This window comes from Sulfitobacter sp. 1A15258 (assembly GCF_043557045.1).
Lineage (GTDB): Bacteria > Pseudomonadota > Alphaproteobacteria > Rhodobacterales > Rhodobacteraceae > Sulfitobacter > Sulfitobacter faviae.
This window is the reverse complement of the sequence record NZ_JBIFFK010000008.1, coordinates 1-56211: the sequence shown is the minus strand read 5'-3', so window position 1 is coordinate 56211 and position 56211 is coordinate 1. Positions and strand designations below refer to the sequence as shown.

Here is a 56211-nt window from a genome sequence, read left to right as displayed (position 1 = left end):
CAGGTTTGCACCGATGAACATCGCCCAAAAGTGCAGTTTGCCGGCCCATTCGGGGTACATGCGGCCCGTCATCTTGGGCAGGTAGAAGTAGATGCCCGCGAAGATGGCGAAGACGGCGCCGAGCGACATCACGTAGTGGAAGTGCGCCACGACGTAGTAGGTGTCGTGATAGGCACGGTCCACGGCGGCCTGGCTCAGCACGATGCCGGTGACGCCACCGACGGTGAAGAGGAACAGGAAGCCGAAGGCCCAGAGCATCGGTGTTTTAAACTCGATCGAGCCGCCCCACATGGTGGCGATCCAGCTGAAGACCTTCACCCCCGTTGGCACCGCGATGACCATGGTGGCCAGCATGAAGTAGGCCTGCTGGTTCAGGGTCATGCCCACGGTGTACATGTGGTGCGCCCAGACGACGAAGCCCAGTGCGCCGATCGCGATAATCGCCCAGACCATCGGCAGGTAGCCGAAGACTGGTTTGCGCGAGAAGGTCGCGATGACGTGGGAGATGATGCCGAAGCCCGGCAGGATGATGATGTAGACTTCCGGGTGGCCGAAGAACCACAGGATGTGCTGGTAGAGGATCGGGTCACCACCGCCTGCGGGATCGAAGAAGGCGAAGCCGAAGTTGCGGTCCATCAAGAGCATGGTGATCGCGCCCGCCAGAACCGGCAGGGACAGGAGGATCAGCCAGCTTGTAACGAAGATCGACCAGGCGAAGAGCGGCACTTTGAACAGGGTCATGCCGGGGGCACGCATGTTCAGGAAGGTGGTGATCATGTTGATCGCGCCGAGGATCGAGGAGGCACCGGAGACGTGCACCGCGAAGATCGCGAAGTCCATCGACATGCCCGCTTCGCGGACCGAAAGCGGCGGGTAGAGCACCCAGCCCACGCCGGAGCCGAGCTGGCCGTTGCCGCCGGGTGTCAGCAGCGAGCAAACCGCGAGGGTGGTGCCCGCGACATAGAGCCAGAAGCTGAGGTTGTTCATCCGCGGGAAGGCCATGTCCGGCGCGCCGATTTGCAGCGGCATGAAGTAGTTGCCGAAACCGCCGAAGAGCGCGGGAATCACGACGAAGAACATCATCAGGATGCCGTGGCCGGTGATCAGCACGTTCCACAGGTGGCCGTTTGGCGTACAGGCGGCAGAGCTATCCGCAATGAAACGCGCGCCTTCCATACACATGTATTGAACGCCCGGATCCATGAGCTCAAGGCGCATGTAGACGGTGAATGCCACCGAAATAAGACCGACCAAGGCCGAGACGATCAGGTACAGAATACCGATGTCTTTGTGGTTGGTGGACATGAACCACCGGGTAAAGAACCCCCGGTCGTCGTGATGATCTTGGCCGTGAATGGCTGCGTCTGCCATGCGGTGCCTCCTGCAAATGAATTGGACACATGGCGCCATAGGCGGCACATGCGGTGTCGCGCCCGTTTTAGAGCGACCGTCTCGCGGGGGCAATGGGCGCGATGGTCGCAGGGTGGGTATTTTTTGCGCTGTGGCTGTCGCCGTAAAATCCGGCCTTTGGGCCGCTTGGCGCGTGCTTTGCCGCTGTTAGGGGGTGATGTCGCAGCTGCCTGTGGGGGCGCTGGCAAAGACCTCATCAAAGGTGGCGCGCAGGGCAAGATCGACATCGTCCATCGTGACGGGCAGGCCCAGATCGACCAGCGAGGTCACCCCGTGGTTTGTGATGCCGCAGGGAACGATGCCGCCAAAATGGCTGAGGTCCGGCTCCACATTGATGCTGATGCCGTGGAAGCTGACCCATTTGCGCAGCCTGATTCCAATGGCGGCGATCTTGTCTTCGGCGGGGCTGCCATCGGGCTGGGCGGGTTTCTCGGGTCGTTGCACCCAAACGCCGACGCGACCGGGGCGGATTTCACCGCGCAGGTTGAATTGATCCAAAGTGGCGATGACCCAGTTTTCGAGCTGGCGCACGAAACAGCGCACATCGCGCCCCCGGGCGGCGACGTTGAGCATCACATAGGCCACCCGCTGGCCTGGCCCGTGGTAGGTGTACTGCCCGCCGCGCCGGGTGGGGTAGACGGGAAAGCGGTCAGGCTCCGTCAGGTCTTCGGCCCGCGCCGAGGTTCCGGCGGTGTAGAGCGGGGGATGTTCGACCAGCCAGATGCATTCCTCGGCCTCGCCGGCGGCGATGGCGTTGGCACGCGCTTCCATCCACGCCTCGGCGCTGCGGTAATCGGTCAAGCCGTCGGTGATGATCCATTCAACCATGGGGATGCCTTAGCAAGACCCGCGCCGCACCGCCAGAGGCACAGTGTTAAGCGGCGGCGTCGCGTTCCTCCAAGACCTTGCGCAGGATTTGGGTATAGTTTTCAGCCCCCTGCGCCCCGGTGATCAGGTATTTGCCCTCGAAGATCATCGACGGCACGCCGGAGATGCCGCGAGAAGTCCAGAATTGCTGCGCTTCGCGCGTCTGCTCGGCAAAACTGCCGCTGCGGAGCACTTCGAGCGCTTCATCCCGGTCCAATCCGACGGAAGCGGCAACATCGGCGAGCTCATCGGTATCGTTCACATTGCGCCCTTGGGTGAAATGCGCATCGAACAGGGCCATCTTCAGGGGATGTTGCAGCCCCTGGACCTGTGCCCATGTCAGCAGTTGATGCGCGGCAAAGGTGTTTTGCATCCGCGTGTCGTCGGAAAAGTTAAAGGTAAAGCCCAAAGCTTGGCCCATCTGCGTTAGCCGTTTGCGATTCTCGACCGATTGGGCAGGGGTGGAGCCGTATTTCTCGGCCAGATGTTCGGCCATGTTCTGGCCTTCGGCTGGCATCTGCGGGTTCAACTCAAAGGGGTGCCAACGCACGTAGGCGCCGACGCCAACCGCGCCGAGCGCTTGCTCAAGTTGTTTGTAGCCCACGATACACCAAGGGCACATCACATCCGATACGATATCGATCTGCACGGTGGGGGTGTCTGTGGGGGTGGCGGTGTCTGCGGGCATGGCGGTGTCTGCGGGCATGGCGTGTTCCTTCTTGCTTGCGTCACAGATGGCCCGCCGAACGCCCGCTTTCAACGGCTGAGCCGTCAGATTGCAGGGCGGTAAGGGGATTGTGATCGGGGGTGCGGCTGCGGAAAATCGGGGGCTGAACCCGCTTTCTGAAACGCATTGAAAAAATTTGCAGATTGCCTCTTCACAAGCCCTTGGTCTTTGGCTAAACCCCGCCCACCAACCATGGCGTGCGGTCGTGGCGGAATGGTAGACGCGCAGCGTTGAGGTCGCTGTGGGGTAACACCCGTGAGAGTTCGAGTCTCTCCGACCGCACCACCATGCTTTGCAATGCAAAGCGATGGTCGGACCCCTTGAAAGAAAAATCGTTTTTGTCCTCGTCTCGGGCCGTGGTCAGCCTACACTCTTGCTGCGCGGTATCTTGCCGATTCCGCGCGTGACACCTGCACGGGGCGGGGCAGGCCGTTCTCATCGCGCGATTCCCCCGGCAGAGTGTTTGCAGCCAAGGCGGCAATGCCGTTTAACGGTTGCTAAGAATAAGGCCCGTTTGGGCGGGCAAAGGAGAACCGGCGCGAAAACCGGGCTGACGAACGCAAGGAGGGTAGCGCGTGGCGCAACAAGGGCAGACTCAAGGGGCGGCGCTTTGTCTCGCTCTTGGACTACTTCTTGGCGGGGGGGCTGCGGCACAGGCTGCGGAACTGGCCATCACTGGCATCGCAGCGGATTCGGACCTCTATGCCACCCTGCGCGATGGCTCCTTGCTGGCCGAGCAGACTGATGAGGATTCCGAGCCTGCCACGCCGCAAGAATTGGTTGGCGCAGCACAGGCCGATTATGGGCGGCTTTTGGCGCTGCTTTACGACAAGGGGTATTTCGGGCCGACGCTCAAGATCACCTTGGATGGCGTCGATGCCGCCGCGATTCCCCCTGTGCAACCGCCGCGCCGCATCGACCGGGCCGTGATCACGGTAGACCCGGGGCCGAAGTTCCGCTTTGGCGCGACCCGCATCGCGCCCATAGCCCCGGGTACCGAGTTGCCGGACGGATTTGCCGCGGGGGAGACCGCGAGCCTTGGCGTGCTGAAGGAAACCGTCTCGGCCGGGGTCAGCGGTTGGCGTGACGTGGGCCACGCGAAAGCGGCATTGGCAGATCAAGATCTTGTGGCCAAACACCGTGAGCGCCAGATCGACGCTGCCCTGCGGCTGGCCCCGGGGCCAAAGCTGCGTTTTGGCGCGCTAAGTGTGACCGGCAACGAAGATGTGCGCACCGCGCGGCTGATCGAAATCGCAGGGCTGCCACAGGGAGAGGTCTTCTCGCCCGAAGAGTTGGAACTGGCCACCGAACGGCTGCGCCGCACGGGTGCCTTTGACGCCGTGGCGCTCATCGAAGCGGATCGCATTGGCCCCAACGACACGCTGCCCGTCACCGCGCAGGTGACCGAAGCACCCAAGCGGCGCTTTGGCTTTGGTGCGGAACTGTCTTCGCTCGAAGGGCTGACGCTGAGCACTTTCTGGCTGCACCGCAATCTGTTGGGCGGGGCCGAACGTCTGCGCCTCTCGGCTGAGATCGAAGGGATCGGCGGCAATTCGGGGGGCGAAGACTATACGCTCTCTGCCCGGTTCGAACGCCCGGCGACCTTTAATGAAGATACCAATTTCTACGCGCTGGCCACCTTGGAACAGCTTGATGAGGTGAATTACTTCTCGCGCCAGCTGGATTTGGAAGCGGGGATCGAGCGGATCGCCAATCAAAACCGCACCTATTCCGCGGGCCTCGGCCTGCGTGTGGCTGAGACCGAGGATGCCTTCGGCACCAACCAATACACCTTGCTGACCCTGCCACTGGGGGCCGAGTTCGACTACCGCGACAGTGAGTTGGACGCGACCGATGGCTATTACATCGACGCCAGCGTCACCCCCTTTGTTGCCCTGTCGGGGTCCGAAAGCGGGCTGCGCAGCTATCTTGATGCGCGCTACTACCGCAGCTTCGGGACGGAGCGCCCGGTGACGCTGGCCTTCCGGGGGCAGCTTGGTTCGGTCGCGGGGCCGGACTTGTCGGAAGCGCCGGCGGATTACCTCTTTTACTCCGGCGGGGGCGGCAGCGTGCGCGGGCAGCCCTATCAAACGCTTGGGGTTGAGCTGCCGAGCGGCGACACCGTGGGCGGGCGCAGCTTTGTCGGGCTTTCGGCAGAGGCGCGCGTGGCCCTGACCGAAAAGATCGGCGTCGTGGGCTTTGCCGATGCGGGCTATATCGGGTCGGAAGAATTCTACGACGGATCAGGCACTTGGCACTCGGGCGCAGGGCTGGGTCTGCGCTATGCCACGGGCATCGGGCCGATCCGGCTGGACGTGGCCGTGCCCACATCGGGGCCGGAAGTGGATGAAGATTTCCAAGTCTATATCGGGATTGGACAGGCGTTTTAATGCGACAGTTTTTGCAGATTCTCACCGCCAGCCTTGTCTATCTGGCATGCCTCACAGCGGCTGCCGCACAGGATGACGACAAGGGCTTTCTCACCCGGACCATTCAAGACGCGCTGAGCGGCGCGGGCCGCACCGTCAGCATCGACGGATTCGCAGGGGCGCTGAGTTCGGAGGCCTCCTTTGACCGGATGACGATTGCGGATGACGATGGCATCTGGCTGACGCTTGACGATGTGGTGCTGGATTGGAACCGTTCGGCCCTGCTGCGCGGACGGCTGGAGGTCGAGCAACTCACCGCCGGACGGCTCGATGTCGAGCGCCTGCCGGTCAGCAATGAAGTCGATCTGCCCGATGCCGAGGCCAAACCCTTTGCCTTGCCCGATCTGCCGGTCTCCATCGAAATCGCGGATTTCTCGGTGGATGAGATCAACTTGGGCGAGCCGATCTTGGGCGAGGCGGCGCAGCTTTCGGTAAGCGCCAATGCACGGCTGACCGATACGGTCGGCATCGTCGATTTTCAGGCCCGCCGCACCGATGGCAAACGGGGCGAGTTCGACATTCAGGCCGATTTTGACCGCACCGAAAATGTGCTGGACCTGTTGTTGAACCTGACCGAAGACCCCGAAGGCATCGCCTCGAAACTGCTGAACCTGCCGGGGCAGCCTTCGGTGCAGATGACCGTCGAAGGCGCAGGGCCGCTGGATGATTTCGCGACCGATGTGACCATCGCCACCGATGGGCAAGAGCGTTTGGCCGGGCAAGTGACCCTTGGCACGCAGGCCCCGCGCCGCGCCAGCGATACACCGGACCGCCGCATTCAAGCAGATATCGGCGGCGACATCACTGCGCTGCTCGCCCCGCGCTACCGCGACTTCTTCGGCGAGGACGTGCGGCTGGCGCTGGATGCGCTGCTTGAAAGCAACGGTGCGGTTGAGGTCAGCAGCTTTGCCCTTGCCGCGAATTCCGTCGATCTGCAGGGGCAGGTCACCTTGAACCAAGAGAAATGGCCGACGCTGATCGACATTTCAGGCCAGATTGCGAACCCCGACGGCACCTCGACCCTTCTGCCGATCTCGGGTGAGGGCACGCGGGTCGAAGCTGTGACCCTGCGGGTGGATTACGATGCTGCCGATGGCGACCGTTTCGACAGCGCCTTCGACATTACCGGGCTGGACACGGGCGCGCTGCAAATCGCGCAGACCCAACTGGCGCTCGACGGTATTCTCGAAGGCAACCTTGGCAGTTTGGGGCAATTCCTCGGCGATGTGACCTTTGCAACCGAGGGGCTGACGCTGACCGATCCGGCAAGTGCCGAGGCCATCGGCGATGCGATCACCGGCAGCGCCGAGATCCGCTTTGTCGAAGGTGAACCGATTGAGATCAACGGCCTGACCCTTTCGGGCGAAGACTATGGCCTGACCGGCGAAGCCGCGATCGACGGGGTCGACACCGGGCTGCTCACCCAGCTGAAGATGACGCTGGAAGCCCAAGATATCAGTCGCTTTTCCGCGCTGGCGGGCCGCGATATCGCTGGCGCCACGGCACTGGCGCTGAACGGCACGGTCACACCTTTGGGTGGCATGTTCGATCTGGCGATTGCCGGGGGGACCGATGACCTTGAGATCGGGATCGAACAAGCCGATGCGGTTCTTGCGGGGCGGACCAGCCTCAGCATGGTGGCGAAACGCAATGAAACGGGGACTTTCCTGCGCGATCTTGAGTTAAAGAACGATGCGCTGGACCTGACCGGCGATGTCGAGCTGCGCAGCGAAGACAGCCGTGCGGCCTTGGACTTCACACTCGCTGATGTCGGGCTGGTGTTGCCGCAATACGAAGGCCCCATCGCAGTCAAAGCGACAGCGGTGCAAGAGCCGCGCGGCTGGGTTGTCGACGCGGTCACCGATGGCCCCTATGACGCGGCGCTGACCGTTTCGGGCTTGGTCACGGGCGAGGACGCGCAGATCGACTTTACCGCCGATATCCCCCGGATCGAGGATTTCGTACCCGAGGCGGATATCACCGGCCCGGTCACCGCCAAAGGCGCATTGCGCCAGACGCCGCAAGGGTGGGAAATCGACACCGAAGCCAGCGGCCCGCTGGAGGCGCAGGCCTCGGTCGAAGGGTTGGTCACGCCGCGCGTCGATGTGGCCTTTGACCTGTCTCTGCCCGATATCCAACCCCTCGTCCCGCAGATCAACGGCGGGGTCGCGGCCAGCGGCACGCTGGCGCAGACCGAACAGGGGTTTGTCGTCGATACCATTGCCGATGGCCCCTACGACAGCCGCGTCGCGGTCGAAGGCTTGGCGACGGGGCCTGACATGGCGCTGCGCTTTGACCTGGCCTTGCCGGATGTCAGCCCGCTCGCCCCCGGGGTGAACGGGCCGCTGGCGGCCCAAGGCACGGTGCGGCAGCAGGAGAGCGGCATTGCCGTGGATGTCGCCGCGAGTGGCCCCTATGGCAGCAGCGCCGTGGTTGAAGGGCTGGCCACCGGCCCGAATATGGCGCTCAGCTTTGACCTCTCTGTGCCCGACGTCAGCCCCCTCGCACCCGGTGCGAACGGCCCGCTTTCGGCCACGGGCGACATCCGTCAGACCGATGACGGAATCGCCGTGGATGTCAGCGCCGATGGCCCCTATGGCAGCAGCGCCATGGTCGAAGGGCTGGTGACCGGAGAGGTCTCTCTGCGGTTCGATGTCTCGGTGCCCAACGTGAACCCGCTGGTGCCCAGTGTCTCGGGCTCTTTCGCGGCCAACGGCGTGGCGCGTCAGACCGAGAACGGCGTGGTCCTCGATGCCAGCGCCAGCGGCCCCTACGGCGCGCGGGCGACGGTCGAAGGTTTGGTCACCGGCCCCAATGCGGCGGTCGATTTCCAGTTGAACATGCCTGACATCGGCGCCTTGGTGGAACAGGTGAACGGCCCGCTCAGCGTCGCAGGCTCGGCCCGGCGCGAGGGGGAGGCATGGCGTATCGACACCAGTGCCAATGGCCCCGCAGGCACGCAGGCGACTGTGGCAGGGCTGGTGAACCCCGATGGGACGCTGAACCTCGATATCGCGGGCAATGCGCCGCTGGGGTTGTCGCGTCCCTTCCTCGCCCCGCGCAATTTGCAAGGCCAAGCGCGGTTCGATTTGCAGATCAACGGACCGGCGGCGCTGTCGTCGGTCAGCGGGCGCATCACCACCAGCGGCGCGACCTTCACCGCGCCGAACCTGCGGGTGGCGTTGCGGGGGATCGACGCGGATGTTCAGCTTGGGGGCAACCGGGCGCAGCTCAATGTGACCGGTCAGGCCGTCGATGGCGGAGAGCTGCGCGTGGCGGGGGCGATCACCCTGACACCGGCCTTGCCTGCGGATATCAACGTGACCCTGCGCAACCTCGTCTATGCGGACCCGAGCCTGTACAGCACCACGCTGAACGGCGATCTGCGGCTTGCAGGTCCCTTGAGCGGGGGGGCGCAGATTACCGGGGTGATCAACGCGGGCGAGACGAATATTCAGGTTCCCGCAACGGGTCTGACCTCGATCGGGGACATCCCGCAGATCACCCATGTCAACGCGCCCGCCGATGTGCTGGCGACCCGCCGCAAGGCCGAGTTGGAGGGAGCCGAGGCCGGGGACGATCCGGCGGCGGAGGCGTCCGGCCCCGGGTTCGGGCTGGACCTGCAACTCAACGCACCGAACCGGATTTACGTCCGGGGCCGCGGGCTGGATGCGGAACTGGGCGGCGCGCTGAACCTCAGCGGCACCACCAATCGCATCATCTCGGCCGGACGGTTCGAGTTGATCCGCGGGCGGCTCGATATCTTGGGCAAACGCTTTTTGCTCGACGAAGGGTCGATCCAGTTTCAGGGCGATTTCATCCCCTATATCCGGTTCGTCACCTCGACCGATACCGAAGCGGGGGAGGTGCGTGTCATCGTGAGCGGCCCGGCGAATGAGCCGGAGGTCACTTTCGAATCCACCCCTGCCGCGCCGCAGGACGAGGTGCTGTCGCAGCTGCTCTTTGGGCGCAACATCTCGGAAATCTCGGCCTTTCAGGCGCTTCAATTGGCCAGTGCAGTGGCGACCCTCGCAGGGCGCGGCGGGGACGGGGTGATCGGCAACTTGCGTGAGGGCTTTGGCCTCGACGATCTGGACGTGACCACCACCGAGGATGGCGAGACCGCGCTGCGGCTGGGGAAATACTTGACCGACAACATCTATACCGATGTGACGGCGGCCTCGGATGGCACGGGAGAGGTGTCGCTCAACCTCGATATTACCGAAAGCCTGACGGCCAAGGGCACCTTGGGCTCGGACGGCGACAGCAGCATCGGCATCTTTTTCGAGCGGGATTATTAATTGAAAGGGGCGCCTTACGGGGCGCCCTTTTTCTTAGCTGTCGTCGCGGGGGGTGAAGTGGCCGTAACGGCCTTGGTCGAACATCAAGCCCGCCGCCCCATCCTCGCGCAGGGCGACCTGTTGCACATGGCCCAAGATCAGCGAATGATCGCCCGCCGGATGCACGGCATAGGTCGCGCAGTGAAACCGGGCGAGGCAGCCTGCGAAAGTGGGCACACCGGCGGCGTCCTCCGTCCAATCGAAACCAGAGAAGTCATGGCCTTGGCTTGCGAAACGCTGGGCCAAACCCTCTTGATCCGCGCCCAAAACGTGGATGCAAAAGGATGCCGCCGAGGTGAAACTATCGTGCCGTTTGGATGAGATCGCAGGCGACCACAGCACCAAAGGCGGGTCGAGCGAGACCGAGGCGAAGGAATTCGCAGTCATCCCCAAGGGGCCTTGGGCGGTTTTTACGGTCACCACGGTCACGCCGGTGCCGAAACGCCCGAAGGCACGGCGCAGCGCCGGGGCATCGCCGCTGTCGGGCGAGAAGGGGATCAGATCATCACTCATAGCGACAAGCGGTGCCATGTGGCGGCTGATTTGTCCAGCGGTGCCGGGGCGTTGCGCATCGGCCCCCTTGCGCGGATTTTCGCGCCCGCGGTTGGGCCGAGGAACCGCCGCCAAGGCCCGGCGTTGGGCCAGCGATGAGAGGCATCATCGGCCCCAATTGGTGTCGATGCTGGCTGTCTGAAAGGGGCGGCGCAGGAGGTCTGCGCCGTCTGTCCAAGGCACCCGAATGCCGTTCACAGCAGAAAAGGCGCGTCTCGTCGCGCCGGAAAGTGACAAAGATGATGCATGCAAGCAAACTCACCCTCGGCGCGGCCCTTCTGAGCGCCACCGCCTTCGGCTCCACCGCGATGGCCGATGACAATGAGACCGTCGACCACGTCGAGATCGGCTCCCTGTCTTGCGATGTGGGCGAGGGCACTGGCTTCGTTTTCGGCTCCACCCGTGAACTGACCTGCACCTTTAATCCCATCGAAGAAGGTCTCGAAGATGAGACCTATGTGGGCGAGATCAACCGCTGGGGCGTCGATATCGGCAAGACCGAGAACGGCCAGATGTCATGGCTGGTGCTGGCGCCGACCGAGCAGGAATATTCCGAAGGCGGGCTGAACGGCAGCTACAAAGGCGTTTCCGCCGAGGCGACCGTCGGTGTCGGCGCGGGGGCCAACCTGATGACGGGTGGTTCCGAGAACACATTGGCGCTTCAGCCGCTGAGCGTGAACACCCAAACCGGCGTGAACTTTGCCGTGGGCGTGGGTGAGATCAACCTTCAACGCGTCGAAGGCTAACCCCGCGCGAAAACGCTTGAACTGACGAACCGGGCCGTCCCTTGGGGGCGGCCCATGTGCATGTGAGAGGCGTCAGAGCTTGGTCAGCCGGTCCCCCCGCCGAACGGTGCCGTCCTGAACGATTTTGCACAGAACGCCGCGCAACCGATGCGGGCGGTTTTCCTTTCGGTTGATCCACCGCAGGCTGTCTTGGCCATAGCGGTCGCGCCATTTGATGCAGCCGGTGTTGAACTTATCGCTCACCTCCAGCACCGCAGACCCGGCTTGAAGGCGCGTGCCGACGGGCAGGTTCTCATGGCCAAGGTCCATGTCCACGATCATCGTATCGCCGGGGTGCGGCGTGTTTGCGCGGTCGCGCCAGCAGAGGTCCATCACGCGTTTGGGCAGGATGGAGACCTGTATCCGCGGATCGGGGCTGCCGTCGGGCAGGGTCAGCCAAGGTTTCTCGGTCCAACGTTCGCCAAGGATGCCTTGCACCGCGGTCAGTTCCAGTTCATCACGGAAATCCCGCTCCCCATAGTCAGGGCGAAAGCAAAGTTCTTCGATCACGGCGCCATCCTTGGGTGCGGCGAGGATATCCGGCAGGGCGGCGTCACATTCCGCCGCGGAGGCGGGCGGCGGCACTTGGGGGGCGGTTTGGTCCATGTCTCTCTTTCTCATGCAACGCGGTGCGGGGGCAGGTAGCCGCCCGCGCCGCGCAGCGTGTCAGCGGTTCATGCGGTTGCCGATCAGATCGTCCACCACGCCGGGGTCCGCCAGCGTCGAGGTGTCGCCCAATGCGCCGTAATCATCCTCGGCGATCTTGCGCAGGATGCGGCGCATGATCTTGCCCGAACGTGTTTTCGGCAGGCCCGGTGCCCATTGGATCAGATCGGGCGAGGCGATGGGGCCGATCTCTTGCCGGACCCAATTGCGCAACTCGGCCCGCAACTCTTCGGAAGGCGCCTCACCGCTCATCAAGGTGACATAGCAATAGATGCCTTGGCCTTTGACGTCATGCGGGTAGCCGACCACGGCGGCTTCGGCCACTTTGTCATGCGCGACAAGGGCGCTTTCCACTTCGGCGGTGCCCATGCGGTGGCCCGAGACGTTAATCACATCGTCAACGCGGCCCGTGATCCAATAGTCGCCATCGGCATCGCGTTTGCAGCCGTCGCCTGTGAAGTAATAGCCCGGGTAATCGGCGAAATAGGTCTTTTCGAACCTTTCGTGATCGCCCCAGACCGTGCGCATCTGCCCCGGCCAGCTGTCGGCGATGCAAAGCACGCCCTCGGCGGGGTTGCCGTCGATCTCTTGACCCGATGTCGGGTCCAGCACCACCGGTTTGACGCCGAAGAAGGGTTTCATCGCGGCCCCCGGTTTCATGTCATGCGCGCCGGGCAGGGGGGTCATCAGATGGCCGCCGGTCTCGGTCTGCCACCACGTGTCGACGATGGGGCAGCGGTTCTGGCCGACGACCTCGTGATACCAGTTCCACGCCTCTGGGTTGATCGGCTCGCCCACGGTGCCGAGGATGCGCAGCGAGGACAGATCGCTTTTAGTCACATAGTCATTGCCTTGCCCCATCAGCGCGCGGATTGCGGTGGGGGCGGTGTAGAACTGCGTGACTTTATGCTTTTCGCAGACCTGCCAGAACCGGCTGGCATCCGGGTAGGTGGGCACGCCTTCGAACATCAGCGTTGTGGCGCCATTGGCGAGCGGGCCATAGACGATATAGCTGTGCCCGGTGACCCAGCCCACATCCGCCGTGCACCAGTAGATGTCGCCGTCGTGGTAATCGAACGTCACCTCATGGGTCAGCGCCGCATAGGTGATATAGCCGCCGGTGGTATGGACCACGCCCTTGGGCTGACCGGTGGAGCCTGAGGTGTAGAGGATGAAGAGCGGGTCTTCGGCGCCCATCGCTTCCGCTTCGCAGGTCTCGGCGGCATTCTTGATCAGTGCGTTGTAGTCGCGGTCGCGCGCATCGTCCCATGCCACGTCACCGCCCGTGCGGCGCACCACAAGGCATTGCACGGACGCATCGCATTGCGCCAGCGCCTTGTCGGCATTGGCCTTGAGCGGCGTGGCTTTGCCGCCGCGCGGTGCCTCATCCGCGGTGATCACCACCTTCGCCTCGCAACCGTTCACCCGCGCGGCCAAAGCATCGGGCGAGAAGCCTGCGAAAACGATCGAGTGAATCGCCCCGATCCGCGCGCAGGCCAGCATGGCATAGGCGGCTTCGGGGATCATCGGCATATAGATGATCACGCGGTCGCCTTTGCCCACGCCGAGATCACGCAGCACATTGGCCATGCGGCAGGTGGCGCTGTGGAGCTCGCGGTAGCTGATGTGTTTGGCCTCATCTTCGGGGCTGTCCGGCTCCCAGATGATCGCGGTCTGATCGCCGCGCGTCTCAAGATGGCGGTCGATGCAATTGGCGCTGACGTTCAGCTCGCCATCCGCGAACCAATTGATGCTGACCGACCCAAGGTCGAAGTTCACGTCGCGCACTTGGGTGAAGGGTTTGATCCAGTCGATCCGCTGCGCCTGCTCGCGCCAGAACCCATCGGTGTCGGTGACCGAGGCTTGGTACATCTTGTCATAGGTCTGCGCGTCCACATGGGCCCGGGCGGCCATGTCGGCGGATGGCGGATAGGTCTTGGCGGTGGCGTCGGACATGGTGGTTCCTCCCTTGATGTTCGCATCGCCACGGGGCGCGGGTCAAACCCGGTGGCCGTGGCGTCCTCCTCAGCCGGATCATAGCGGCCCGTGAAAAGAAGGGAATAAGCAACTGGATTACAAGGGCTTGCCTGTAAAGGTTTTTCCCGAAGGGTGCGAATTCTGTAAATTTTCCACTTACCCCCGGTGATTGGCACGGTTTTTCAAAGCCTTGCCAGTCAAACTTGGCGCTACTGTCTTGCGGCTGTCGTATTTGCGCGGCATGACGGGGTTGGCAGGCCAGCCCCCGCGGGGTAGCCTGTGCGCCAATCCGCCCACCCAAGGGCGGCAACTATGGGAGAGAGCCATCATGAAAAATCTGCTGAGCGGTGCCGCCGCCTGTGCGCTGACTGTCGCGTTTGTAAGCGAAGCTGCCGCGACCGAATGGAATGCCTCGGTCTGGGGCAAGCGCCGCGCCTTCACCGAACATGTGGAAAAGATTGCCGAACTGGTTTCTGAGAAGACCGACGGCGAATTCACCATCAACGTCAGCTACGGCGGCCTGTCCAAGAACCGCGAAAACCTCGACGGTATCTCCATCGGTGCCTTCGAGATGGCCCAGTTCTGCGCCGGCTACCACGCCGATAAGAACCGCGCGATCACCGTGCTGGAACTGCCGTTTTTGGGGGTGAGCAACCTTGAAGAGGAAGTCGCGGTTTCCAAAGCGGTCTATGACCACCCCGCCGTCGCCAAGGAGATGGCGCAGTGGAACGCGAAAATGCTGATGACCTCGCCCATGCCGCAGTACAACCTCGTCGGCACCGGCGATCCGCGCACCACGCTGGAAGATTTCGACGGCATGCGCGTCCGCGCCACCGGCGGTCTGGGCAAAGCCTTTGAAGCTGTCGGCGCCGTGCCCACATCCGTGACTGCGACCGAAGCCTATAACGCGATGGAATCGGGTGTCGTTGACACCGTGGCCTTCGCCCAGCACGCGCATCTGTCCTTTGGCACCATCAACAAGGCCGATTGGTGGACCGCGAACCTCAACCCCGGCACCGTGAACTGCCCTGTCGTGGTGAACATCGACGCCTATGAGATGCTGAGCGACGAAGAGCGCGAAGCGCTCGACAGCTCGGTCGATGAGGCGCTGGATCACTACCTCGCCAACTATGCGGAGCTGCTGGAGAAATGGGATTCCGTTCTCGAAGAAAAAGGCGTGGAGAAGGTTGAGTATTCTCCCGAAGTTATCGCCGAGTTCAAAGAGAAAGCCGCCGATCCCGCGCGCGAAGCATGGATCGAGAACATGGAAGCGCAGGGCATCCCGGGTCAGGAACTTTATGACCTCGTGATGGAGACGCTGGAAAAAGAGCGTGCCTCGAACTAAGCCCAGCCGGGCATGACTGTGAGGGCCGTGCGGATTGACCGCGCGGCCCTTTCGACTTCCAAAACGTAACAAACAGACTTTCTGAAAAGGAGAGCCGATGGCCGGATCATCCGCCGTGCTGGAGGACAGCAGCCTCCTCAGCCGCCTCGACCGGGGCCTGCTGAAGCTGGAAACCTTCTTTGCCCTGATCTCGGGGCTTGCCGTTTTCTCACTGATGATACTGGCCGTCTGGTCCGTGGGGGGGCGCAAGTTCTTTTCCACGCCGCTGGCGGGCTATGTCGACTGGATCGAAGCGGCGATGCCTTTCATCGCCATCATGGGCATCGCCTATACCCAACGCATGGGCGGCCATGTGCGCATGGACATCCTGATCGGCCAGCTGAAGGGCCGCGCGCTTTGGGCAGCGGAACTGCTGTCTGTCGTGCTGATCCTTTTGCTGATGCTGGCGCTGACATGGGGCGCTTGGGCGCATTTCGACCGCAGCTTTGACATGAACGCCCCGATGTGGAGCCGCGACAGTTCGATCGACATCGGCCTGCCGATCTGGCCCAGCAAGCTCGTGGTGCCGCTGGCCTTCGTCGTTATCTCTCTGCGGCTTTGCCTGCAAATTTGGGGCTATGGCCGGGCCTTGGTGCTGGGGCTGGAACGCCCCGTGGCTGTGCCGCTGGTGCAATCGGCGGCGGAACAAGCAATGGCCGAGGCCGAACAACTGGATGGACGTGACTGATGGATCCTATTGAAATCGGCCTTTGGGTTTCGGGCGGTATGCTCGTCATGGTGGTGCTTGGCATGCGGGTGGCCTTTGCCGCGGCCATGGCTGGGCTTGTCGGCCTGATCTGGATTTTCTGGGCCAAGAAGGGCATGGAGTGGGACCAGCTTGGCTGGGCGCTGACCGTGGCGATCAAAACCGCGGGCCAAGTGCCGCACTCGAAGGTATCGAGCCAGACGCTCTCGCTCATCCCGACCTTCATCCTGATCGGCTTTCTCGCCTATTACGCGGGCCTGACCAAGGCGATCTTTGAGGCGGCGAAACGTTGGTTCGCCTGGGTGCCGGGCGGTTTGGCGGTCTCGACCGTTTTCGCCACGGCGGGCTTCGCGGCAGTGTCAGGCGCGTCGGTCGCGACGGCGGCGGTCTTTGCCCGCATCGCCATCCCCGAAATGCTCAAGATCGGCTATAACAAGCAATTCGCAGCCGGTGTCGTGGCGGCAGGGGGCACGCTGGCCTCATTGATCCCGCCTTCGGCGATCCTTGTGATCTACGCGATCATCGTGGAGCAGGACGTGGGCAAGCTGCTGCTCGCGGGCTTTATCCCGGGTGCCTTCTCGGCGGTGGTCTATGCGGTGTTGATCATCGGCATCGCGATGATCTGGAAAAGCGTCGGCCCGCCGGTGCGCGGCTTTACATGGGGCGAGCGTTTTGCCTCGCTCCCCGCTGCGATGCCGATTGTTGCCGTGGTCGTGATCATCATCTTCTTCGTCTACAACCCCTTCGGCGACGCTTGGGGCACCCCGACCGAGGGCGGGGCCGTGGGCGCCTTTATCGTCTTCTGCATGGCCGTCTTCCGTGGCATGCGGCTGGCCGAGTTGAAGGACGCGCTGCTAGAGACCGCGAAGTTGACGGTGATGATCTTCACCATCATCTGGGGCGTGCTGATCTATGTGCGCTTCCTTGGCTTCGCCGATCTGCCGGGCGCTTTTGCCGACTGGATTTCCTCGCTCGAAACCTCGCCGATGCTGATCCTGATCTGCATCCTCTTGGCCTATGCCGTGCTGGGGATGTTCATGGACGCCATCGGGATGCTGCTGCTGACGCTGCCGGTGGTCTATCCGGCGGTCATGGCGCTTAACGGGGGCGAGATGGTCTCGGCCGCCGACAGTGCCTTTGGCATGTCGGGTCCGATGTGCGCGATCTGGTTCGGCATTCTGGTGGTGAAAATGGCGGAGTTCTGTCTGATCACCCCGCCAATCGGCCTCAACTGCTTTGTCGTCGCGGGCGTGCGCCCCGACCTCAGCGTGCAGGACGTGTTCCGCGGCGTGATGCCCTTCTTCATCGCCGACGCGGTCACCATCGGCCTCTTGGTCGCTTTCCCGCAGATCGTGCTCTGGCTGCCGTCCCTCGCGGGATAAGCGGCCCTAGCCACCGGGCTTTTCCGCGGCGGGCTCATCCGCCGCGGTTGCCGCCACATCGGGAGCGGATTTGTCCAGAAAATGCCCGATCATGTTGAGTGCGGTCACGTTCTCGCAGATCACCTTGAAAACCACGAGGAAGGGCACCGCCACCAGCGCGCCCGCAATCCCCCAGAGCCAGCCCCAGAAGACCACGGTGAGGAACACCGCCACCGTGTTCAACTCCAACCGCCGCCCCACGAGGTAGGGGGTGATGAATTGCCCCTCGATCCCGGTGAGGATCTGATAGCCAAGCGGCGCGAGGATGGCATAGCCGACACTGTCGAAGGTCGCGATGGCATAGGCCCCCACCAGCACCGCGCCGATCACCCCGCCGATATAGGGCAGGAAGTTCAGCAAGAACGCCGCCAAGCCCCAGACGTAAGGCACGGGCAGCCCAAGCGCGAAAAGGTAGAGCCCCACCGAAATGCCCAGGCCTGCGTTGATGATGGTGATGGTCAGCAGGTAGCGCGAGACGCGGCGCTCCACGTCATAGACCGCTTTCAACGCGCGTTTCTTGCCGGTGAAGGTCTGAAAGGACTGCACGAGCTTGAGGTAGAACAGATCGCCCGAGGCGAGCAGGAACAGCGCCAAGACCAAGGCCACAGCCACGGTGCCCCCGATCCGCGCGCCGGTGTTCATGGCGTTGTCCAGCAAGCCGGGCTGTTTGACCACCACCTCTTCGGGCCTCCCGCTGCCATTCTCGGTGCCGATCTGTTCGACCTGTTCAGTGGCCGAGCGGACATCCTCGACCGTTTGCGCCCAGCCCTGCAGCTTGCGCCGTATCTCATTGCCCATGGTGGGGATTTCGTCAGACCAAGTCGCCACGGTGCCCGCCGACAGGCCAGCCAGCACAAAGATGATCAGCCCGACACAGCCAATCAGCAGCACGGCACCCAATGGGGCGGAGATGCCGAATTTCTCGAAAGAGCGGATCAGTGGGCTGAGCGTCAGCGCAAGGAGGAAGCCCAGCAGGATCGGCAGCAGCAAGTCCTTTGCGAAATAGGCCGTCACGAAGAGGGCGATCAGAACCAGCACCTCCAGCAGCCGTCTGATCGCGGCGATATCGTTCAATGTCTTCCCCCCAGATGCCCTGCGCATACGTCAGGAGGCTAACGCGGAACGGGGGGAAAAGTTCATTCGCGGCTAGGGGGCCACCGCTTGCAGCCGCAAAGCCTGCCCGCCAAGGGCGCGAAAGGCACGTTGGCGGCAGGTCAGGACGATGATCTGCATATCCCCCGCCTGCCGGTGCAGCGCGTCGAACATCCGCTCGATCCGGTCGTCATCGGTAAAGACCAGCGCGTCGTCCAAGATCACCGGTGCGATACGCCCCGCCCGGGCCAGCATCCGCGCGAAGGCCAGCCGCACCAGCAGGGCCACCTGTTCCTGCGTGCCACCCGAAAGCACCTCGATCGGCTCTTCCCGGCCCTCACGGATCAACGCATGGGGCAGGAGCGATTCCTCGCCCCATGTCAGTTCCGCATCGGGCCAAAGCAGTTGTAGCAGCGGTTTCAGTTCCTTGACGATGGGGGTGAAATAGCGCTCTCGCGCCTCGTTCCTCGCGTCCTGCAAAGCCTCTTGCAGCCGGGTCAGCACCGCGACCTCATGGGCGATCCGGGCAAGGGCCGCTTCGGCGGCTTGCAATTGGTCTTCGGTCTCGGCCAGCCGTTCCTCCACCGCGTCGCCCGAGGCGCGGGTGATGCGTTCGCTCAGCCGGGCCAGCAGGGGGTGCAGGCGGGCGATCTCTTCTCGGGCCTGTGTCTCGACCGATTCCGCGCGGGTGAGCGCGGCCTGAAGGCTGGCCGCATCCGGCGCGTCCTTGGCCTTCTCTGCATGGGCGAGGCGGGCGGCCTCCAGCGCGGCGGCAGTGGTGACGGCTTGGGCGGCGAGGTCTTTTTCGGTGACATCGCCCAGCTTGGCCTGCTGCGCCTCGGCGCGCTGCAACCGGTCGTTGAGCGAGGCAAGCTGCGCCTCTCTGCCCGCCGCATCGGCCTTGGCATCGGCCAGCGCCTCGGCGGCGGTCTCACGCGCGATGCGGCAGCGCTCATGTACGGTCTGCGCGGTTTGCAGCGCGTCTTCGGCCTGCGCAAGATCGGGCGCGCCCGAGACCTCTTCCGGCGCAGGAATGGCGGCGAGCGCTTGGTGCAGCGCGTCGATCCCATCGGGGGCGAGGCTGGCCAGCACAGCTTTCGCCTCTCCCTGCCGCGCGGCGGCCTCGGCACGCGCAGCACCGGCGGCGCGGGCCTGCGCCAGATCAGCCGCGCCGATCTCGTCGAGGGCGGTTTGCAACCGGGCCGCGGCGGCGTCGACGGAGCCGTCCTCGCCGCCGCCCGCGCCCGGCTCGATCTCCAAATCGCCGATCCCGTCGATCCGCAGGGTGGTGCGGCGCGGCAGGGGCAGGGGGGCGCCATCGGCCAAGGGGCCGTCATCGCCGTGGATGGCGCCTGATTGGCCGGGGGCGTAGCGAACCGTCACCTGCGGGGCCGCGGCGTCGCGGGCGGCGCGGCTGGCAGAGAGTTCGGCGGAAAGCCTTTCCAACCGTTGCAGCGCCGCGGCGTCCGGGCCGGATTTGGCGGCGGCAGCGGCGCTCTCCATCCGGCGGCGGGCGTCTTCGGCCTCTTTGATGCGCGCTTCAAGCGCTTGGCGTCGGTCAGCACCGTCGCGCGCGGCACGGGCGCGGAGGGCGTGGCGGTGGTCATCCTCGGCGGTCTTGAGCGCCGTTCGGGCCTCGGCGGCGGCGGCCTCTGCGGCCTCCAACGTGGCGCGGCGGTCTGACAGGGCGGCGCGGGCCGCCTCCACCGCTTCGCGTGCTGCGGCCTCAGCGCGGCGGGCGGCCTTTTGCTCGGCCTCTCCGGCGCGGTAGCTGTTGAGACGCGATGTGGCATTATCGGCGTTGAGCCGGGCCAGTTCCACGGCCCGGCTCAACGCTTCCATCTCTTCCGCGTGGCGGGTCGCGGCGGCATGGGCGGCGCGGGCGGCCTCTAGTTTCTTGCGGCGTTCGGCGACGACCTCGGGCGCTTCAAGCTCGGCCAAGGCGCGCCGCGCGCGCTGGCGTTCGGCCAAAGCGTCTTGCAACGCGCGTGCGGTCGCGGCCAGTTGATCGCGCGTGGCCGCCAGCGCCTCGACCTGATCCTGCGCCTCTTTCCACGGCCCGCCGGTGCGGGGGCGTCCGGTGCTGGTGGCGTATTGGGCAAGCTCTTCGCGGCATTGCGCCAACGCCTTGTCCATGCGCCGCCCGCCGGTCATCGCCTCCACCTCGGCCCCGACCGAGGTCATCAGATCGCGCCGCGCCTCCAGCGCCAGTTTCTCTTCCTTGGTCGAGCCGCCGGTCAGCGCGGTCATCCCCTGCCGCACCCAAATCAGCCCCGAGGGGCCGCCCGCATCGCCGCCCAAAAGCTGCGCGATCCATGCTTCGGCCTCATCCGCCTGCGCGATCAGCTTGCCATCGCGGTGCACGGTGGCGAGGGGCTTTTGAAACCAGCGTTTGTGCAAGGCAAAACTGCCCGCCTCGGTCTCGACCTCGATGGTCACCTCGGGCGCGCCGCCTGCATGGGGGCGCAGGGCCGATACCTCTTTGTCGCGCGAACCGAAGGGTTTGAAAAACAGCGCCTGTATCGCGTCGAAGAGGGTGGATTTGCCGTGCTCATTCGGCTCGCTCAGGACATTGATCCCATCGCCGATCCCAGTGACCTGTGCGGGGTCGGTGAAACGGCGGACGTTGTTGAGGGTGATGGCGCGAATTTTCATGTTTTCGCCCCCTGCACATAGGCATGAAGCCGGGCCAGCGCATCGGCGGCCACGTCACGGTCGGATTGGGGAAGGGTCTCGGACTGCGCCTCGCTCACCAAGGTTTCCGCCGCCATACGCAGCGCGCCGCCGCGGTCGATCTCATCAAGGTCCGCGGCCTCATACTGGGTGCCCAGCCCCTCAGTCAGCAATTCGAAATGGGCGAAATCGGGCGCGCAGGCTTGGGCCGCGTGGGCAAGAGCCGCGCGGTCGGGAAGGCTTGCCCAGCCCCCCGCCTTGACGCGCAGGAGGTGGTCCCGGCGGCCTGTCTCGGGCAAGAGCGCCTGCAAAGCCGCCGCGACATCTTGCCGGGGATGCAGCGTAACCTCGGCCTCAGACCACAGGAAACTGCCGGTCTCGACCTCTTCGACCTTGGGGCGCGCGCCGGGGCCTGCGATTTCGACCGCAAGGCAGACGCCACGGCGCCCGTGTTTGAACCGATCCTGCTCGGGCGTGCCGCAGTAGTGCACCCGGTCAGAGACGGCCATCCGCCCGTGCCAATCGCCAAGGGCGAGGTAGTCAAGCCGCGCGCGCTGGTCCCGGTCCGGCGCGATGGCCTCTCCGCTGTCAGTAAAATCGGTCACCCCGCCATGGGCAAGGCCGATGCGCAGATGGCCTTCGGGGCTGTGCATCCGGTCCAGCGGGGCGCTCGGGTCACTGGCACCTGCGCGAAAGGCGACGGGGCAGGGCAGCAGGCTGACACCCTCGGCCATTTCGATAGGGGCGGCTTCGGTGAGGGCGCGCAGATTGGGCGGCGCATCGCGGGCGATGACCTCCCACAGGGGTTCGGCATCGCGCAGGTTGTCGTGGTTGCCGGGCAGGAGCCACCATGTCACCTCCGCCGCCTCGCCCATGGCGGTCAGCGCCTGCCGCAACACGGTGGCCGAGGGCGTCGCAGTGTCGAATGTATCGCCCGCCAAGAGCACATGCGCCGCCCCGTGATCCCGCGCGGCCTGGGCCAGTTTGGCAATGGCGCCATGCCGCGCTTCCATCAGACGCCCCCGGATATTGCCGTCAGGCGCTTGCGGAATATTCGCGAATTTGCGCCCGATATGCAGGTCGGACGCGTGGATGAAGCGGAATGTCATGCGGGGGTCCTGAATGGCTTTGGCGAAGGGCGGGGGTTCAATAGGCAGAGGGCAATGGTCGATCGGCTGCGCGGCCAGCCGGGGCGGCCCATCGCTGCCTCCCCATTCATCGCAAACTCAGCGCGGAGTGCAAGGCCATGCAAAATATGCGGGAATTTCTGGCACTCGGCAGATTGCGCGCTAACTATGCCCGAAACGCGTTCGAAACGCAGCGGCGCCATTGCCCAAACCCGACAGTTCCGAGATAGGATACCATGTAGACCCGCATTCGAAATCCGCCCCAACGTGGCGGGCACCGCTTGTCAGCTGCGGGCGTCCTTGCGCCCTTCGGCCTGTCGACCAGCACATTCCATTGGATAGAAGACCCCCCAAGATGAACCACGACTTTGAAAGAATCCTCCAAGCTGCGCCGTCGCCTTTTGTCTTGTTGGACAGTGAGCTTCGGGTGGTCTGGGCCAATGACGCCTATCTGCAGGTCACGGACCGCCAGTTGGAACGGCTTATCGGGAAAGTGCTGTTCGAAGAGTTCCCCTCCGACCCCGAAAGCGAGTCGGGGCGGATGCTGCGGGCGTCTTTCGAGCGGGTGTTCCGCGATGGCACCACGGATCACCTGCCTGTCATTCCCTATCCGATCGACACGGCCGACGGCAAAACCGAAGACCGCTATTGGAGTGCGACCCATACGCCGATCCTGGGCCCGGAAGGGGAGGTGGAATTCCTTTTGCAACACACGCAGGATGTGACCGAAGCCTATATCGCAGAGACCCCCGGCGAAGAGCGAGCGGGCTCTGCCCATGCCGCCGTGATGCGCCGTGCACATGAGGTGACGCAGCAGAACCTAGAGCTTGATACCGGCATAAGCCTTTTCAAGATGATCTTCGAACAGGCGCCGAACTTCATGGTCACCCTTATGGGGCCGAACCACGTCTTCCGGACGGTCAACGCCGCCTATATGCAATTGGTCGGCCAACGCGAGCTAATTGGCAAACCAATCCGCGAAGCCTTGCCAGAAATCGCGGGACAGGGCTTTTTCGAAATGCTGGACGAAGTCTATCGGACCGGCAAGGCTTTAAGCCAGCATGGGGCCGAGGCGTGGCTGCAACGCAGCGCTGATGGCCCGGAGGAGCGTGTCGTCGTCGATTTCGTTTTCCAACCGCTCGACAATGTGCGGGGCGAGACCATCGGCATCATGATCCAAGGCAATGACGTGACCGCCCATAAGCTTGCCGAAATCCGGCTGCGCGAGGCCGAGAAACGGTTCCGCACCATGGCGCATACCATGCCGGTTCATGTCTGGACCGCCACCGCCGATGGACATTTGGACTGGATCAGCGATCAGGTCTATTCCTTTTCCGGGGCCGAGCCGGGCAGTCTGGTGGGGGATGCTTGGCCGACGATCATTCACCCCGATGACCGTGCGAAGGCCTTGACGACTTGGGCCCATGCGGTGGAAACTGGATCGGTCTATCAAACGGAATTCCGGCTGCGGCGGGCCGATGGGGCCTATTGCTGGCATCTGGTTCGGGGCGCACCGATTAAGGATGAGCATGGCGCGCTGATCCGATGGGTCGGCACGAACTCCGACATCCACGAGCAGAAAGAACTCTCCCGCCAACTGGCCGATTTGAACACGACGTTGGAAGAACGTGTCGAGAAGCGCAACCGTGAGTTGGAAGAGCTGCACGACCGATTGGCCCAGAGCCAGCGGGTCGAGGCGGTAGGCAATCTTGCCGGTGGCATCGCCCATGACTTCAACAACCTTCTGCAGGTGATGACCGGCAGCCTGACCATGGCCGCGCGTGAGATTACCGCGGATTCGCCCGCACGGGTGCGGATCGATGCGGCAATGCGCGCGGTGGAGCGCGGTGCGTCGCTCTCTTCCCAACTGCTTGCCTTCAGCCGCCGCCAGCCGTTGCAGCCCCGCTCGATCGACCTGCGCGATCTGCTGCGGGATATCGACGACATCATGCGCAGCGCCTTGGGCGAGGGGATGGAGGTCGAGATCGACACGCCCGAGGCCCTCTGGCCCGCCTATGCCGATGCCGCCAGCACCCAGAACGCGGTGCTGAACCTCGTTATCAATTCGCGCGACGCGATGGAGGGGCGCGGCAAGCTGAGGATCGCTGTCGAAAACCGGCACGTCGGCCCCGAAGAGCTTTTTGGTGAGCCTGACATGGTGGCGGGCGACTATGTTGAGGTCAAAATCATCGACCAGGGGCCCGGCATCCCGGCCGAGACGCTGGCCAAGGTCTTTGACCCTTTCTTTACCACCAAACCCGTGGGGAAGGGCACCGGGCTGGGCCTGTCCACCGTCTACGGCTTCGCGCGGCAATCGGGCGGGCGGGTGACCATCGCCAGCCGCCCCGGCGCGGGCACGACGGTGACGTTGCTGTTGCCGCGGGCCGAGACGGCGGCGGAACCATTGCAGTGGCACGACCCATCCGAGATCGCAGGCGGGAGTGAGACCGTGCTGCTGGTCGAAGACGACGCCGAGGTGCGCGACGCCACCGCTGCCTTGCTGACGGATTTGGGCTATAGCGTGCGCACCGCAGAAGACCCCACCGCGGCGCTCAAATCAGCGCGGCAAGCGCCGGACTTCGACCTTGTGATATCGGATGTCGTCATGCCCGGCGAGTTCAGCAGCCGCGAGATGGCCGAAACCCTTCAGGCCGAGCGGCCCGATCTGCCGATCCTGTTCATCTCCGGCTATTCGCGCGATGCGATCGTGCGGGATGGCAGGGTCGACGCCGGGGTGCAGTTCCTTGCCAAACCCTTCACCAAAGACGCTTTGGCGATCAAAGTGCGCGATGCGCTGTCTTCGGCTCCGGTCACCTCGACCAAGACCGAGACCCCGGCGCAGGAGCTGCCCGACCGGCCCCGTCATGTGCTGCTCTGCGAAGACGACGCGCTGATCCGGCTCGATCTGGCGGATATCCTCAGCGGGCTTGGCACCGAAGTCACGGAAACCGCCTCGGGGCAGGAAACCTTGGACAGGCTGCAAGCTGGCGCGTACGACGCGCTGCTGATCGACGTGGGCCTGCCAGATATCTCAGGCGAAGAGGTGGCGACCCGTGTCCGGGCAACGCATCCCGATATGCCGATCATCTTTGCCACTGGCCAAGCGGAAGTCCCCGCCGCCGAAGCGCTGGGCCGTTGTGCCGTGGTGCAGAAACCCTTCGGTGACCGCGACCTTGAACGGGTTTTCACGCGTTTGGGCATTCTGGCGGAAACGGCGACGGCGGTATGACGGGGCCAGCCGCGCTTCGCGACATCCCGCGCGGCGGTGGCTGCGGCTTAAGAACAGCTTGCGCCACCCCTGCAAAGCCGTGCAGAAGGCCGTGACCCAAAGACGGAGCCCGCCGCATGCGCGACCAAAAGCTCACCCACGCCGAGGTTTACCGCGCCGCGCGCCTGAGCGTGGCGCCGATGATGGATCGGTAAGTATTTCTTTTTATCGTTTAATTTCAGCTACTTGAGTGTCATTTCAGAGGTTTTTAGCGCTCTAGTAGAAGAGTTGGGCGCTCAAAGGTTTGAGCTTAGTTTCCAAAATTGATCGCCGCACCGGATGGGGCTCGATGCCGTCGAGGGCAATGGCTGGGGGAGGTTCGTCTGAGGCTTAGAGCAGGAACTCGGCCGGGAAATCGCGATGCGCGCAACATTTTTCTGCGCCGGCGCGGCCTGTGCGGTTTTGCTCACCTACGCATCGGCGATACTCTGGTTGGAATAGTTGAGTGGAACCTTTCTGCCGTTCGCTGCAGGCGCTCAGTTTTCTCTGCGGATGTAAGAACTTGGGGATAGAAAGCAGAAATCCGTCATTCGCTGCGTGCTGCGTTAACGCCGGCTGACAGGACTGAGCGGACTTTCATTACTTCTGCAGCGAAACGTTGGATCAAACTCTTTCTACCATTTGATTGACGCATGATCGTGTCGACGATATCTGCCGTCTTATGGAAAACACTACGACCATCGCAATGATTTGGTGGCTGGCCTCCTGACAGGGTGGCCGGATTACTAAACCTATTCCGAGGCCGCCACACGGGCGGCCTTTTGTTTTCCAAGCTTCCCGATGCGCTGCCTCTCAATTCATGAGAACACGCAAAATGAACAGACCAACCATCTTGACAGGCGATCGCACGACGGGACCACTTCACATCGGGCACTATGCAGGCTCACTTTCAAGCCGGCTGCGCTACCAGGACAGCCATGAACAATTCCTTCTGCTGGCGGATTCCCAGGCCCTGACAGACAACGCGCATGATCCAGAGAAAGTGCGTCGTAACGTGATCGAGGTCGCGCTTGACTATCTGGCCGTTGGCATTGACCCCGGTCGCACGGCCATCTGCCTGCAATCGCAAATTCCAGCGCTGGCCGAACTGTCGATGCTCTACCTGAACTTTGTCACGGTCGCGCGGCTCGAACGCAACCCGACGATCAAGGATGAAATCCGCGCGCGTGGGTTCGGGCGCGATATTCCCGCCGGGTTTCTCTGTTATCCAGCGGCACAGGCTGCGGATATCACGGCTTTCAAGGCAACTGTCGTTCCGGTCGGCGAAGACCAGGCCCCGCTCATCGAGCAAACGAACGAAATTGTGCGGCGCATTAATGCAGTCGCAGGTTGCCTCGTGCTGCCCGAGGCTCGGGCAATCATCCCCAAAGCGGGTCGGTTGCCCGGTATCGACGGCAAGGCCAAAATGTCGAAATCCAGTGGAAACGCCATTGTGCTGTCCGCATCGCCAGAAAAGATCCGAAGCGCTGTTCGGGCAATTTTCACCGATCCGAGCCACCTGCGTGTTGAAGACCCGGGCTGCATCGAAGGCAATGTCGTCTTTGCCTATCTCGATGCTTTCGATCAGGACCAGGACGAGCTTGCCGAACTCAAGGCACAGTATCAGCGTGGAGGACTTGGCGATGGCACGATTAAGGCGCGTCTGGAAGTTATCCTGCAAGACCTCATTGCCCCAATTCGTGAGCGCAGGGCACAACTCTCCGAGGACCGGGGATACGTTCTTGAGGTAATCAAAGAGGGCACGGAACGGGCGCGTGAGCGAACCGAGGCGACAAAACGCGAGGTGTTGAATGCCTTAGAGTTATTCCAACTGTAGGTGAGCCGCGTTGAACGATCGGGATCAAGGTCTGTTTCGTCTCGATAGCGGTCTGACCATGTGGCCTGGCCTTAAGGGGAAGTCGATTAAATCAAGATCCCAGAAATGCCGCGCGTCGTTCCTGGAGCGCGCTGCAAAGGTAGTCGACGAAGAGCAGGACCCGGCGCACCCGGCGCAGATCGCTGTGCAAGAGAACCAAGGTCGAACGCCGCTGGTCGAGTTCGGTGCCGGGAACGCGTTGTAGCTCGGGGAAGACTGCCGTGACCCAGGTTGCAAGGAAGGTCATCCCCGCGCTGGCGCGGACCAAGTGCAGATGCATTTCCGGGTCGGGCACAGAGTGGCGGACGCGCGCCTCCGGGAAGGCGGATTCTGCGATCATGGTAGAAAGCTCGGGCACGTCCCCGTAACCGATCCAGCTCAGACCGCGCCCCTTGCGGTCTGCCGCAGGTAGCACCCGGTCGATATAGTCCCGCGATGCCACCACGCCGATCGACAGTGGAAAGAGCTTGCGCCCCACCGCATCGTCCTCGATCGCCGCGGAGTGGCGGATCGAGACGTCAGTCTCATTCCGAGCGATCGAGTCGAGCGTATAGGCAAGCCGCAGCTCGATTTCGATCTCAGGATAGAGCGCGGCAAATTCGGCCAGCACCGGCGCCAGCAGGTAATGCGCTGTCATCGGATCGGCCGACAGCCGGATGCGCCCCGTAGCCTCGCGGTCGAGCCCCTGCACCGCGTTGAACCCCTTGAGCAATGCCGCCTCGGCTTCGAGCGCCTGCGGCAGTAGCCGCCGCCCGGCTGCCGTCAGAGACAGGCCTCCCGCGTCAAGAAAACCGGGCTCGATTAGGACGGCGCGGGAGACCACCTCGGGGCGATGGCCGAGGTAAGCCGTGGCCAGCATCGCGCCCCAAGAATGGCCGATCAGCAGAACGGGGTTGCCGCCCTGCGCGGTGATCAGCGTATTGAGATCGGCAAGGCGATCCGCCATGCCCAGCCGCGCTTCTGTCACCCGCTCCGACAGGCCCGCGCCGCGCTGGTCGTAGAAAAGGACGCGGTAGGTGTCGCTTAGCGCCTCCAGCGCGAGCAGAGACCGATGGTCGCCGCCCGGACCGCCATGTAGCACAACGGCGAGCGGTGCGCCTTCCGCTTCGGCGAAGCGGCCATGCAGCAGGACGCCCTCACCATAAAGCCGGGGCAGCGCGGGGTCGTATACAACCGTGGTGGGAACCTGCGGCGGCACCCGCGTGATCCACATCAGCGATGTGAAGCCGATGGTAAAGAGAGCAATGACGATGACGATCAGAGAAATCATGGGGCGCAGAATAAGGGTTGTCCTTAGATAATGTCTTCGGACATTCTGCAGCCGCCGGTTCGGCAACGGCATGACCGGGCGCATCAGGATCTTGACCCCGGAGGACAGACGCATGTCGGATCAGACCATGGCTGCCGGGTTCGCATCGGCCTTTCTCGACTATGCCGTGGCCGAGGGTGCGCCGCGCGCGGGCCTGCTTGCGACAGCAGAACTCTCCGAAGACGCGCTCGGCGATCAGGACACGCGCATTCCCGTTTCCGCCTATCAGGCCCTCATTGCCGCGGGGATCGAGGCCGTGGGTGACACGTCGCTGCTTCTGCGCCACGTGCTGGAAACCCGGCTGGAGACCATGTCCATCGTCGGGCAGATTGTGCATGCCTCCACTTCCTTTCCGCACAGCCTCACTCAGCTCAATCGCTACGCGCGGCTCATGGCGGATGTTTCGATCCCCGGCAGGCAGGACCGCTTCGGAATCGCGCGCGAAGGCGGCGCGGTCTGGCTGATCGATCACCGCCCCTGCGATGGAAGCTGGATGGCGACGGAGGCGAGCTTTGCACGGTTCATCTCCGAATTCCGCCGCTCTGCTCCCGAACACCCCTTCGAGCAGGCGCTGGAGGTGACATACGCGCCGCCGCCCCATGCCAACCGCTACCCCGATCTGTTCCGAGTGCCGGTGACCTTCCGCGCCGCGCGCAATGCGCTGCGTATCAATCCGGTCTGGCTCGACGAGGCCTTCGACGGCGGCAAGGAGTATGTCTTTGGCGTCTTCACGCGTCATGCCGACGGGCTGCTGGAGGAGCTTGCGGCGCAGGAGACCGTGCGCGCGGCCGTCGAGACGCGGATGCTGGCCGACTTGCACGAAGGCACGCTGTCGATGGACCACATCGCACGCGATCTCGGCATGAGACGGCAGACCCTTTACCGCCGCCTGAAGGACGAGGGGATCACCTTCGCGCAGGTCCATGATGACCTGCGCCGGCGGATGGCGATGGATTACCTCAGCGCGCGCAAGGTCTCGGTGGGGGAGGCGGCCTACCTGCTGGGCTTCTCCGAGGCATCGGCCTTCGTGCGGGCCTTTCGGCGCTGGACCGGGACAAGCCCGACCGCCTGGCTTGCCGGTTGATACCAGCGGTCAATCGGTTGATCCCTGCGGTCATGCCGTCGACCGTCACGAACGCGTAGACCCTCCCTCGACACAACACACGGTCGAAGGAAACAAGATATGAAACCGATGATGATTGCCCCGCTTTGCCTGACAGGATTTCTGGGCGCCTGTGCCGACATGGGCACGAATGTGGATCCGCTCCTCGACGGCGCGCCGAACGCGCAGTTCCAGAGCGACCTGTCCGACTGCCGGAGTCTCGCACGCAACCAGAAGCAGCTCGATCACGAGACGATGGCCTCAGCCGCCATTGGCGCCGGGATCGGCGGAGCCCTGGGCGAAGCGGACAACGATGGCGATGCGCTCGGCGGGGCTGTTGCCGGCGCACTGGCCGGCGCCGCGATGGGTGCGTCCGAGGCCAGTGAGGCGCGCGAAACAATCGTCTTGAACTGTCTGCGCAGCCGCGGCCACGCGGTTGTCAATTGAGGGAGGGGGCGATGCACGACATCCACACGCGCATGATCGGCCTGCACCACTTTCTGACGGGCGGACCGCGACAGCCGTCATGGCGGTCCACCTATCCGCCGCGGCACCTCTGGGGCGATATCGGCCTGCCGCTGGATCAGACGCCCGAAGAGCGGTGCTCCCGCCTGGCGCGCATCTTTCGGTGGCGGTGAGGGCGGGCCGATGACCCAGACCCTCGCCTTCGCCTACGCCGGCCTGACCGCGTTGCCGGTGCTAATGCACTTGGCCAACGCGGCGGGCGCCCCTTTCGGACGGCTGACGGTCGGGGGCCGCTTTCCCGGCTGCCTGCCGCCCGCCTGGCGCGTGCTCGCGCTGGTACAGGCGGCGCTGCTTTGCACGATGGCCGGGGCGGTGCTCGCCCGGGCCGGTATTGGCCCATTGCCCGTGGCCGTCCTGTTCTGGCCCGCGGTCGTCCTGACGCTGCTGTCGCTGGCCGCCAATGCCGCAAGCCCCTCGCGCCCGGAGCGCCTGCTCTGGACGCCGGTTCTCTTCCTCATGGCCGCCGCCGCGCTTGGCGTCGGCTTCCTTTGGCCCGGAGACGATCCATGAACGTTCTCATCGCTGGTGCGACTGGCTACCTCGGACGCTTTCTCTGCGCCGAATATGCGCGGCGCGGGCACCACGTCACGGCGCTGGTCCGCGATACTGCCCGGGCCGAAGGGCTTGCCGATGTGCTGGTCGAGGCCGAGGCCACCCGACCCGAAACGCTTACGGGCGTCATGGACGGCGTGGAGCTCGTCGTATCGTCACTCGGGATCACCCGGCAGGCCGACGGGCTGGGCTATCGCGAGGTCGACTTTCAGGCCAACTTGAATCTTCTGCGCGAGACAGAGGCGGCGGGCGTGAAACGCTTTGCCTATGTCCATGTGCTGAATGCCGACGCCATGGCCGGCGTGCCGCTGGTCGATGCCAAGGCTGCGTTTGTCGAGGCGCTCAGTGCCTCAGACATGCCGGCGACGGTGATCGCGCCGACCGGGTATTTCTCGGACATGGGCTGGATCTTCGCGATGGCGGGGCAGGGCCGTGTCTGGTTGTTCGGCGATGGATCGCAGCGCCTCAACCCCATCGACGGCGCCGATTTGGCCGAGGCCATCGCAGACGCAACCGATGCCGGCCGGGGGTGGGCCGAGATCGGCGGCCCCGACGTAATGACGCAGAACGAAATTGCGCTTGCGGCCTTTGCCGCGCTGGGGACCGAGCCGCGCATCACCCATCTTCCGGACATCCTGCGCCGCGCCGCGCGTGCCGTTCTGCCGATCCTGCCGCGCCGCATGAGCGGCCCCGCGCGCTTCTTCCTGACCGCGCTCGGGATGGACATGGTCGCGCCCCGCTTCGGGACGCGGCGCCTCTCCGACCATTTCGCACGCCTCGCCGATGCGGCAGACCACCCGAAAGGACACCGTCCATGACCCTCCGAATAGCCGGCGGCCTTGCCGCCCTAATCTGCGCTGCGACCTACCTTGTCGGCTTCGTCATGATTGTCACCGTGTTCGCCCCTCTGGGCTTCGGCTCGGGCGACGTCGACACCGCCGCCGCCGCCGTCGTCGCCTTCAACGCGGAACGCCCGGACGTGATGATCGCCTGGAATACCGTGATCTACATCGTGAACGCGCTTGCGCTCGCGGTGCTCGTCGTCGCACTCCGCCAGCAGATCGCCGTCGCGCGGGCGGACGCCGCTGTCCTGACCGGAACACTCGGCGTGATCTGGGCCACGCTCGTCCTCGGCGCCGGGATGATCGCCAATGTCGCCGTCGTACAGACCTACGCTCTGACCGACGACCCCGAAGCCGCGGCCGCCCTGTGGCAGACCCTGCACGCCGTCGAACTGGGCCTTGGCGGCGGCAACGAGATCGCCGGCGGCGCCTGGATTCTGGCGGTCAGTCTCGCGGCGCTGAAGGATGGCACCTTCGGCCGTGTCACCGCCGGGATCGGCGTCCTCAGCGGTGCTGCAGGGCTCTTGACCATTCTGCCGCGCCCCGGCGATATTATCGGCGCCGTCTTCGGTCTTGGCGCCATCGCCTGGTTCGTGGCCGTCAGCGTAGCGCTCCTGCGGGTCCGCCAGAAAACGCTCGGCAAGCGGGTCGCCGCCTGACCCTTGGGGCACTGGCCCCGGAGCGCTTACCGAGCCGGGGCCGGATGGACCTCGATCACGAAACCCTCTTCCGGCGCTGGTGGCACGAAATGGCGCGAGACCTGCCGGAACTGGTCCTCGGTCACAGCGAAGGGATGCAGGCCCTCCTTGTTCCGCGCCCTGAGCCGCGCGAGGCAGACCTCTTCCGGCACATCGAGTAGGTGAAGCACAGGCGCGGCATTCGTCCCCATGAGGAGGCCGCGCAGCCAGCCTCGCGCCTCGAGGGTGTTCGCCTGGAAGTCGAGGACCACTGAGACACCCGCTGTCAGCAGGTCCGTGACATGCGGCCCGACGACCTCGCGAAACTGGCCGGCCCTGCGCATGTAGTTGCGCATCGACGTCAACTCCGCACCGTAAAGCGCCTGGAGCCAGTCGTCTTCGCGGATCACCACCGTCCTTGGACCGTGACTAAGCTCAGTCGCCAGCGTGGACTTGCCTGAGGCGATCCGGCCGCAGAGCAGGCGCAGGGTCGGTTGATCGGCCATATTGTCTTCCACTTCTCGTCATACTGGCTGGGCCTGGGGCAGCGCCGTCAGCCCGAAGAGCAGCAGCGCCAAGAGCGGCTCAGGGTAAAAGGCGATCCTTGCGGTAGCTCGTCGGCGTCGTCCCCATCCAGCGCTTGAAGGCGCGGGTGAAGGCGCTCTGCTCGGAAAAGCCCGTCAGAAAGGCGATTTCTGCCAGCGAATGGCGCTCGTCCCGTAGGAGCCCTTCGGCCAGATCGCGGCGCGTCTCGTCGGTCATGGCGTGGTAGCTCATCCCGTGCTCGGAGAGGCGGCGCTGGAAGGAGCGCGCGGAAAAGCCAAGTCCGCGCGCGATCTCGGCCATCTTCGGTGTGCCCTCGCTCAGCGCCTGGGCGATGGCATCTTTCGAGCGGCTCACCAGATCGGGCGCGTTCGAAATCCGGGATAACTCCACATCGAGATGCGAAATGAGATAGCGCGAGATCCCCTCGTCACCGAGGACGTTCGACCGATCCAGCGTTTCGTTCGCGTAGAGGATCGCGTCGAGAACTGCGCCGAACCGGACCGGGCAGCCGAACCAATTCTCGTGCGCGGCGACGGATTGCGGGCGGCATGTCGCACCAGCACTATCTCGGGCAAGACCGGCTGCGGGCTGACCTGCCGGGCGATCGACACGGCGCTCGCAAGCGTTGCTTCGTTCGACAGCCGCATCCCGAGGCGTCTGTCGCCCGCCCGGTGCAGGATGAAGAGCGTGCCGCCCTTCGCCTGGCGCAGTTCATACTCGACCATGCTGGTCCAGAGCCGGGCATAGCGCTCGATCCGCGCGTAGGATGCGCCGAGTGTTGTCGCCGCCTTGAAGGCGAGCCCCAGCGGGCAGATCGGTCACATCGATCTGCGCGGCCATGCACTCAAGCATGTCGTAGTAGCCTTCGGCCGGGATCATCTGCCCGCTGTCCCAGGCGCTCTCCGGGTCGATCCCGACCGAGGACAGAATCTCGCTGGCGTCGATGCCATCGCCTGCCGCGGCGACAATCTTGCGAGCAAAGAGCGACGTCACATATCCCATACGCGGCAGTCTACGGCGCGGGTCGGGATCGGCCAAGCTCGACGCTATGCGGATGTCCGATGGGCTCGTTCGATCACGCCCGTCCCCGACCATCAGAAAGTGCTGCACCATAGACGAATGGCCGGTCTGGTGAAGCTGCAACACATCGCTTGACTACATCGGCAAGGGCCGGATTGGGCCGTAAACCGCCAGTTTACCTGATGGTCAGACAGCAATCGTTCGTTGCGTCAAGCAAGAGCATTAGCATAGCGACAGGTCCTTCAGCAGGGCTCGCTCCAGCGTCGACCAAATTGCAAGAACCTACTCGAAGTCCGTTGAAAACGAAGGCCAATTGAGTAGCATCTTTTGACCTCAGCTTAAAAGTCCCCCGGAGCGCATTGCAGACATATCAACCCTTCAGCGCGCCATGCCTCGACCACAGAGCTACGATCATCGATCACCAACCAAGGCTTGAAGCCGTCCGCCTGCATTTCTTTCAATGCGCGTCGTTTCACTTCGGGGTCGGTGGCTTCATCCTGATCTTCGGCGCGCAGGTATATCCCGTCGAATGGCAGATCGTGTTTGCGCAGCCATGCAATCGTATGTGCAGCCCAACCCTTTGGTCGTCCGGAGCAAATTAGAATGGTTTCACCGCTTTCTTTTAACCGTCGCATCAACTTTGCGACCGGGCCAATCAGTGCGGCATCTGCCATTGCGAGGTGGAAGTCACCCCAGTGTTTTTCCACGCCATGCACAAGATGGCCCAGACGCTCTGCGTCGAACTCAGCAAGGGTGCCATCGACATCAAAAACCACACATGGGGTCGCTGCGGTTTGGGTCATAGGGTTTGCTCCAGTAGTTTATTCTCGGCGATTTCGAATAAGAGGGGGGTCGCATTGGGCGGACGCTGGCCAACATCACCCGTTGTCCAGAGCACGCGTGCGGCGCGAATGACACCGGAGTGACATACAAGGACCGGAAAGGCCGTCGGAGATGCTGCGCAAATCTCCCTTATCGCGATCTGTACCCGCTTGAGCATATCGGGCCAGCTTTCGCCTCGGTCCGGAGTGGCTTCCCTGAGGGGCTGATCGCTCAGCGGTCGCCCTTCGAAGACGCCCCAGTCTCGCTCACGCAACCCGTCGTGCAACTCAATTCGCTGACCCGGAAAGACGAGCCGCGCCGTATCCTGCGCCCGTGACATCGGACTGGCGTAGATCGCAATCGGTTCTGGCCATATTCTTTGTGATAGCAAGCAGGCCTGATCGCGGCCCGCCTCGGTCAGCGGCACATCGGTTACCCCGGCGATGATCTCGTCTGCATTGGCGGTCGTCTCGCCGTGGCGGATTAGGCAAAAGCTGCGCGATGGCAAAGCTGCGGCGGTCATAGGCGCACCCGATCGTGAAAGAATACCTCGGCGTCGAGCCCTTCGACGAGGTAATCTTCGGGCTGGGTGCAAAACGCGGGCGCAAAGCGTTTTGCGCCGAGACGTTCCAGCATCTTGCGCTGATCGCGCAGCGGTGGGTGGACGTTCCAACGCTGAAAATATCCGCCCGGGACGCTGCAGATGCCCCGTGCGTGTGCCGTCATATGGCCTGTGAACACGACATGCGCGTCGCGCCCCAGACGCCCGCTTTCATGCCAAGCCCGCACATAGCCCCAAGCGGCACCGCCATCGGCGTTGGGCGTGTCGCAGATCAAGAACCGCGCCTGCTCCATCGGGCCGCGGTCCAACAGCGGGGCGATCAGATGGGCGTCGGCGCTGACGGCACCGCTGCTGAGTGCTCCGCGCAGCGTGTCTTGGCATTCAGGGTCCAGCATCACGCTTTCACAGCCGTAGCGCCGCACCAGATGCAGCGCCATTTCGCCCGCGCGGCCAGAGGGGGGGACGGGCAAAAGTACCTGCCCCTCGACTCTATCCAACAGGGCATTCAGCGCCTCGAACCGATCCGATTGTGGTACGTCATCAAGGTGATAAGAGCAGTCCAAAATCGCGGTCGCCGCAGGGGGTGGCACATCAAAGGTGAACCAATCGGATTCCTCTGACCAATCGCCGGAATAAAACAGCCCTTCGCCCAGATCGAAGTGGAACCAGACGCCGCCCATCGCATGGCCATTGCGCCCGGTGGTGAGGGTCACGTCGTTGATCGCCGTCTGACCTTGTTCGGGCAGCAGATGCACATTGGCCGCGGGCGGCAGGGCTTTGGCCGTTTGCGCCGTGGCATAGATGGGCAGACCCGCTTCAACCGCATGCGACGCGCCACCGATATGGTCGATGTGATCATGGGTGATGAATACCGCCTCAGCCCCTTCAAGCCACGCGGGATCGAAATGCGCGTTGGCTTCGGGGCCGAAACCGCAATCAAGCAGCCATATCCGGTTATCCACGGTCAATTGCATGCACGCGGGGCCTTTGTCCCCGATGCCGGAAAGTAGTCGTATGCTCTGCATTTATTCCTCTGAAAAGGCCCAAGGGGTGGTGATTGTCAGGCCCAGCTGCGCGCCGACGTCGAAGCGGGCGCGGGTTTCTGCAAACAGGCGCGCGCCGCAGTCGGTTACCGTTTCCAATAGGTATTTTCCGCCCATATAGGTGACCCGCGCGACCTTGCTGCGCAGATCGCCACTCTCAGAAATGGTCAGGTTTTCGGGGCGCAGGCAGACATGGCTGACCTGCTTCTCGGCGCGTGCTGATTGCACCGCAACTTCGGCCCCCAGTATCCGCGCCTGACGGGCCTCTCCGGCCTGCGTGACCTCTTGCACCGGCACCACGGTGCCGCGCCCGACGAATTCAGCAACAAAGCGGTTTTTAGGCCGTTCATAGAGGGTTTGCGGTGTGTCGAACTGCTGGATGCGGCCCTGATCCATCACGGCGATCCGATCGGCCATCGCCATGGCTTCGGCCTGGTCATGAGTGACATAGACCATTGTGGCCCCGGTGCGCTTGTGAAAATCGGTAAAGACGCCCTGCATCGTGGCCCGCAACGCCACATCAAGGTTGGCCAAGGGCTCATCCAGCAGCACGGCACAGGGATCAGAGACAAGGCAGCGTGCCAAAGCCACCCGTTGCCGTTGTCCGCCCGAAAGGTCAGAGGGCATGCGATCAGCGTAATTCTCAAGCCCCGTCGAGGCGAGGGCCGCGTCGGTGTGTTTTGCTACCTCGGACTTGGAGAACCTGCGGATTTCAAGCGGGTAGGACACATTGCGCCGCACCGACATATGCGGCCAAAGCGCGTAGGATTGAAACACAAACCCGATGTTGCGCTCTTCTGGCGGCAGGTTCACCCCTGTTTGAGCATTGGCCATTTCGCGGCTGCCAATGCGGAGTTGACCGCTGCTGGGCGTCTCGAACCCCGCCAAGATGCGCAGAAGGGTGGTCTTGCCACAGCCCGACGGCCCCAAAAGTGCGATAAATTCGCCGTCGTCGAACCGGGTTGTGATGTCTTGTAGGGCAGGGGTGCCTGCGAATGTCTTGCTGACCGAAGACAGGTTTATGTCTGCCATGGGACAACTCCTTTTGGGAAGCGGCTGGAAAACAACTGGATCAGCGCCATGAGGACGATGACCACAAAGACGATGGTCATTGCCAAGGCGCTGGCCATGCCGGTTTCGCCACTGTCATCGAGGTTGAAAATCACCACGCCTAATGTCTCGGTGCCCGAGGACCACAAGAGCGCGGAAACCGTGAGTTCATTGAACGCGGTGAGAAACACAAGGATCGCCCCCGCCGCTGCCGCTGGGGCCGAAAGCGGAAAGATCACATCGCGTAGCCGCCTGTAGAGCGAGGCACCGACCGATTGCGCGGCCTCATCCATAGCAGGATCGAACTGTTTCAGGCTTGCTTGAACCGGGCGGAACATCACCGCGAAGAACCGCGCGAGATAGGCCAGAAAGATGATCCAAATGGTGCCATAAAGCGTGGCTTCGGTGAAAGGCAGCTTGATCAGCAGCAGGATCATCGCGATCGACAGGACAACACCCGGCAGGGCGTAGGGCAGATCGAGCAGGCTGTCGAACAGCCGCGCGAGCCGCGTTTTGCGTCGCTCCATCAGCCACGCAAGAGGCAGGCAGATTGCCGCCAAAACCGCAGAGGCGCCTGCGGCCAGTCCAAAGGAGTTGGCGAAGGCACGCGAAGTGACGGGTTGGCGAAAGAGAACCTCATACCAAGATGCAAGCGTCACCGTGTCAAAGCGCAGGGTCACGCCATAGGCAGGCACGAGTGACGTCGCCAAAAGGCCGAACATCGGCAGGACGAGGATGGCAAAGACCACGGCCCATAGAAGTATCTCAACCGGTAGGCGGGCCGCGCCCAAGGGCAGGGCCAGCGGGCGGGAGGTGCTGCCCACAAGATGCAATCTCTGAAGAGACTGGCATAGGCGCTGTAACAAGATGCCCGCCACGGCGACCGCCCCGATCAGCATGGCCAGAACTGAAACCTCGGCCAGAACGGTCGTGCCCATGCCGGCCAACTTTTGATAGACCAGCGTCGGCAGCGTCGCATAGCCTGCAGGAATACCCAACATCGCGGGAATGCCAAAATTGCCAAGCGCGGTGACAAAGGTAATTGCCGTGCCCGCCGCGAGACTGGGCAAAGTCAGGGGCATGACGACCTGCCACCATGTGCGCAGCCCTCTGGCACCGCTGATCCGGGCGGCCTCTACCACATCTTGCGGGATGGATCGCAGGCCCGCGCGAAGGGTCAGGAAGATGATCGACATATGCTGGATGCCCAGCAAAAGGATAATGCCCTCGGGCGAGTAAAGTGGCTGGGGTGCGCCAAGCGGGGGGGCAATGCCCAATGTCTTTAGCAAAACCGAAGACGGCCCCATGATCTGGGTCCATGATAGTGCGGTGATCTGCGGCGGGATCATCATCGGGATCATCAGGCAAAAGACCAAAGCCGCCTTGGCCCGCAGGTCTGTCAGCGCCACCAAAAAGGCAAAGGCCGCGCCAAGCACCAGCGACACCAAAGTGCCAAAACCCGCCGTGACCAGCGAATGCTTAAGCGCGCTTAGAGTTGAGGGTTGCGCCAGTACATCGCGCATAAGGGTCAGACTGGGGCTGCCCTGATCGGTGACACCCTCGACAAAAAGGCGCAGGACCGGCGCAAGCGTCAGACAGATGGCGACAATCAGAATGGCAGAGAGCAGCCGGGCCTCGGTCCGGCTGCCTCCAGTTTGTTGTGCGGCACTCATCATTCAGCGCCGAAAAGCTCTGCGAATTTGGCCTTGTTGGTGTCGGCATTTGCGAGGGCCTCGGCAGGGTCAAAGGCCATCAGTTTGATGTCTTCGCGGGCGGGGAACCCTTCGGGGACGCCCATGCCGTCACGAGCAGGGATATAGCCCATGTCCAGAACCAGTTCTTGGCCTTCAGTGCTGAGCAGGAAGTCGACGAATTTCTCGGCACCTTCGACGTTCTTGGCAGAAGACATGATCGCCACCGGCTCGGTCACATAGGAAACGCCCTCTTCGGGAAAGACGAAATCAACCGGGGAGCCTTCAGCCTTGTTGCGGATCGCAAGGAAGTCGACGACCATGCCATAAGGCTTCTCACCCGAAGCCACGGCTTTGAAGGTGCCGCCGTTGCCACCCTGCGCGCGGGCCTCATTTGCAGCGAGGTTTTCGTAATACTCCCAGCCCAAAGTCTCATCGCCGGTCAGCGTGGCAAGGTGGATTAGCGCGGCACCGGAATAAAGCGGAGAGGGCATCGCGATTTGCCCTTTGATGGCTTCGTCCGAGAGGTCGGTCCACGAGGTCGGCGCGGTCTCGACACCTGTGTTGTAAACGATCCCGGTGGTGATCAATTTGGTCGAGTGGTAATAGCCTTCGGCAGAATGCAGCGCCGCGTCATAGTCACCGGCTTCGGGGGACTGATAGGCGGTCAATAGACCCTCCTGCGCCATGCCCTCCAGCGTCACAGTATCGGCGATCAGCAAGACATCGGGCTGCGGGTTGCCCGCTTCGATCTCGGCGCGCAGGCGGGCCATAAGTTTGGTTGTGCCGTCGCGGACCCAATCAACTTCGGTGCCAGGGTTGGCAGCCATAAATGCGTCCACGGTCCTCTGCGCATCCGCATTCGGCTGCGATGTGTAGAGGGTGATCGTATCGGCCATGGCCGTGCTGGCCAAAAGCGCGAAAGCGGTGGATGTAACGAAGGATTTCATGGAACTCTCCTGGGGTTTTTACTTTCGAACGAAAGCAGTTCACGAGAGCCTTATCCCTGAGTTTTCTGACAGTTTTGTAACGGTTCTTTGAAACTTTTATTTATATTGCGGGGCCTGAGTTCATTTCCTAACCTATTAGAAAAAACCATTATTTTTCGAAGGAAATGACCGTGCGACGGGATATTACCCAGAGAAGAGACGAGATTATTGCCCTACTCTCCAAGCGCGAAACGCTGTCGGCATCCGAGCTTTCGTCCGAGCTTTCGGTCTCGGTACAAACCATACGAGCCGACCTGCGCGATCTTGACGAAGCGGGACTCGTCCAGCGCCGCAACGGCTATGCCCGGCTGCGCCAGCAGAGTGAGAACATCGGCTATCTGCCACGCGAAGGCATCGCGCGACAGGAAAAGCAGCGCATCGCATTAGCAGTAAAGAGTCTCATTCCCGATGGCGCACGGGTGGCCTTGGGCACCGGCACAACGGTGGAAGCCTGCGCGCGGTTCTTGGCTTCGCATAAAGACCTTTTCGTCGCGTCAAACAGCATTCACGCTGTCTGCGCCCTGCAACAAGCCCCTGGCGTTGCTGTCGAACTGGCAGGCGGAACCGTAAGAATGCGCGATCTGGATATGATCGGCACGTCAGCGCTCAATTTCTTCTCAAGGTATCGGGTTGATTATGCGGTGTTCAGCTGCGGCGGCCTTTCCGAAGAGGGCGAGGTACTGGATTACAACGCCGACGAAATGTCCGCCCGCAAGGCCATTGCCGGCTGTGGGAAGAAGAACATTCTGGTGGTGGACAGCACGAAGAACGGCTTGGACCTGCCTTTCCAGATGGGTCACGCTTGGGACTTTGACGTGATCGTGACAGGGGCACGTTTTTCAGCATCGGTAATTGATAGCTGTTCGCGACATGGATGTCAGATTGTGCAAGTTTGACACCCTCGTTCGCTGGCTAACCTGCACGTCAGCCCGTCACATCCTCTGGAAGAGTATTGGCACGGATCAATGTCCGCTTGCAGGTGCTGCGATGCTGCGTCCGGCCTATTTTTGGAGGTCGGTTTACGGCCGTTTTCGACAGCGTGATACTGGGCGGAAAGCCGACCTTCGCTGCAGGTGCGCAATGCGGTGCCAAAGTGCATGATCGGCAGGTGGAACCACAAAGTTGAAGCTGTGTCAGCCGCCAAAACCAGCAACCGACCCGGACGTCACCCATGCGCTGGAGCACTTGCCGTCATAGGCAACATTCGGTGGCCAGTTAGCCTCGTTCAGGCCGCAGGCGACAAGACGTGCGTCGAAATCGAGCATGGACCACGGAAGGTCATCGCCGCGCTTGTCCCTATCGGGCCAGACGATGCCGCTGAAACCGTTTTCATTCCAGCATTCGAAGGCTCCCGTGGCGTCGTAGGGGCTGAGATAACCCATGATCGCGGCGTCCTCAAAGGCGGCGGTGTAAAGCGCAATTTGACCCGCGTCAGAGCCTTCCTTACTCTCGACCAGACCGACTTCGCGGCAAGCATAGCCGCCATAAGGCGTATCTCCAGGCAGTCTTTGGCGCGGGATGTAGAAGGGGCGGCTGTCTGCGGAAGGGCCGGTGCGCGCGCCATTTGGCGCAATGCCGCGTGTCGTCAGCAGAGCGTCAATTTCAGCGCGCAGGGCGGGCACCATACAGGTTAAAGTGCGCTGCGGTTCGGCCCCCCGTCCGAATAGGTCGAGCGAGATTTCAACTTGACTGTTATCCACGGCATCAATCGCACGGCGCAGGTTGAGCACGGCGTGTCCGCTCTCGTCCAAGAAAGTCAGACCATAACTGTCCCAAGGGTAGCCACCTGTCCCGAGTGTCATCGCAAAGGGAATATCCCGTGCCACCTCGCTGTGTGGTCCCTTAGAGATCGCCGGATCGACGTTAAGAGACAAAATCTCCATCTCGGTCATCGGGTGGACCGTGCGGCAGAGTTTAATTTCTTCTGCCTCTTCGGTCACACAAAGCACATCGGTTTCCAGAATGCCTTCGTCGCAAAACGCAGCGGCTTGGCTCGCAGCCAGCACCGCTGCAATTGTCATAGTTTTCCGCATCTTCCCCCCCACTGCGCTCAAAATTGAAACTGCCATGTGTTATGTCTGTGTCGTAGATTAAAGCTTCGGCGACCCGTTACTGGATCATCTGTAGATACTGCTGATCTACCCAGCCCGTGGCACAGGGGCCGTTGTAGGGATGCCCCATGTCTTCAGGGCGGACTACGCATTCACTAACGCCGATCGGGATCGCCACCGCGCGAAAAGCGCCTTGCACGGCCAGCACCTCAACTTCGTCACCGTCATATAGCTGCCACCACACGGGTGTTGCGGCATTGGGGCTGCTCCACTGGTAGACAGACACCGTTGTATCGGTCTGCACGCGTGCGCGACCGACTGTCTCTGGGGTCGGCACGATTTCATCACCCGAGAAAAACAAGCCCACAGGCCCGCGATCCACAAACCCGAGCTCCATCGTGGCGAGGTCGGCGTAGACGGTTTGCGGCAAGCACAGTTCCTGTTCAATCGGCATCTGCCAATCAGCGGTTTGCAACCAGGCTTCGGAGGGCAAGTCCAGCCGCTGTTCGTCCTCCTCTTCGTTCCACGGCAGAGCCATGTGAAGAATGCGCGCCATAGCGTAGGGTTCATCCCAAAATCCCAGTTCGACCTTGAGCGTTTCCTCGTCGAGCCAGCTAAAAGTGTAGTGGGTCAGCGCCCCATTGGCGGTCAGAGGAACGTCATAGCGCAGCTCACCGGAGGCCAAGTGGTGCCGCACCATTTCAAACCGCACGTCAGACTGACAGACAGTGATCTGCTCCCGCTCCGCCTCGGGCGCGTTGGTGGCGCATTGAAACACCACCTCGCCCGAACACACCCCCTGCGCCTGTGCAGCAGAGCCGAGGCCCCCCGCGATCACGGCCGCAGCCCAAGGTCTCATGGGGAGACCTGCGCATTGTCGATCATCATGATGAACTCACCAAGGCTTTGCTGAACAGACCCCGCATCGCAGGACAGGTCGGCAATCTCGTTGCCGTCCTGATAAACGGTGAGGCCACCGCCGACCTCGGCGTCGCCGCGTTCGGCCCACCAGTATACCTCGTAGCCATAGCCGTCTTCGGTTTGGAAGGTGACCGACTCGCTCATCATCGTGCCCATGCCCGTGCCCTCGTTGTAAAGCAGGGAGGCTTTGTCGACGATGATTTCCTTCTCGAGTTCACCGCTGGTTTGGAAAAAGCCATAAGAGGCCATATCGCCGTCCATCCAGAAGGCATCGCAAACCTCAACGGCCTTTGCGCCACCGTTAAAGGTGCAGCTGAACATCTCCGACCCGTCCAGTTCGCAGTAAGAGCCGGCCATCGCGGCAGAGGAGGTCATCATGGCCAAAGTCGTCAGAAGTGCCCGTTTCATGAGAATATCCTTTTGAGAAGTTAGAGTGATTGGGAATGTGTCTTTTGAACCTTGCGGCGGACCTGAAAAGCCCCATGAGCGCGAAGCCGATAAATGCCACCCCGAGCCCGACATCCTTCAGGGCCTTTTTTACGCGCGACCGAAGCTCGACATGCGTGGTTTGAGTAAGCTTGCTCATGGAGAATACGCTCCGAATTATACGTTTTGAAACGCTGCCGCGGTAAGGCGCGATCCACACATAGGCGGAGCCTAATGGTCTGAAAGTAGTAATTAAAAATCTGTTTTTGCTTTGCGCGAAATTGATAATTGCAACAACGCTACAATGCAAGTCGGCGCGTCCGCGAAAAAATTCTCCTTGGTTTGATTCCCGACTTCCCTGGTTCAGACAGAGAAGCAAGGGAGGCGGCGCGCGGGGTGAACACGGGCGGAGTAAGTGGCGGTGTTCTGGCAGTTCAGATGTGCTACACGGTAGCAATCCTGAATCGAAAACCCCGGAAAACCGGGGGAAACCCCCGGAAATCCACGCCAAGCGTGCTACATCAAGCTCATTCGGAGATGAGGTTAAGCTATTGAAAAGTAATGTTGAAAGAGCAGCACGGCTGAGCGTGGCACCCATGATGGATTGGACCGACCGCCACTGCCGCTACCTCCACCGTCTGCTCAGCCGCGAGACCCTGCTTTACACCGAGATGGTGACCGCCCCCGCCTTGGTGCGCGGTGGCGCGTTGCACCTGCTGGATCACGACCCTGCGGAACATCCCGTTGCATTGCAACTGGGCGGGTCGGACCCGCAGGAGCTGGCGCAGGCGGCGCGGTTGGGGGCCGCGGCGGGCTATGATGAGATCAACCTTAATTGCGGCTGCCCCTCTGACCGGGTGCAATCGGGTGCATTCGGGGCCGTTTTAATGCAGCAGCCGGGGCTGGTGGCCGATTGCGTCGATGCGATGCGCGCGGCCTGCGATGTCGAGGTCACGGTGAAATGCCGCATCGGGGTGGACGATCAGAACCCCGAAGAGATCCTGCCCGAGTTCCTGTCGCGGATCGTGGCGGCGGGCTGTACCCGTGTGACGATCCATGCCCGCAAGGCGTGGTTGCAGGGGCTAAGCCCCAAGGAAAACCGCGATATTCCGCCGTTGGATTATGACCTCGTCCACCGAATGAAAGGGCTGTTCCCGAACCTGCATATCTCGGTCAATGGCGGGATCACCTCGCTTGATCAGGCCGAAGCCTTTCTCGATGCGGGGCTCGATGGCGTCATGGTTGGGCGCAGCGCCTACCACGCGCCCGCGGATATCCTCGCCACGGCAGACCGGCGCATCTATGGGCAGGGCGGCGACAGCAGTGCGGAGGCGGCGGTGCAGGGGATGTTGCCCTATATCGAGGCCCATTTGGCAAGCGGCGGGCGGCTGGGGCAGATCACCCGGCATATGCTGGGGCTTTTCGCCGGGCGGCCCGGTGCGCGGCAGTGGCGGCGTATCCTTTCCGAAGGGGCGCATAAGCCCGGCGCGGGCCCGGAACTGGTCGAAACGGCCTTGGCCGAAGTCGCCGCGGCGCAGGACATGGCCGCGGCGGGGTAGGGTCAGACGCTGGGCTCAGCCACAGGGCGGGGCCGCAGCAGCGCCAGCGTGAGCAGGGCCGCTACCAGACCGCAGGCCGCGATGGCCCCCAACATCGGCGTGACGCTGCCGTCGAAAAACGGCCCGGCCAGCGCGATGGAAAGGCCCCCGGCCACCATCTGCAAGGTCCCGCCTAAAGACGAGGCCAGCCCTGCGATATCGCCGTGGTCATCCAGCGCCACGACCATCACCGTCGGCACCACCACGCCAAGGCAGGCATTGGCGCAGAACAGACCCGCCATCACCAGATAGAGGCCCGGCTCGGTAACCAACGCGGTGACAAAGATCGCGGCGGAGAAGAGCACGAAGCCCGCGACCCCGCGCCGGACGAGGCTGCGCATGCCCCAGCGTTCGCCCAGCCATCCCGCCAATTGCGAGGCCGAGAAGAAGCCCACCGCGTTGACCGCGAAGGCCAGCGAGAACCCCGTCGGCCCCAGCCCGTATTGCCCGGTATAAACGAAGGGCGCGAAGGCAATGAAGACAAAGAAAGACCCCATGGCGAAGCCGCCGATAAAGGTCAGCCCCATGAAGATCGGATCGCTCAGCAGCACCTTCGCGCCGCGCCAAAGGCTGCGCGGATTGATCTGAACGCGGCGCTCTGCGGGCAAGGTCTCGGGCTGGGCGGTGGCGGTGAGGGCCAGCGCGGCAACCGCCAGCACGCCGAGGGCTATGAAGATCGCGCGCCAATCGGCCAAGGCCAGAACCGCGCTGCCCGCCAGCGGGGCCAGCATGGGCGAGATCGAGATCACCAGCATCAACATCGCCATCAAGCGCGTCGCCTGTGTCCCGGTATATTGATCGCGGATGATCGCGCGGGGTACCACCATCAGCACCGCGCCACCCAGCCCTTGCAGGGCGCGCCAACCGGTCAGCGCCGCCATCGACGGGGCGAAGGCCGCCCCGAAAGAGGCGACCAGAAACAGCGTGAGCCCGACCATGATCGGCAGTTTGCGCCCCGCCTGATCGGCCCAAGGGCCGTAGAAGAGCTGCCCAAGCCCGAAGGCGATGAAATAGGCGGTGATCGTCGCCTGAACCGCCGTCTCAGAGGCGCCATAGCTTGCGGCGATGGCAGGCATGGCGGGCAGATACATGTCGATGGCAAAGGGGCCGACCAGCCCCAGCAACCCGAGAATGAGCGCTGAACGTAGCACGAAATGTCCTTTCGGATGAGATGGCCGGGGCCATATGGGGCGGGCGGCAAACGGTCGGTGCGCTTGGGGCCCACAATCGCGCGCAACCTAACTGCCCCCGGGCAAAGTGCAAGCCCGCCGTTATCGCCTTGAACCCCCCGCGCGAAACGGCTTGATAGAGCCAAAGACAGCCGGGGAGGGGCTCATGCCAGAATTGAACGATCTATTGCCGATGCTGGTGCTGCTCGCCCTGATCGGCGGTTTTGCCGGAATTCTGGCGGGGCTTTTGGGCGTCGGCGGGGGGATCGTCTTGGTCCCGGCGTTGTTTTATGTGCTGCAATCGCTCGGCTATGGCGGGCCGCAGTTGATGCAAATTTGTCTTGCGACCTCTTTGGCGACGATCATCGTCACCTCTGCGCGCTCGGTTCATGCCCATAACAAAAAGGGCGCGGTGGATTGGGAAATTCTGCGCACTTGGGCACCGGGGATCATGCTGGGGGCCATTCTGGGCGTGCTGCTAGTATCCCAACTGCGGACCCAGACGCTACAAGTGATCTTTGGCGGGCTGGCGCTTTGCGTGGGCCTCTACCTTGGCTTTGGGCGCAGCGAGTGGCGCTTGGGGGAGACCATGCCCCGCGGCCTCAAGCGCGCGCTCCTGTCGCCGATGGTGGGCTTTCTGTCGGTGCTCATGGGGATCGGTGGCGGCAGTTTTGGCGTGCCGCTGATGACATTGCACGGGCGGCCCATTCACAAGGCTGTGGCCACGGCGGCGGGCTTTGGCCTCCTGATCGCCGTGCCTTCGGTGATTGCCTTTCTGTTTGTCGATATCGGCCAGAACCGCCCGCCGCTGACCCTCGGGGCGGTCAACCTCGCAGCCTTTGGGATCGTCGTGGCGATGACGCTGATCACCGCGCCTTGGGGCGTGCGGCTGGCCCATGCGATGGATCCCAAACCGCTGCGGCGGGTGTTTGCTGTCTTCCTCGTGCTGGTGGCCCTGAATATGTTGAGAAAGGCGCTTTGGGGCTGAGCCGTCCTGTTTTTGACCTTACTCCTGCCGGAATGCGGCTCTTTCCGCCCAATTTCGGACAATGTTCATTAAATTGCCGCAATCTCGACACAAACTGCGGGCTAAATGCCATAACGAACGCAGAATCATCCGAACCAAGGGACGTGACGAGATGCGCCGATGCGGAACCAAAGCGATCATTCTCAAAGGGCAGGGTAGCGACCTTGCTTATTGGAGACCTGCACGCCGTGGCCGTCGGGCGTTTCGGTTCGATGGGATGTTCACCCGTGAGACCAGCCTGACCTTCGCCCGCGCCGCTGTGCCTGCCGCCAACTACAACGCGGCCCCGATGGGGCATCAGGATGTCACCCACGGCGAAGCGGCCCTTATTTTCCTGAACCAGATCGTCCAGCGCCGCGGCGCCTGAGCCCGCCTTAGTCGCGCCGCCGGGCCAGCCGCGCCGCGCGGCCCCCGCGCCGTTTCGCATGGGCGCTTTCGCGTGAGGGCAGTTCCGCCATGATGGCGCGGCGTTCCTCGGCGCTCATCGCGGACCAGCGGCCAATCTCGTCGATCGAACGCAGACAGCCGGTGCAGAGACGGCTTTCGGGATGCACCACGCAGATGTTGATGCAGGGGCTTTCGACCTCATCGCGTTGCCAGACCTTTTTAGTCACGGCGCATCACCTGCAAACGGTCCAGAAGCCCCTGAAGGATATAGCCCGCCGCCACATGGTCGATGACCTCGGCGCGGCGTTTGCGGGTGGTGTCGGCCTCAAGAAGCGCGCGTTCGGCGGCCACGGTCGACAGGCGCTCATCCCAATAGGTGATCGGCAGGGGGCTGAGCCGGTCGAAGTTGCGCGCGAAGGCACGGGTCGACTGGCAGCGCGGCCCCTCGGTGCCATCCATATTCCGCGGCAGCCCCAGAACAAGCCCGCCGATGCGGCGTTCGGCGATGATCTCGGTCAGCCGGGCGGCATCGACGCCGAACTTTTTGCGTCGCACGGTTTCCAGCGGGGTGGCAACGGATTGGAAACTGTCGCTCACCGCCACGCCGATGGTTTTCTCGCCCAAGTCCAGCCCGATCAGCGCCTGCATCGGGGGTAGGGCGGCGATGAAATCTGCGGTTTCGTCGTAAATCATCCTGCCACCCCTGCGCGTTCCCCGGCGCTGCGGATCATGTCCAGCGCCGCATTATCGCCCGAGAAGACCTCAAGCGCGTTATCATAGACCGCTCGGGCCTGATCGGTATCGCCCAAGACCCCCAGCGATGTGATCAGCCGCGCCCAGTCCTGCGGCGGGCCACCTTCGCTGGCCAGACGGTCCGACAGCCCTGCGACCATGCCGCCGATCATCTCCATCCGGTCATCCGCGCTCATCTCAGAGGCGGCTTCGATGTCTTCGGCCGAAGGGCCGCGCGCGGGGGTGCCAGTGCCAATCTGCGGCATCTCGTAATTCACCCCGGCAAGTGCGGCGACCTGAGCGATCTGCGCGCGGATCGGCTCGATCCAGGGGGCATCGACAGGCCCGCGCCGCAGCAGCGCGTCCCATATGCGAAAGCCCACATCGGGCCGTCCGGTCTGCACCATCATCAGGCCGAGGTAATAGCGCGCCCGGCCATCCTGCTCATCGCGGTTCAAAACCTCGCGCAGGGCGGTTTCCGCCTCGGGCGAAACATAGCCGCCCGCTGCCAGCACCAAAAGTTCGGCATAATCCGCGATATCCTTGGCGGTGCGGTCGGCGCCTTTGAGACGCAGCACATTGCCCTGCGCCTCGGCCGCGGCGGGGAAATTGCCGATGCGGGCTTCGTTCTGCGCCAGAAGGGTTTGCCCTTGCAGGTCTTCGGGCCGGTCTTTGACCGTGGCGCGCAGCTGCTGCATCAAGGCGAGGTAATCGGCGCTCAGCCCTTCGGTGGCAGGGCTGGGGGGCAGGCTGTCCACCGCGCTTTGCTGGCTGGGACGGTTGCGGCGCATATCCTCGGCAAAGGCGATGCGGTCGGCGAGGGCCAGATCGCCATAGCCGGGCTGCCCCAGATGCCAATAAAGCGCCAAAGACCCGGCCCCCAAGGCCACGACCCCGGCGATCAGCACGAAGGGCGCGGGGCGCGCGGCGGTGTGCGGGCCACCGTCGCGGGCGGCATCGGCCGCGAGGATCCGGCGCGAAATCTCGGTCCGGATGCGGGCGGCGTCGGCCTCGGGGACAATCCCGCGTGCCACATCGCGCTCAACCTCCTCCAACTGGTCGCGGTAAACCTTCAGATCATAGTCCGCCTGAGCGGGCAGGGGCGTATCCGCGCCGCGCCAGGCGGCCCGCGCCAGAAGACCGCCCACGACAAGCGCCATCGCGCCAGAGAGAAACCAGAATATCATGGCCTCTACCTAACCTTTGACCGGCCCCGACAAAAGCCCGCAAATGCCGCGTGCCCTGCGGCATTTTTCACCAATCGCGCCGCATGTCGCAAAACCGCGTCCAAATGCCGTGGTGGTCATTTCGCATATCTGCTCCTAGGCTCAGAACTGAGCACAGCCGCCCGCGCGGCCCGAATCCTTGCCGGGAAGTGACGTGATGAAGAAATACTCCGTTTTCGCAGTGGCCCGAGAGGCGATGCGCCATCATACGGGCTGGACCCGGGCATGGCGGGATGCGCAGCCGAAAAAGCGCTATGACGTGATCATCGTGGGCGCGGGCGGGCATGGGCTGGCGACGGCCTATTATCTGGGCAAGAACTTCGGCATCACCAATGTCGCGGTGCTGGAAAAGGGTTGGCTTGGCGGCGGCAACACCGGGCGCAACACGACGATCATCCGCTCGAACTACCTGCAAGACCCCTCGGCTGCGATCTACGAAAAGGCGCGCAGTCTGTATGAGACGATGAGCCAAGACCTGAACTACAACGTCATGTTCAGCCCCCGTGGTGTCATCATGCTGGCGCAGACCGAACATGAGGTGCGCGGCTACAAACGCACGGCCCATGCCAACGCCCTGCAAGGCGTACAGACCGAATTTATCGGGCCGGACCGGGTCAAACAACTGGTGCCGATCATCAACATCGACGGGCCGCGCTACCCGGTGCTGGGCGGGCTCTGGCAGGCCCGCGGCGGCACCGCGCGGCATGATGCGGTGGCTTGGGGCTATGCGCGGGCCTGCTCGGATATGGGCATGGACATTATCCAGAAATGCGAGGTCACCGGCGTGCGCCAGACGGGCGGCAAGGTGACCGGCGTCAGCACCACACGCAGCGATATCGACTGCGACAAGCTGGGGATCGTCGTGGCGGGGCATTCGGGCCAGCTGGCGAATATGGCAGGCTTTCGTCTGCCGATCGAAAGCGTGGCCTTGCAGGCGCTGGTCTCGGAGCCGGTCAAACCCTGTATGGATGTCGTCGTCATGGCCAATACGGTGCACGGCTACATGAGCCAGTCTGACAAGGGCGAGATGGTCATCGGCGGCGGCACGGACGGGCATAACAACTACACCCAACGCGGCAGTTTTCATCATATCGAAGAGACGGTGCGCGCGCTGGTCGAGACCTTCCCGATGATCTCGCGGCTCAAGATGCTGCGGCAATGGGGCGGCATCGTGGATGTCACCGGCGACCGCTCTCCCATCCTCAGCAGGACCCCGGTCGAGGGGGTGTTTATCAATGGCGGCTGGGGCACGGGCGGCTTCAAGGCGATCCCCGGTTCGGGCTGGGGCTTTGCGGAGTTGATGGCCAAGGGGCATTCGCCCCTGACCGACGCCTTCGGGCTTGAGCGTTTCGCCGAAGGCCGCTTTATCGACGAATCCGTGGCCGCCGGGGTGGCGCATTGATGTTGTGGATCGGCCACAATTCGCCGCTGCTCAGCACGGGGGGGAACGCCAGTGCCCGGCCCGGGGTTACCCGTTCAGACATTGAATATAACGGAGCTGAACAATGGCAACCCCGGATCACAACCGCACGGATCACGTCGATCATACCAACACCACCACAACCACGACCACGACCGATCGTGGCGGCAACAGCGGCCTTGCCTTCATCGTGGGCGCGGTCGTCGTCGTGGTGGCTTTGCTGGCCTATTTCCTCTTCGCGGGCGGTGACCTTGATGGCGCGAATGACGTCAACGTTAATATCGAAGGCGCAGCCGAAAGCACTGGCGAGACCATTGAGGGCGCTGCCGAAGGCACGGCGGATGCCGTCGATGAGGCAGCAACCCCGACCGAGTAAAACCCCCTCGGCCACGCGCGCAGCGTCGCCTTTTCACGAATCACGCCGCTCCGCGCCGTCGCGCCGGGGCGGCGTTTTGCCGTTCTCTACCCGCGCAGGAGTCTGCCCATGCTGATCCTCACCTGTCCTTGCTGCCATTTCACCGCCGAAGAGACGGAATTTCACGGCGGCGGGGAGGCGCATTTGAAACGTATCGGCCCCGGCGGCTCCGAAGAGGATTTCGAGCGTTACCTCTTCATGCGTGAGAACCCCAAGGGCGTGCATCTTGAGCGTTGGCGGCATGTCTATGGCTGCGGCAAGTGGTTCCACATGGCCCGCGATACCGCCACGCTCGAAGTCTTTGGCAGCTATCCCGCGCAGACCCTCGCCCCGCCGGATCACATCCTTGAGGCGATCCGCAAACGCCATCCCGATTGGCAGTGGCAGCGCGCCAGCTAGCCCCCGACCTCGTTTCTCGCCCCGGTATTCACCCCATCCTCAGCCCCCAAGGTTTTCCACGATGAGCACAAGACTGGCCACAGGCGGCCGCCTGCTGAACAAAAGCAAACCGCTGAGCTTTACCTTCAACAGCAAGCAAATGCGCGGCTATGAGGGCGACACGCTGGCCTCGGCGCTGTTGGCCAATGATCAGGTGCTGGTCGGGCGTTCGTTCAAATACCACCGCCCGCGCGGCATCGTGACCTCCGGCCCCGAAGAACCCAACGGTCTGGTCGGTCTTGGCCAAGAGGAGCATTTCGAGCCCAATGCCCGTGTCACCACGACCGAGCTTTACGAGGGGTTGGCCGCTGAAAGCCAGAACCACTGGCCGAGCCTTGAGTTCGACGTGGGCGCGATCAACAAACACCTCAGCCGCTTTCTGCCGGCGGGCTTCTACTACAAAATGTTCATGCATCCGCGTCCGCTGTGGAAGCATCTCTATGAGCCGATCATTCGCCATTCTGCCGGTCTTGGCAAAGCGCCCAAGGCCGCGGATGCCGACACCTATGAACACTTCCACGCCTTCTGCGATGTGCTGGTCATCGGCGGCGGTGTCGCGGGGCTTCAGGCCGCCTTGGCCGCGGGTTTGAGCGGTGCGCGTGTCATCGTGATGGAGCAGTCGGCCCATTGGGGCGGGCGGGCGCCGGTTGACGGCGGCACGGTCGACGATGCGCCGGTGGAGGACTGGATCGCGCAAACGCTCGACCGTTTGCGCGGCATGGAGAATGTGGACCTGCGCGACCGGACCATGGGGGCAGGGGTTTACGATCACGGCTATGTGCTGGGCTATGAACGGCTGCGGGATCATGCCCCCGAGAGCGCAGGCCCACGTCATCGGCTTTGGCGCGTGCGGGCGGCCCATGTGATCACCGCCACGGGCGCGATCGAGCGGCCGCTGAGCTTTGCGGGCAATGACGTGCCTGGCGTGATGCTGGCCTCGGCCATGCGCGACTATGTAGCGAATTACGGGGTGTCACCGGGTGATCGCACCGTGGTGGTGACGAATAACGACAATGCCTATCTCACGGCGATTGCGCTGAAACAGGCGGGGCTTGATGTGCCCGCCGTGCTGGATGCCCGCGTCTTGCCGCAAGACAGCGAATTGGTCGCCCAAGCCCGCGCGCTTGGCATTCGGGTGGTCATGGGCCATGCGGTATCCTCGGTTCAGGGGGGCAAGCGGGTGACCGGTGTGGCCGTCTGTTCGCAGGCGGGCGAAGGTGCCGTGCTGGAAGAGATCGCCTGCGATGCGGTGGCCATGTCGGGCGGCTGGTCGCCGGTGGTGCATCTGTGGTCACACTGCGGTGGCAAGCTGAAGTGGGACGATGCAAAAGCCTGTTTCCGCCCAGATCAGGACCATCCGCCCACCGGGGCAGACGGCCATGGTTTCGTGACGCCAGCGGGGGCGGCGGCCGGGGTCTTTGCCCTCGACGACGTGCTGCATGACGCCCATGCCGCTGCCGATGGAGTGGCAACGTCGCTCGGCTTCAAACTGCCGCGCGATCTCACCGCGCCCACGGCGGCCCGGCGCGAGGAGGCGCCGATGATGCCGGTTTGGCAAATGCCACAGGGCGCCAGCGTCAAACTGCGCGAAAAGACCTTTCTCGACTATCAGAACGACGTGAAGGTCTCGGACGTTCGGCTGGCGGCGCAAGAGGGTTTCGTCTCGGTCGAACATGCCAAACGCTATACCACGCTCGGCATGGCAACGGATCAGGGGAAGCTTAGCAATATCAACGGGCTGGCCACGCTCGCCGGGGCGTTGGATGCAGAGATCCCCAACGTCGGCACCACCACCTTCCGCCCGCCTTACCACCCGATTTCGATGGGCGTGATTGCGGGGGCGGCGCGGGGCGATACCTTCCAGCCGATCCGCCGCACCCCGCTGCATGATTGGCACGAAGCCAATGGCGCTGTCTGGGAGCCGGTCGGCCAGTGGCGGCGGCCCTATGCCTATGCGCAAGACGGCGAAAGCACCCATGACGCGGTGATGCGTGAGGTGACCAACACGCGCCAGAACCTCGGCCTGCTGGATGCCTCGACCCTTGGCAAGCTGATCGTGCGCGGCCCGGATGCGGCGCGGTTCCTCGACATGATGTACACCAATATGATGTCGACGCTGAAACCCGGCAAATGCCGTTACGGGCTGATGTGCAACGAAAATGGTTTCCTGATCGACGATGGTGTTGTGGCGCGGCTGGATGAGCAGACATTCCTCTGCCACACGACCACCGGCGGGGCCGACAGCATCCATGCCCATATGGAGGAATGGCTCCAGACCGAGTGGTGGGATTGGAAAGTGCATGTGGTCAACGCCACCGAACATTACGCGCAGGTGGCCGTGGTCGGCCCCAATGCGCGCAAATGTCTGGAAAAGCTCGGCGGCATGGACCTCAGCCGCGAGGCGCTTGGCTTCATGGAATGGACCGAGGGCGAATTGGGTGGTTTCAAGGTCCGCGTCTTCCGCATCTCTTTCTCTGGCGAGCTGAGCTATGAGATCGCCGTTGAGGCAGGGCAGGGGCAGGCCTTCTGGGACGCGCTGCTGATCGCCGGGCATGACTTGGGCGTGATGCCCTATGGCACGGAATGTTTGCACATCCTGCGCGCTGAAAAGGGCTTCATCATGATCGGGGATGAGACCGACGGCACGGTGATCCCCCAAGACCTTGGCCTGAACTGGGCGATCTCGAAAAAGAAGGACGACTACCTTGGCAAACGCGCGCAACAGCGTAGCCATATGCAGGATCCGACCCGCTGGAAACTGGTGGGGCTTGAGACCACGGATGGCAGCACCCTGCCGGATGGGGCCTATGCGCTTGGCGAATGTGAGAATGAGAACGGCCAGAAGGTGATGCAGGGGCGGGTGACCTCCTCCTATCATTCGCCGACGCTGGACCGGGGCATCGCCATGGCGCTGGTGCTGCATGGACCGGACCGGATGGGCGAGGTGCTGACCTTCCCCGGCACCGATGGCAAGACCTATGAGGCGCGGATCGTCGATCCGGTGTTTTATGATCCCAAGGGGGAGAAACAGAATGTCTGAACCCGTAAGCGCATTGAAGAACGCCCGCTATGACGCTGGTATCGCTGTGATTTCCGAAGTGGCACCCATGGGCATGATTACGATCCGCGGCGATCTTGATGCGCCCTATCTGCGCAAGGTGACCAAGAAACTCACCGGGGTGGAGCGCCCCGAGCGGGGGCAATGCCGCTTCGCCGGGGATGCCGGGGTGGCTTGGATGTCGTCCGATGAATTGCTGCTCTTTTGCCCTCACGTGCAGGTGTCCGAGGTGCTGGCGCGGCTGCATGCGGCCTTCGAGGATACCCATACCACCGCCATGGATGTCTCCGGCGCGCGCGCGGCGTTTCGTGTCGAAGGCCCCCACGCGCGGGAGGTGCTGGCCAAGCTCGCCCCCGTCGACCTCGCCCCGGATCAATTCACCCCCGGCATGTTCCGCCGCACCCGGATGGGGCAGGTGCCCGCCGCCTTTTGGCTGCGCGACGATGGCGCCTTTGAGGTGATCTGCTTTCGCTCGGTGGCGCAGTATATGTTCGACCAGCTTTGCGTGGCAGCCCAGCCCGGCAGCGCGGTCGGTCATTTCCAAACGGCGTAAGTCAGGAGAAAAACTGACTATTTCTCTCGGAACGGATGTGATTTGCAGACGTTGACCTTGACGTTGCCGCTTGATCAACATCAAGTGGCCGCAGCGAAATTTCCAAACGAGGAGGCCCAGAAATGGCTTTTGAACTTCCCGATCTCCCCTATGCCCACGACGCGCTTGCATCCAAGGGCATGTCCAAGGAAACGCTGGAATACCACCACGACAAGCACCACAACGCCTATGTCACGAACGGCAACAAGGCGATTGAGGGCACCGAGTGGGAGGGCAAGACCCTCGAAGAGATCATCAAAGGCACCTACAACCCGAACGCCGTGGCCCAGTCCGGCATCTTCAACAACATCTCTCAGCTGTGGAATCACAACCAGTTCTGGGAAATGATGAGCCCCGAAGACAACAAAATGCCCGGTGAGCTGGAAAAGGCGATCACCGAGAGCTTTGGTTCCGTCGACAAGTTCAAGGACGAGTTCAAGGCCGCGGGCGCGGGCCAGTTCGGCTCCGGCTGGGCGTGGCTGGTGAAAGACAAGGACGGCAGCCTGAAGGTCACCAAGACCGAGAACGGCGTGAACCCGCTCTGCTTCGACCAGACTGCGCTGCTCGGCTGTGACGTGTGGGAGCATTCCTACTACATCGACTTCCGCAACGCGCGCCCCGACTACCTGTCGAACTTCCTCGACAACCTTGTGAACTGGGACAATGTCGCGTCGCGCATGTGATCTAGCGGCGGCGCGTGCGAGAGCCGCTCGCGCCTGATGCGTGTGGCGCTCTCCCAGTC

51 protein-coding genes and 1 tRNA gene (1 of these 52 only partly in view) are annotated in these 56211 nt (G+C 63.1%); 25 read left to right on the top strand and 27 right to left on the bottom strand.

Features of this window, described 5'->3' with window-relative positions:
• From ctaD to ACGYK9_RS15550, 3 genes are all read right to left on the bottom strand, one after another.
• A protein-coding gene (ctaD, locus tag ACGYK9_RS15560; RefSeq protein ID WP_067261244.1) for a cytochrome c oxidase subunit I crosses the window boundary here: on the bottom strand, nt 1-1371 show its 5' portion. The gene continues 303 nt to the left of window position 1, outside the view; only the first 1371 of its 1674 coding nucleotides appear in the window; the start codon lies at nt 1369-1371; the stop codon falls past the left edge of the window.
• A 186-nt stretch (nt 1372-1557) separates the two neighbouring features.
• The gene (gene lipB, locus ACGYK9_RS15555; RefSeq protein WP_394412802.1) at nt 1558-2238 is read right to left on the bottom strand and encodes a lipoyl(octanoyl) transferase LipB; all 681 of its coding nucleotides are present in this window, start codon (nt 2236-2238) and stop codon (nt 1558-1560) included.
• A 46-nt stretch (nt 2239-2284) separates the two neighbouring features.
• A complete protein-coding gene (locus ACGYK9_RS15550) occupies nt 2285-2983 on the bottom strand; it encodes a DsbA family oxidoreductase (protein ID WP_394412799.1) in 699 nt (232 codons plus the stop codon).
• Between the two features lie 220 nt (nt 2984-3203).
• Here ACGYK9_RS15550 and ACGYK9_RS15545 point away from each other — a divergent pair.
• From ACGYK9_RS15545 to ACGYK9_RS15535, 3 genes are all read left to right on the top strand, one after another.
• Nucleotides 3204-3289, top strand: a tRNA-Leu gene (locus tag ACGYK9_RS15545).
• A 290-nt stretch (nt 3290-3579) separates the two neighbouring features.
• Nucleotides 3580-5394, top strand: a complete 1815-nt coding sequence (locus ACGYK9_RS15540; protein ID WP_394412796.1) for an autotransporter assembly complex family protein — start codon at nt 3580-3582, stop codon at nt 5392-5394.
• Complete coding sequence (locus tag ACGYK9_RS15535; protein WP_394412792.1) at nt 5394-9734, top strand: translocation/assembly module TamB domain-containing protein; 4341 nt, start codon at nt 5394-5396, stop codon at nt 9732-9734. The genes ACGYK9_RS15540 and ACGYK9_RS15535 overlap by 1 nt, the downstream gene beginning before the upstream one ends.
• Before the next feature lie 33 nt (nt 9735-9767).
• Here ACGYK9_RS15535 and ACGYK9_RS15530 read toward each other — a convergent pair whose 3' ends face one another.
• The gene (locus ACGYK9_RS15530) at nt 9768-10304 is read right to left on the bottom strand and encodes a flavin reductase family protein (RefSeq protein WP_394422589.1); all 537 of its coding nucleotides are present in this window, start codon (nt 10302-10304) and stop codon (nt 9768-9770) included.
• Between the two features lie 260 nt (nt 10305-10564).
• Here ACGYK9_RS15530 and ACGYK9_RS15525 point away from each other — a divergent pair, with 260 nt between their 5' ends.
• Nucleotides 10565-11071 (top strand): DUF992 domain-containing protein, encoded by a 507-nt coding sequence (locus ACGYK9_RS15525; protein WP_394412786.1) that lies wholly within the window; start codon nt 10565-10567, stop codon nt 11069-11071.
• A 72-nt stretch (nt 11072-11143) separates the two neighbouring features.
• Here the strand turns inward: ACGYK9_RS15525 and ACGYK9_RS15520 are convergent, their stop codons facing one another.
• Complete coding sequence (locus tag ACGYK9_RS15520) at nt 11144-11716, bottom strand: MOSC domain-containing protein (protein WP_394412783.1); 573 nt, start codon at nt 11714-11716, stop codon at nt 11144-11146.
• A gap of 60 nt (nt 11717-11776) precedes the next feature.
• Entirely contained in the window at nt 11777-13732 is a 1956-nt protein-coding gene (gene acs / locus ACGYK9_RS15515; RefSeq protein ID WP_394412780.1) for an acetate--CoA ligase, read from the bottom strand.
• A 349-nt stretch (nt 13733-14081) separates the two neighbouring features.
• Here acs and ACGYK9_RS15510 point away from each other — a divergent pair, with 349 nt between their 5' ends.
• From ACGYK9_RS15510 to ACGYK9_RS15500, 3 genes are all read left to right on the top strand, one after another.
• The gene (locus ACGYK9_RS15510) at nt 14082-15098 is read left to right on the top strand and encodes a C4-dicarboxylate TRAP transporter substrate-binding protein (protein WP_271689627.1); all 1017 of its coding nucleotides are present in this window, start codon (nt 14082-14084) and stop codon (nt 15096-15098) included.
• A 97-nt stretch (nt 15099-15195) separates the two neighbouring features.
• Nucleotides 15196-15825, top strand: a complete 630-nt coding sequence (locus tag ACGYK9_RS15505; protein WP_067260512.1) for a TRAP transporter small permease subunit — start codon at nt 15196-15198, stop codon at nt 15823-15825.
• Complete coding sequence (locus tag ACGYK9_RS15500) at nt 15825-17225, top strand: TRAP transporter large permease (protein WP_394400591.1); 1401 nt, start codon at nt 15825-15827, stop codon at nt 17223-17225. The genes ACGYK9_RS15505 and ACGYK9_RS15500 overlap by 1 nt, the downstream gene beginning before the upstream one ends.
• Before the next feature lie 6 nt (nt 17226-17231).
• Here ACGYK9_RS15500 and ACGYK9_RS15495 read toward each other — a convergent pair whose 3' ends face one another.
• From ACGYK9_RS15495 to ACGYK9_RS15485, 3 genes are all read right to left on the bottom strand, one after another.
• A complete protein-coding gene (locus tag ACGYK9_RS15495) occupies nt 17232-18338 on the bottom strand; it encodes an AI-2E family transporter (protein ID WP_231886248.1) in 1107 nt (368 codons plus the stop codon).
• A 72-nt stretch (nt 18339-18410) separates the two neighbouring features.
• On the bottom strand, nt 18411-21011 hold the full coding sequence (locus tag ACGYK9_RS15490; RefSeq protein ID WP_394412775.1) for a chromosome segregation protein SMC: 2601 nt from the start codon (nt 21009-21011) through the stop codon (nt 18411-18413).
• Nucleotides 21008-22138 (bottom strand): exonuclease SbcCD subunit D, encoded by a 1131-nt coding sequence (locus ACGYK9_RS15485; RefSeq protein WP_394412772.1) that lies wholly within the window; start codon nt 22136-22138, stop codon nt 21008-21010. The genes ACGYK9_RS15490 and ACGYK9_RS15485 overlap by 4 nt, the downstream gene beginning before the upstream one ends.
• 373 nt (nt 22139-22511) lie before the next feature.
• On the opposite strand from ACGYK9_RS15485, the gene ACGYK9_RS15480 reads away from it, so the two are divergent.
• Nucleotides 22512-25385 (top strand): response regulator, encoded by a 2874-nt coding sequence (locus ACGYK9_RS15480; RefSeq protein ID WP_394412769.1) that lies wholly within the window; start codon nt 22512-22514, stop codon nt 25383-25385.
• Between the two features lie 853 nt (nt 25386-26238).
• Nucleotides 26239-27240 (top strand): tryptophan--tRNA ligase, encoded by a 1002-nt coding sequence (gene trpS, locus ACGYK9_RS15475; protein ID WP_394412766.1) that lies wholly within the window; start codon nt 26239-26241, stop codon nt 27238-27240.
• Between the two features lie 91 nt (nt 27241-27331).
• Here the strand turns inward: trpS and ACGYK9_RS15470 are convergent, their stop codons facing one another.
• Complete coding sequence (locus ACGYK9_RS15470) at nt 27332-28549, bottom strand: alpha/beta fold hydrolase (protein ID WP_394412763.1); 1218 nt, start codon at nt 28547-28549, stop codon at nt 27332-27334.
• A gap of 112 nt (nt 28550-28661) precedes the next feature.
• Here ACGYK9_RS15470 and ACGYK9_RS15465 point away from each other — a divergent pair, with 112 nt between their 5' ends.
• The 6 genes from ACGYK9_RS15465 (at nt 28662) to ACGYK9_RS15440 (ending at nt 32268) form a co-directional block, all read left to right on the top strand.
• Nucleotides 28662-29672: an AraC family transcriptional regulator ligand-binding domain-containing protein gene (locus tag ACGYK9_RS15465; protein WP_394412760.1), complete on the top strand. Its 1011-nt coding sequence runs from the start codon at nt 28662-28664 to the stop codon at nt 29670-29672.
• A gap of 99 nt (nt 29673-29771) precedes the next feature.
• Nucleotides 29772-30137, top strand: coding sequence for a glycine zipper family protein (locus tag ACGYK9_RS15460; protein WP_394412757.1), 366 nt, complete (start codon nt 29772-29774; stop codon nt 30135-30137).
• An 11-nt stretch (nt 30138-30148) separates the two neighbouring features.
• Entirely contained in the window at nt 30149-30328 is a 180-nt protein-coding gene (locus tag ACGYK9_RS15455) for a hypothetical protein (RefSeq protein ID WP_394412754.1), read from the top strand.
• Between the two features lie 10 nt (nt 30329-30338).
• On the top strand, nt 30339-30725 hold the full coding sequence (locus ACGYK9_RS15450; RefSeq protein WP_394412751.1) for a hypothetical protein: 387 nt from the start codon (nt 30339-30341) through the stop codon (nt 30723-30725).
• Nucleotides 30722-31585 (top strand): SDR family oxidoreductase, encoded by an 864-nt coding sequence (locus ACGYK9_RS15445; protein ID WP_394412748.1) that lies wholly within the window; start codon nt 30722-30724, stop codon nt 31583-31585. The genes ACGYK9_RS15450 and ACGYK9_RS15445 overlap by 4 nt, the downstream gene beginning before the upstream one ends.
• Nucleotides 31582-32268, top strand: coding sequence for a hypothetical protein (locus tag ACGYK9_RS15440; RefSeq protein ID WP_394412745.1), 687 nt, complete (start codon nt 31582-31584; stop codon nt 32266-32268). Before ACGYK9_RS15445 ends, ACGYK9_RS15440 begins: the two co-directional genes overlap by 4 nt.
• Before the next feature lie 26 nt (nt 32269-32294).
• Here the strand turns inward: ACGYK9_RS15440 and ACGYK9_RS15435 are convergent, their stop codons facing one another.
• The 10 genes from ACGYK9_RS15435 to ACGYK9_RS15390 form a co-directional block, all read right to left on the bottom strand.
• Nucleotides 32295-32792 (bottom strand): AAA family ATPase, encoded by a 498-nt coding sequence (locus ACGYK9_RS15435; protein ID WP_394412742.1) that lies wholly within the window; start codon nt 32790-32792, stop codon nt 32295-32297.
• A gap of 79 nt (nt 32793-32871) precedes the next feature.
• Complete coding sequence (locus tag ACGYK9_RS15430) at nt 32872-33186, bottom strand: helix-turn-helix domain-containing protein (protein WP_394412739.1); 315 nt, start codon at nt 33184-33186, stop codon at nt 32872-32874.
• On the bottom strand, nt 33183-33587 hold the full coding sequence (locus ACGYK9_RS15425) for a hypothetical protein (protein WP_394413065.1): 405 nt from the start codon (nt 33585-33587) through the stop codon (nt 33183-33185). Before ACGYK9_RS15425 ends, ACGYK9_RS15430 begins: the two co-directional genes overlap by 4 nt.
• On the bottom strand, nt 33544-33834 hold the full coding sequence (locus ACGYK9_RS15420) for an AraC family transcriptional regulator (protein ID WP_394412736.1): 291 nt from the start codon (nt 33832-33834) through the stop codon (nt 33544-33546). The genes ACGYK9_RS15425 and ACGYK9_RS15420 overlap by 44 nt, the downstream gene beginning before the upstream one ends.
• Before the next feature lie 356 nt (nt 33835-34190).
• Nucleotides 34191-34655: an HAD family acid phosphatase gene (locus tag ACGYK9_RS15415; RefSeq protein WP_209218627.1), complete on the bottom strand. Its 465-nt coding sequence runs from the start codon at nt 34653-34655 to the stop codon at nt 34191-34193.
• Complete coding sequence (locus tag ACGYK9_RS15410; protein ID WP_394412733.1) at nt 34652-35197, bottom strand: histidine phosphatase family protein; 546 nt, start codon at nt 35195-35197, stop codon at nt 34652-34654. Before ACGYK9_RS15410 ends, ACGYK9_RS15415 begins: the two co-directional genes overlap by 4 nt.
• Nucleotides 35194-36210, bottom strand: coding sequence for an MBL fold metallo-hydrolase (locus ACGYK9_RS15405; RefSeq protein WP_394412730.1), 1017 nt, complete (start codon nt 36208-36210; stop codon nt 35194-35196). Before ACGYK9_RS15405 ends, ACGYK9_RS15410 begins: the two co-directional genes overlap by 4 nt.
• 51 nt (nt 36211-36261) lie before the next feature.
• Nucleotides 36262-37311, bottom strand: a complete 1050-nt coding sequence (locus ACGYK9_RS15400; protein WP_394412727.1) for an ABC transporter ATP-binding protein — start codon at nt 37309-37311, stop codon at nt 36262-36264.
• Complete coding sequence (locus tag ACGYK9_RS15395; RefSeq protein ID WP_394412724.1) at nt 37299-39002, bottom strand: ABC transporter permease; 1704 nt, start codon at nt 39000-39002, stop codon at nt 37299-37301. Before ACGYK9_RS15395 ends, ACGYK9_RS15400 begins: the two co-directional genes overlap by 13 nt.
• Nucleotides 39002-39970 carry an ABC transporter substrate-binding protein gene (locus ACGYK9_RS15390; RefSeq protein WP_394412721.1) on the bottom strand — a complete coding sequence of 323 codons (969 nt, stop codon included), beginning with the start codon at nt 39968-39970 and terminating at the stop codon, nt 39002-39004. The genes ACGYK9_RS15395 and ACGYK9_RS15390 overlap by 1 nt, the downstream gene beginning before the upstream one ends.
• 170 nt (nt 39971-40140) lie before the next feature.
• Between ACGYK9_RS15390 and ACGYK9_RS15385 the strand changes: the two genes are divergently transcribed.
• On the top strand, nt 40141-40905 hold the full coding sequence (locus ACGYK9_RS15385; RefSeq protein ID WP_394412718.1) for a DeoR/GlpR family DNA-binding transcription regulator: 765 nt from the start codon (nt 40141-40143) through the stop codon (nt 40903-40905).
• Nucleotides 40906-41142: 237 nt separating this feature from the next.
• Here the strand turns inward: ACGYK9_RS15385 and ACGYK9_RS15380 are convergent, their stop codons facing one another.
• The 3 genes from ACGYK9_RS15380 to ACGYK9_RS15370 are packed head-to-tail and all read right to left on the bottom strand — an operon-like array spanning nt 41143 to nt 43389.
• Nucleotides 41143-42078, bottom strand: a complete 936-nt coding sequence (locus ACGYK9_RS15380; RefSeq protein WP_394412715.1) for a hypothetical protein — start codon at nt 42076-42078, stop codon at nt 41143-41145.
• Between the two features lie 40 nt (nt 42079-42118).
• Nucleotides 42119-42919 carry a hypothetical protein gene (locus ACGYK9_RS15375; protein WP_394412712.1) on the bottom strand — a complete coding sequence of 267 codons (801 nt, stop codon included), beginning with the start codon at nt 42917-42919 and terminating at the stop codon, nt 42119-42121.
• Nucleotides 42916-43389: a hypothetical protein gene (locus ACGYK9_RS15370; RefSeq protein ID WP_394412710.1), complete on the bottom strand. Its 474-nt coding sequence runs from the start codon at nt 43387-43389 to the stop codon at nt 42916-42918. Before ACGYK9_RS15370 ends, ACGYK9_RS15375 begins: the two co-directional genes overlap by 4 nt.
• Nucleotides 43390-43958: 569 nt before the next feature.
• On the opposite strand from ACGYK9_RS15370, the gene dusA reads away from it, so the two are divergent.
• Entirely contained in the window at nt 43959-44966 is a 1008-nt protein-coding gene (dusA, locus tag ACGYK9_RS15365) for a tRNA dihydrouridine(20/20a) synthase DusA (RefSeq protein WP_394412708.1), read from the top strand.
• Between the two features lie 2 nt (nt 44967-44968).
• On the opposite strand, the gene ACGYK9_RS15360 is transcribed toward dusA, so the two are convergent.
• On the bottom strand, nt 44969-46156 hold the full coding sequence (locus tag ACGYK9_RS15360) for a multidrug effflux MFS transporter (protein WP_394412705.1): 1188 nt from the start codon (nt 46154-46156) through the stop codon (nt 44969-44971).
• 184 nt (nt 46157-46340) lie between these two features.
• On the opposite strand from ACGYK9_RS15360, the gene ACGYK9_RS15355 reads away from it, so the two are divergent.
• Nucleotides 46341-47162, top strand: a complete 822-nt coding sequence (locus ACGYK9_RS15355; protein WP_394412703.1) for a sulfite exporter TauE/SafE family protein — start codon at nt 46341-46343, stop codon at nt 47160-47162.
• 256 nt (nt 47163-47418) lie between these two features.
• Nucleotides 47419-47568, top strand: coding sequence for a hypothetical protein (locus ACGYK9_RS15350; RefSeq protein ID WP_394412700.1), 150 nt, complete (start codon nt 47419-47421; stop codon nt 47566-47568).
• Between the two features lie 7 nt (nt 47569-47575).
• On the opposite strand, the gene ACGYK9_RS15345 is transcribed toward ACGYK9_RS15350, so the two are convergent.
• Genes ACGYK9_RS15345 through ccmI form a run of 3 tightly spaced genes read right to left on the bottom strand, consistent with a single transcriptional unit; the run spans nt 47576 to nt 49507 of the window.
• A complete protein-coding gene (locus tag ACGYK9_RS15345) occupies nt 47576-47815 on the bottom strand; it encodes a DUF1289 domain-containing protein (RefSeq protein WP_067264719.1) in 240 nt (79 codons plus the stop codon).
• Nucleotides 47808-48281: a Holliday junction resolvase RuvX gene (ruvX, locus tag ACGYK9_RS15340; protein ID WP_067264722.1), complete on the bottom strand. Its 474-nt coding sequence runs from the start codon at nt 48279-48281 to the stop codon at nt 47808-47810. The genes ACGYK9_RS15345 and ruvX overlap by 8 nt, the downstream gene beginning before the upstream one ends.
• Entirely contained in the window at nt 48278-49507 is a 1230-nt protein-coding gene (gene ccmI, locus ACGYK9_RS15335; protein WP_394412697.1) for a c-type cytochrome biogenesis protein CcmI, read from the bottom strand. Before ccmI ends, ruvX begins: the two co-directional genes overlap by 4 nt.
• A 196-nt stretch (nt 49508-49703) precedes the next feature.
• Between ccmI and ACGYK9_RS15330 the strand changes: the two genes are divergently transcribed.
• The 6 genes from ACGYK9_RS15330 (at nt 49704) to ACGYK9_RS15305 (ending at nt 56152) form a co-directional block, all read left to right on the top strand.
• Entirely contained in the window at nt 49704-50948 is a 1245-nt protein-coding gene (locus ACGYK9_RS15330) for a sarcosine oxidase subunit beta family protein (RefSeq protein ID WP_394412694.1), read from the top strand.
• 103 nt (nt 50949-51051) lie between these two features.
• Nucleotides 51052-51342, top strand: a complete 291-nt coding sequence (locus tag ACGYK9_RS15325; protein WP_209218643.1) for a hypothetical protein — start codon at nt 51052-51054, stop codon at nt 51340-51342.
• Nucleotides 51343-51450: 108 nt separating this feature from the next.
• The gene (locus tag ACGYK9_RS15320) at nt 51451-51780 is read left to right on the top strand and encodes a sarcosine oxidase subunit delta (protein WP_394412691.1); all 330 of its coding nucleotides are present in this window, start codon (nt 51451-51453) and stop codon (nt 51778-51780) included.
• A gap of 61 nt (nt 51781-51841) precedes the next feature.
• Nucleotides 51842-54859, top strand: a complete 3018-nt coding sequence (locus ACGYK9_RS15315) for a sarcosine oxidase subunit alpha family protein (RefSeq protein WP_394412688.1) — start codon at nt 51842-51844, stop codon at nt 54857-54859.
• The gene (locus tag ACGYK9_RS15310) at nt 54852-55430 is read left to right on the top strand and encodes a sarcosine oxidase subunit gamma (RefSeq protein WP_394412685.1); all 579 of its coding nucleotides are present in this window, start codon (nt 54852-54854) and stop codon (nt 55428-55430) included. The genes ACGYK9_RS15315 and ACGYK9_RS15310 overlap by 8 nt, the downstream gene beginning before the upstream one ends.
• Nucleotides 55431-55552: 122 nt before the next feature.
• On the top strand, nt 55553-56152 hold the full coding sequence (locus ACGYK9_RS15305; protein ID WP_394412682.1) for a superoxide dismutase: 600 nt from the start codon (nt 55553-55555) through the stop codon (nt 56150-56152).
• Nucleotides 56153-56211 lie beyond the last annotated feature (59 nt).

Bases quoted from the DNA above. Each gene is read 5' to 3' on its own strand.
- lipB (WP_394412802.1), bottom strand. From the start codon at position 2,238: ATGGTTGAATGGATCATCACCGACGGCTTGACCGATTACCGCAGCGCC.
- ACGYK9_RS15550 (WP_394412799.1), bottom strand. From the start codon at position 2,983: ATGCCCGCAGACACCGCCATGCCCGCAGACACCGCCACCCCCACAGAC.
- ACGYK9_RS15535 (WP_394412792.1), top strand. From the start codon at position 5,394: ATGCGACAGTTTTTGCAGATTCTCACCGCCAGCCTTGTCTATCTGGCA.
- ACGYK9_RS15530 (WP_394422589.1), bottom strand. From the start codon at position 10,304: ATGGCACCGCTTGTCGCTATGAGTGATGATCTGATCCCCTTCTCGCCC.
- ACGYK9_RS15525 (WP_394412786.1), top strand. From the start codon at position 10,565: ATGATGCATGCAAGCAAACTCACCCTCGGCGCGGCCCTTCTGAGCGCC.
- ACGYK9_RS15520 (WP_394412783.1), bottom strand. From the start codon at position 11,716: ATGGACCAAACCGCCCCCCAAGTGCCGCCGCCCGCCTCCGCGGCGGAA.
- acs (WP_394412780.1), bottom strand. From the start codon at position 13,732: ATGTCCGACGCCACCGCCAAGACCTATCCGCCATCCGCCGACATGGCC.
- ACGYK9_RS15510 (WP_271689627.1), top strand. From the start codon at position 14,082: ATGAAAAATCTGCTGAGCGGTGCCGCCGCCTGTGCGCTGACTGTCGCG.
- ACGYK9_RS15505 (WP_067260512.1), top strand. From the start codon at position 15,196: ATGGCCGGATCATCCGCCGTGCTGGAGGACAGCAGCCTCCTCAGCCGC.
- ACGYK9_RS15500 (WP_394400591.1), top strand. From the start codon at position 15,825: ATGGATCCTATTGAAATCGGCCTTTGGGTTTCGGGCGGTATGCTCGTC.
- ACGYK9_RS15490 (WP_394412775.1), bottom strand. From the start codon at position 21,011: ATGAAAATTCGCGCCATCACCCTCAACAACGTCCGCCGTTTCACCGAC.
- ACGYK9_RS15485 (WP_394412772.1), bottom strand. From the start codon at position 22,138: ATGACATTCCGCTTCATCCACGCGTCCGACCTGCATATCGGGCGCAAA.
- ACGYK9_RS15480 (WP_394412769.1), top strand. From the start codon at position 22,512: ATGAACCACGACTTTGAAAGAATCCTCCAAGCTGCGCCGTCGCCTTTT.
- trpS (WP_394412766.1), top strand. From the start codon at position 26,239: ATGAACAGACCAACCATCTTGACAGGCGATCGCACGACGGGACCACTT.
- ACGYK9_RS15470 (WP_394412763.1), bottom strand. From the start codon at position 28,549: ATGATTTCTCTGATCGTCATCGTCATTGCTCTCTTTACCATCGGCTTC.
- ACGYK9_RS15465 (WP_394412760.1), top strand. From the start codon at position 28,662: ATGTCGGATCAGACCATGGCTGCCGGGTTCGCATCGGCCTTTCTCGAC.
- ACGYK9_RS15460 (WP_394412757.1), top strand. From the start codon at position 29,772: ATGAAACCGATGATGATTGCCCCGCTTTGCCTGACAGGATTTCTGGGC.
- ACGYK9_RS15455 (WP_394412754.1), top strand. From the start codon at position 30,149: ATGCACGACATCCACACGCGCATGATCGGCCTGCACCACTTTCTGACG.
- ACGYK9_RS15450 (WP_394412751.1), top strand. From the start codon at position 30,339: ATGACCCAGACCCTCGCCTTCGCCTACGCCGGCCTGACCGCGTTGCCG.
- ACGYK9_RS15445 (WP_394412748.1), top strand. From the start codon at position 30,722: ATGAACGTTCTCATCGCTGGTGCGACTGGCTACCTCGGACGCTTTCTC.
- ACGYK9_RS15440 (WP_394412745.1), top strand. From the start codon at position 31,582: ATGACCCTCCGAATAGCCGGCGGCCTTGCCGCCCTAATCTGCGCTGCG.
- ACGYK9_RS15435 (WP_394412742.1), bottom strand. From the start codon at position 32,792: ATGGCCGATCAACCGACCCTGCGCCTGCTCTGCGGCCGGATCGCCTCA.
- ACGYK9_RS15420 (WP_394412736.1), bottom strand. From the start codon at position 33,834: ATGGGATATGTGACGTCGCTCTTTGCTCGCAAGATTGTCGCCGCGGCA.
- ACGYK9_RS15415 (WP_209218627.1), bottom strand. From the start codon at position 34,655: ATGACCCAAACCGCAGCGACCCCATGTGTGGTTTTTGATGTCGATGGC.
- ACGYK9_RS15410 (WP_394412733.1), bottom strand. From the start codon at position 35,197: ATGACCGCCGCAGCTTTGCCATCGCGCAGCTTTTGCCTAATCCGCCAC.
- ACGYK9_RS15405 (WP_394412730.1), bottom strand. From the start codon at position 36,210: ATGCAATTGACCGTGGATAACCGGATATGGCTGCTTGATTGCGGTTTC.
- ACGYK9_RS15400 (WP_394412727.1), bottom strand. From the start codon at position 37,311: ATGGCAGACATAAACCTGTCTTCGGTCAGCAAGACATTCGCAGGCACC.
- ACGYK9_RS15395 (WP_394412724.1), bottom strand. From the start codon at position 39,002: ATGAGTGCCGCACAACAAACTGGAGGCAGCCGGACCGAGGCCCGGCTG.
- ACGYK9_RS15390 (WP_394412721.1), bottom strand. From the start codon at position 39,970: ATGAAATCCTTCGTTACATCCACCGCTTTCGCGCTTTTGGCCAGCACG.
- ACGYK9_RS15380 (WP_394412715.1), bottom strand. From the start codon at position 42,078: ATGGCAGTTTCAATTTTGAGCGCAGTGGGGGGGAAGATGCGGAAAACT.
- ACGYK9_RS15375 (WP_394412712.1), bottom strand. From the start codon at position 42,919: ATGAGACCTTGGGCTGCGGCCGTGATCGCGGGGGGCCTCGGCTCTGCT.
- ACGYK9_RS15370 (WP_394412710.1), bottom strand. From the start codon at position 43,389: ATGAAACGGGCACTTCTGACGACTTTGGCCATGATGACCTCCTCTGCC.
- ACGYK9_RS15355 (WP_394412703.1), top strand. From the start codon at position 46,341: ATGCCAGAATTGAACGATCTATTGCCGATGCTGGTGCTGCTCGCCCTG.
- ACGYK9_RS15350 (WP_394412700.1), top strand. From the start codon at position 47,419: ATGTTCACCCGTGAGACCAGCCTGACCTTCGCCCGCGCCGCTGTGCCT.
- ruvX (WP_067264722.1), bottom strand. From the start codon at position 48,281: ATGATTTACGACGAAACCGCAGATTTCATCGCCGCCCTACCCCCGATG.
- ccmI (WP_394412697.1), bottom strand. From the start codon at position 49,507: ATGATATTCTGGTTTCTCTCTGGCGCGATGGCGCTTGTCGTGGGCGGT.
- ACGYK9_RS15330 (WP_394412694.1), top strand. From the start codon at position 49,704: ATGAAGAAATACTCCGTTTTCGCAGTGGCCCGAGAGGCGATGCGCCAT.
- ACGYK9_RS15325 (WP_209218643.1), top strand. From the start codon at position 51,052: ATGGCAACCCCGGATCACAACCGCACGGATCACGTCGATCATACCAAC.
- ACGYK9_RS15320 (WP_394412691.1), top strand. From the start codon at position 51,451: ATGCTGATCCTCACCTGTCCTTGCTGCCATTTCACCGCCGAAGAGACG.
- ACGYK9_RS15315 (WP_394412688.1), top strand. From the start codon at position 51,842: ATGAGCACAAGACTGGCCACAGGCGGCCGCCTGCTGAACAAAAGCAAA.
- ACGYK9_RS15310 (WP_394412685.1), top strand. From the start codon at position 54,852: ATGTCTGAACCCGTAAGCGCATTGAAGAACGCCCGCTATGACGCTGGT.
- ACGYK9_RS15305 (WP_394412682.1), top strand. From the start codon at position 55,553: ATGGCTTTTGAACTTCCCGATCTCCCCTATGCCCACGACGCGCTTGCA.